The 57,671-nt window shown below is 46.0% G+C and carries 44 protein-coding genes (2 of these 44 running past the window's edge); 27 read left to right on the top strand and 17 right to left on the bottom strand.

Annotation, left to right across the window (positions count from 1 at the left end; translation table 11 throughout):
• From ACFI6J_RS03980 to ACFI6J_RS03965, 4 genes are all read right to left on the bottom strand, one after another.
• A protein-coding gene (locus ACFI6J_RS03980) for a pectinesterase family protein (RefSeq protein WP_156087218.1) crosses the window boundary here: on the bottom strand, positions 1-3,420 show its 5' portion. 2,718 nt of this gene lie to the left of the window's left edge; only the first 3,420 of its 6,138 coding nucleotides appear in the window; its start codon is at positions 3,418-3,420; its stop codon lies off the left edge, out of view.
• A gap of 98 nt (positions 3,421-3,518) precedes the next feature.
• Entirely contained in the window at positions 3,519-6,452 is a 2,934-nt protein-coding gene (locus ACFI6J_RS03975; RefSeq protein WP_462585734.1) for a TonB-dependent receptor, read from the bottom strand.
• A gap of 147 nt (positions 6,453-6,599) precedes the next feature.
• The gene (locus tag ACFI6J_RS03970) at positions 6,600-7,922 is read right to left on the bottom strand and encodes a pectate lyase family protein (RefSeq protein WP_156087214.1); all 1,323 of its coding nucleotides are present in this window, start codon (positions 7,920-7,922) and stop codon (positions 6,600-6,602) included.
• Entirely contained in the window at positions 7,922-8,665 is a 744-nt protein-coding gene (locus ACFI6J_RS03965; protein WP_231506588.1) for an IclR family transcriptional regulator, read from the bottom strand. Before ACFI6J_RS03965 ends, ACFI6J_RS03970 begins: the two co-directional genes overlap by 1 nt.
• A 517-nt stretch (positions 8,666-9,182) precedes the next feature.
• Here ACFI6J_RS03965 and ACFI6J_RS03960 point away from each other — a divergent pair.
• The 6 genes from ACFI6J_RS03960 to cyoE all read left to right on the top strand — a co-directional run bounded on the left by ACFI6J_RS03960 (position 9,183) and on the right by cyoE (position 14,752).
• The gene (locus ACFI6J_RS03960; RefSeq protein WP_014951265.1) at positions 9,183-9,590 is read left to right on the top strand and encodes a hypothetical protein; all 408 of its coding nucleotides are present in this window, start codon (positions 9,183-9,185) and stop codon (positions 9,588-9,590) included.
• Between the two features lie 150 nt (positions 9,591-9,740).
• Positions 9,741-10,682, top strand: coding sequence for a ubiquinol oxidase subunit II (gene cyoA, locus ACFI6J_RS03955; protein WP_014951264.1), 942 nt, complete (start codon positions 9,741-9,743; stop codon positions 10,680-10,682).
• Positions 10,683-10,684: 2 nt separating this feature from the next.
• The gene (gene cyoB / locus ACFI6J_RS03950) at positions 10,685-12,673 is read left to right on the top strand and encodes a cytochrome o ubiquinol oxidase subunit I (protein ID WP_014980664.1); all 1,989 of its coding nucleotides are present in this window, start codon (positions 10,685-10,687) and stop codon (positions 12,671-12,673) included.
• Positions 12,670-13,287 carry a cytochrome o ubiquinol oxidase subunit III gene (cyoC, locus tag ACFI6J_RS03945; RefSeq protein WP_014977735.1) on the top strand — a complete coding sequence of 206 codons (618 nt, stop codon included), beginning with the start codon at positions 12,670-12,672 and terminating at the stop codon, positions 13,285-13,287. The genes cyoB and cyoC overlap by 4 nt, the downstream gene beginning before the upstream one ends.
• Positions 13,287-13,658 (top strand): cytochrome o ubiquinol oxidase subunit IV, encoded by a 372-nt coding sequence (gene cyoD, locus ACFI6J_RS03940; RefSeq protein WP_012520077.1) that lies wholly within the window; start codon positions 13,287-13,289, stop codon positions 13,656-13,658. Before cyoC ends, cyoD begins: the two co-directional genes overlap by 1 nt.
• 197 nt (positions 13,659-13,855) lie before the next feature.
• Complete coding sequence (gene cyoE, locus ACFI6J_RS03935) at positions 13,856-14,752, top strand: heme o synthase (protein WP_239257731.1); 897 nt, start codon at positions 13,856-13,858, stop codon at positions 14,750-14,752.
• An 84-nt stretch (positions 14,753-14,836) separates the two neighbouring features.
• Here cyoE and ACFI6J_RS03930 read toward each other — a convergent pair whose 3' ends face one another.
• Positions 14,837-15,349: a YgjV family protein gene (locus ACFI6J_RS03930; protein ID WP_071960224.1), complete on the bottom strand. Its 513-nt coding sequence runs from the start codon at positions 15,347-15,349 to the stop codon at positions 14,837-14,839.
• Positions 15,350-15,534: 185 nt separating this feature from the next.
• Between ACFI6J_RS03930 and ppiC the strand changes: the two genes are divergently transcribed.
• The gene (gene ppiC, locus ACFI6J_RS03925) at positions 15,535-15,816 is read left to right on the top strand and encodes a peptidylprolyl isomerase PpiC (RefSeq protein WP_012520075.1); all 282 of its coding nucleotides are present in this window, start codon (positions 15,535-15,537) and stop codon (positions 15,814-15,816) included.
• Between the two features lie 92 nt (positions 15,817-15,908).
• On the opposite strand, the gene ACFI6J_RS03920 is transcribed toward ppiC, so the two are convergent.
• The 3 genes from ACFI6J_RS03920 to ACFI6J_RS03910 all read right to left on the bottom strand — a co-directional run bounded on the left by ACFI6J_RS03920 (position 15,909) and on the right by ACFI6J_RS03910 (position 18,520).
• Positions 15,909-16,655, bottom strand: coding sequence for a hypothetical protein (locus tag ACFI6J_RS03920; RefSeq protein ID WP_049585538.1), 747 nt, complete (start codon positions 16,653-16,655; stop codon positions 15,909-15,911).
• Positions 16,656-16,830: 175 nt separating this feature from the next.
• Entirely contained in the window at positions 16,831-17,937 is a 1,107-nt protein-coding gene (locus ACFI6J_RS03915) for a FecR family protein (protein ID WP_462585729.1), read from the bottom strand.
• Positions 17,930-18,520 (bottom strand): sigma-70 family RNA polymerase sigma factor, encoded by a 591-nt coding sequence (locus ACFI6J_RS03910; RefSeq protein WP_462585727.1) that lies wholly within the window; start codon positions 18,518-18,520, stop codon positions 17,930-17,932. The genes ACFI6J_RS03915 and ACFI6J_RS03910 overlap by 8 nt, the downstream gene beginning before the upstream one ends.
• A 209-nt stretch (positions 18,521-18,729) precedes the next feature.
• Here ACFI6J_RS03910 and ACFI6J_RS03905 point away from each other — a divergent pair, with 209 nt between their 5' ends.
• Entirely contained in the window at positions 18,730-21,894 is a 3,165-nt protein-coding gene (locus ACFI6J_RS03905) for a TonB-dependent receptor (RefSeq protein ID WP_462585725.1), read from the top strand.
• A gap of 35 nt (positions 21,895-21,929) precedes the next feature.
• Here the strand turns inward: ACFI6J_RS03905 and ACFI6J_RS03900 are convergent, their stop codons facing one another.
• Together ACFI6J_RS03900 and ACFI6J_RS03895 are read right to left on the bottom strand one after the other, a co-directional pair.
• On the bottom strand, positions 21,930-22,112 hold the full coding sequence (locus tag ACFI6J_RS03900) for a DUF6435 family protein (RefSeq protein ID WP_039229326.1): 183 nt from the start codon (positions 22,110-22,112) through the stop codon (positions 21,930-21,932).
• A 164-nt stretch (positions 22,113-22,276) separates the two neighbouring features.
• Entirely contained in the window at positions 22,277-24,604 is a 2,328-nt protein-coding gene (locus tag ACFI6J_RS03895) for a TonB-dependent hemoglobin/transferrin/lactoferrin family receptor (RefSeq protein WP_239217763.1), read from the bottom strand.
• 225 nt (positions 24,605-24,829) lie between these two features.
• Here ACFI6J_RS03895 and ACFI6J_RS03890 point away from each other — a divergent pair, with 225 nt between their 5' ends.
• From ACFI6J_RS03890 to ACFI6J_RS03880, 3 genes are read left to right on the top strand one after another with little or no spacing between them, the layout of a single operon-like run.
• On the top strand, positions 24,830-25,624 hold the full coding sequence (locus ACFI6J_RS03890) for a DUF4198 domain-containing protein (RefSeq protein WP_239217761.1): 795 nt from the start codon (positions 24,830-24,832) through the stop codon (positions 25,622-25,624).
• A 25-nt stretch (positions 25,625-25,649) separates the two neighbouring features.
• Positions 25,650-26,549 carry an EF-hand domain-containing protein gene (locus ACFI6J_RS03885; RefSeq protein WP_061486789.1) on the top strand — a complete coding sequence of 300 codons (900 nt, stop codon included), beginning with the start codon at positions 25,650-25,652 and terminating at the stop codon, positions 26,547-26,549.
• A complete protein-coding gene (locus ACFI6J_RS03880; RefSeq protein ID WP_239217759.1) occupies positions 26,549-27,988 on the top strand; it encodes a DUF2271 domain-containing protein in 1,440 nt (479 codons plus the stop codon). The genes ACFI6J_RS03885 and ACFI6J_RS03880 overlap by 1 nt, the downstream gene beginning before the upstream one ends.
• Positions 27,989-28,092: 104 nt before the next feature.
• On the opposite strand, the gene ACFI6J_RS03875 is transcribed toward ACFI6J_RS03880, so the two are convergent.
• From ACFI6J_RS03875 to ACFI6J_RS03860, 4 genes are all read right to left on the bottom strand, one after another.
• Positions 28,093-28,800, bottom strand: coding sequence for a DUF6445 family protein (locus ACFI6J_RS03875; RefSeq protein ID WP_168463123.1), 708 nt, complete (start codon positions 28,798-28,800; stop codon positions 28,093-28,095).
• Complete coding sequence (locus tag ACFI6J_RS03870) at positions 28,779-29,522, bottom strand: SapC family protein (protein ID WP_168463124.1); 744 nt, start codon at positions 29,520-29,522, stop codon at positions 28,779-28,781. The genes ACFI6J_RS03875 and ACFI6J_RS03870 overlap by 22 nt, the downstream gene beginning before the upstream one ends.
• A gap of 26 nt (positions 29,523-29,548) precedes the next feature.
• Complete coding sequence (locus ACFI6J_RS03865; RefSeq protein WP_168463125.1) at positions 29,549-31,117, bottom strand: tryptophan halogenase family protein; 1,569 nt, start codon at positions 31,115-31,117, stop codon at positions 29,549-29,551.
• A gap of 84 nt (positions 31,118-31,201) precedes the next feature.
• A complete protein-coding gene (locus tag ACFI6J_RS03860; RefSeq protein ID WP_039233753.1) occupies positions 31,202-34,108 on the bottom strand; it encodes a TonB-dependent receptor in 2,907 nt (968 codons plus the stop codon).
• A gap of 541 nt (positions 34,109-34,649) precedes the next feature.
• Here ACFI6J_RS03860 and ACFI6J_RS03855 point away from each other — a divergent pair.
• From ACFI6J_RS03855 to speA, 5 genes are all read left to right on the top strand, one after another.
• Positions 34,650-35,807 (top strand): NAD(P) transhydrogenase subunit alpha, encoded by a 1,158-nt coding sequence (locus tag ACFI6J_RS03855; RefSeq protein WP_171337241.1) that lies wholly within the window; start codon positions 34,650-34,652, stop codon positions 35,805-35,807.
• A 2-nt stretch (positions 35,808-35,809) separates the two neighbouring features.
• Entirely contained in the window at positions 35,810-36,091 is a 282-nt protein-coding gene (locus ACFI6J_RS03850) for an NAD(P) transhydrogenase subunit alpha part 2 (RefSeq protein ID WP_014951245.1), read from the top strand.
• 11 nt (positions 36,092-36,102) lie between these two features.
• Complete coding sequence (locus ACFI6J_RS03845; RefSeq protein WP_014951244.1) at positions 36,103-37,491, top strand: NAD(P)(+) transhydrogenase (Re/Si-specific) subunit beta; 1,389 nt, start codon at positions 36,103-36,105, stop codon at positions 37,489-37,491.
• A gap of 185 nt (positions 37,492-37,676) precedes the next feature.
• The gene (locus tag ACFI6J_RS03840; protein ID WP_156087190.1) at positions 37,677-38,099 is read left to right on the top strand and encodes an arginine decarboxylase; all 423 of its coding nucleotides are present in this window, start codon (positions 37,677-37,679) and stop codon (positions 38,097-38,099) included.
• Positions 38,100-38,257: 158 nt separating this feature from the next.
• Positions 38,258-40,168 (top strand): biosynthetic arginine decarboxylase, encoded by a 1,911-nt coding sequence (gene speA, locus ACFI6J_RS03835; protein WP_462585720.1) that lies wholly within the window; start codon positions 38,258-38,260, stop codon positions 40,166-40,168.
• Between the two features lie 43 nt (positions 40,169-40,211).
• On the opposite strand, the gene ACFI6J_RS03830 is transcribed toward speA, so the two are convergent.
• Positions 40,212-41,360, bottom strand: a complete 1,149-nt coding sequence (locus ACFI6J_RS03830; RefSeq protein ID WP_039229068.1) for a serine hydrolase domain-containing protein — start codon at positions 41,358-41,360, stop codon at positions 40,212-40,214.
• Between the two features lie 299 nt (positions 41,361-41,659).
• Between ACFI6J_RS03830 and ACFI6J_RS03825 the strand changes: the two genes are divergently transcribed.
• The 3 genes from ACFI6J_RS03825 to ACFI6J_RS03815 are packed head-to-tail and all read left to right on the top strand — an operon-like array spanning position 41,660 to position 44,583.
• Entirely contained in the window at positions 41,660-43,102 is a 1,443-nt protein-coding gene (locus ACFI6J_RS03825) for a DNA-3-methyladenine glycosylase 2 family protein (RefSeq protein ID WP_462585718.1), read from the top strand.
• Between the two features lie 14 nt (positions 43,103-43,116).
• Positions 43,117-43,665 (top strand): methylated-DNA--[protein]-cysteine S-methyltransferase, encoded by a 549-nt coding sequence (locus ACFI6J_RS03820; protein ID WP_462585716.1) that lies wholly within the window; start codon positions 43,117-43,119, stop codon positions 43,663-43,665.
• Positions 43,666-43,698: 33 nt separating this feature from the next.
• Positions 43,699-44,583, top strand: a complete 885-nt coding sequence (locus ACFI6J_RS03815) for a DMT family transporter (RefSeq protein WP_014951239.1) — start codon at positions 43,699-43,701, stop codon at positions 44,581-44,583.
• Between the two features lie 17 nt (positions 44,584-44,600).
• Here the strand turns inward: ACFI6J_RS03815 and ACFI6J_RS03810 are convergent, their stop codons facing one another.
• Positions 44,601-46,022: a sensor domain-containing diguanylate cyclase gene (locus ACFI6J_RS03810; RefSeq protein ID WP_014977725.1), complete on the bottom strand. Its 1,422-nt coding sequence runs from the start codon at positions 46,020-46,022 to the stop codon at positions 44,601-44,603.
• Positions 46,023-46,259: 237 nt separating this feature from the next.
• On the opposite strand from ACFI6J_RS03810, the gene glmU reads away from it, so the two are divergent.
• The 8 genes from glmU to ACFI6J_RS03770 all read left to right on the top strand — a co-directional run bounded on the left by glmU (position 46,260) and on the right by ACFI6J_RS03770 (position 57,337).
• Complete coding sequence (gene glmU, locus ACFI6J_RS03805) at positions 46,260-47,618, top strand: bifunctional UDP-N-acetylglucosamine diphosphorylase/glucosamine-1-phosphate N-acetyltransferase GlmU (RefSeq protein WP_462585714.1); 1,359 nt, start codon at positions 46,260-46,262, stop codon at positions 47,616-47,618.
• 290 nt (positions 47,619-47,908) lie between these two features.
• A complete protein-coding gene (locus ACFI6J_RS03800; protein ID WP_462585712.1) occupies positions 47,909-48,949 on the top strand; it encodes a Gfo/Idh/MocA family oxidoreductase in 1,041 nt (346 codons plus the stop codon).
• Between the two features lie 206 nt (positions 48,950-49,155).
• Positions 49,156-49,968, top strand: a complete 813-nt coding sequence (locus ACFI6J_RS03795) for a DeoR/GlpR family DNA-binding transcription regulator (RefSeq protein WP_462585710.1) — start codon at positions 49,156-49,158, stop codon at positions 49,966-49,968.
• Positions 49,969-49,970: 2 nt separating this feature from the next.
• Entirely contained in the window at positions 49,971-51,803 is a 1,833-nt protein-coding gene (gene glmS / locus ACFI6J_RS03790; protein ID WP_014951234.1) for a glutamine--fructose-6-phosphate transaminase (isomerizing), read from the top strand.
• A 274-nt stretch (positions 51,804-52,077) separates the two neighbouring features.
• On the top strand, positions 52,078-53,064 hold the full coding sequence (locus ACFI6J_RS03785; RefSeq protein ID WP_156078991.1) for an LLM class flavin-dependent oxidoreductase: 987 nt from the start codon (positions 52,078-52,080) through the stop codon (positions 53,062-53,064).
• 124 nt (positions 53,065-53,188) lie between these two features.
• Complete coding sequence (locus ACFI6J_RS03780; protein ID WP_156078990.1) at positions 53,189-54,211, top strand: ABC transporter substrate-binding protein; 1,023 nt, start codon at positions 53,189-53,191, stop codon at positions 54,209-54,211.
• Positions 54,212-54,230: 19 nt separating this feature from the next.
• Positions 54,231-56,156, top strand: coding sequence for an ATP-binding protein (locus ACFI6J_RS03775; protein ID WP_156078989.1), 1,926 nt, complete (start codon positions 54,231-54,233; stop codon positions 56,154-56,156).
• A 104-nt stretch (positions 56,157-56,260) separates the two neighbouring features.
• The gene (locus tag ACFI6J_RS03770; protein ID WP_156078988.1) at positions 56,261-57,337 is read left to right on the top strand and encodes a GGDEF domain-containing protein; all 1,077 of its coding nucleotides are present in this window, start codon (positions 56,261-56,263) and stop codon (positions 57,335-57,337) included.
• Between the two features lie 26 nt (positions 57,338-57,363).
• Here the strand turns inward: ACFI6J_RS03770 and ACFI6J_RS03765 are convergent, their stop codons facing one another.
• Positions 57,364-57,671 carry the final stretch of an NADP-dependent oxidoreductase gene (locus tag ACFI6J_RS03765; protein ID WP_061096130.1) on the bottom strand. 691 nt of this gene lie beyond the right edge of the window, so the window shows 308 of its 999 coding nt (coding positions 692-999); its start codon lies off the right edge, out of view — the gene reads right to left on this strand; the stop codon is at positions 57,364-57,366.

Raw genomic sequence — 57,671 nt, 5'->3', positions numbered from 1 at the left:
CGGATCGCTACTGGTGGTGGTTTCCCACTCTGTTTCTTTGAAATCTAGAGTAAGTTGAACTGGTTTAACAGCGGGGTCACCCACTTTTAAATCGTCCAGCTCGAACGAGCGGTTATTAGTGAAGAGGCCAATCAGTCCCGCTGCACTATAGGTTGTATCTTCTGCTGTACCCATGTTCTCGCCGTCTAAATAAACGGTGAGTTTCTCGTTTTCCATTTCAAAACGTACGCGATACCACGTGCCGTCTGTACCGTCTTTTTCACCCAGTACAATAGGTGACTTAGCTTGGACAGGGCGAGAAATACTACCTTCGGTACTTACCGCTACTTCCACTTGTGTACTGCTTGATGAGTTTTGTACATTCAAACCACCGCCGTACCAGTTTCCAGCGCTATCATAACGACCTAGAAGGAAGATCTGTTTGTTTCGCGTGGTGCTGTTTTGTCTTGGACGAATGCGCGCTTCAACAAAGTAATTTCCATTTTCTGGCAGGTTGCTTAGCGCAGACTCTTTAACCAAGAAAATTTCGCCACCTTCACCGCCAGCGGTGTAGCGCATCACTTTGTTGCCGTCATCTTCTACAATATCAAACGTGCCTTGTGGGCCGTTTGAGCCTGCGTCGTCTGAAATAAGCGTGAAGTTATCTAAAGAGCCCGAAGCAAAATCGTCGCAGAAGTAAAGCTGTGGTTCATTTTCACAGCTAAACTTGCTGTCATCTGGCGCTTCACCCACATACGATATAACAAAGTTATCGATAACTACTTTGCCGCCACTTTCAGTACGTAGCTGTATGAACGAGGTGGGTGTACCAATAAATCCATCGATAGTTAGGCGTTGCCCTGGCACAAGGTTATTAACCAGTTCGCTGTAGAATTTAGAGTCGCCGCCATGTATCGATTTGCTGCTACTGCTGGTGTTGTTATCTACATATATCTGGAAGTTGTTGTCGCCTTCACTGTCTTCAACCGCAATGATGTCCATACTAATGGTATATTCACGGCTTAAATCTAATATACCCGTGGTTACAGTGTCATCAGCGGTTGTGTCTGTATCAGGGGTACTGTTGCCCATGGTAAAGCGTGCACTGTCGATGGCTAGTTGGCCTTCGGAGATCACTAAACCTGAGCCGCCGCCCGTTACGCTATAAAACGGTGTCGCACCACCATCGGTCGACTTGTATTCAGGGCTGAAGAAGGTGTCAGCGTCTGTTTCAAACGTCTCCTCTAACAGGGTGTTTTCATCAATATATTCAATGCGAATATTGTCGATGACCACAATAGAGCCACTTTCCGTTCTAAATTGAAGGTACGAGTTAGGCGTTGCTATCTGTCCTTCTACTGTCATAGTGGTTCCCGGTACTAAATCGAGCACAGGCTCATTAAAGAAACGAGAATCTGAACCTAGGTGTGAGTTGGCGCTGCCAGAAGTATTGTTATCCACGTAAATCTGGAATTTGTTGTCGCCTTCGGAATCTTCAGCAGAAATAACATCAAAGATAACCTTGTAAGGACGGCTCAAATCCAGTGCACCGGTTGATGATGTATCGTCAGACGAGCTTTGGGTATCAGGTTCAGTATTACCAAGGGTAAAGCGTCCGCCGTCAAGCTGAATACCAGTGTCAATTTGCGTTACCGAGCCACCGGTAATGGTAAACATGGCGACTTGCTCACCCGCTGCATTTTCAATCGCGGCAAAGTTTGTCGAGAAAATATCCTCGCTTTCGCCTGCAAAGGTATAGGAAAGCGGCAGCGGTACACTTGGAATAACTTCGGGCTCTTCAGGCTCGGTAGGCTCAGGCTCAACCGGAGGCACTGGGTCAACTGCGTCAGCTACCGTTTCAATTTTTAAGTTATCGATAGTGATAGTGGCACTCGAATCTGTGCGCAATTGGAAGAAACTATTGGTTACCGAGCTGTCGAGAATTTTCGCGTCAGGTGCACTAGGATTGCCGCCACCAATATCGTCACCTGGCTCATAGGTATAGGTAAATCGCGTGCCGGGTACCATTGTGCCGTCCGCTAACCCTTCGCTTACAAACTTAGAAGCAGCACCGTGTACAGAGTTATCTTGCCCTGTGGTGTTGTTATCTACATAAAGGCTAAATGTACCGCCGCCATTGTGAGAAATAACGTCGAAGCTGATGGTAAAACCTTCGCTAAGGTTATAAATACCCATGCCTACCGTATCTGATGCCGACGTATTGGCACCTGGGTTGGCTGCAGCATTACCTATGCTGAATCGATCGCCTTCAAGGGTAAGTTGACCTGTGGTGGCGTCGACTAGTGGGCTACCACCTGTTACATAATAAAGCGCGCCAGCATCTGGCTCTTCACTTAAACGCTTGTACGACGATGAGAAAAACGTATCGGTGTCGGTATCGAAATTCTCTTCAAGCGCTGCCTGGATAGAATTCGCTGCTTCCTCTAACTTTGCCAGTTCAACATCTGCTTGTTCTTGGGTAAATGCAAACAGGTAGTTCTGTGGATCTTCGTTGGCAAGGCAATTTTCAACATGCAGCACTAGCGGCATAGACTGAGCGTTATCTGGGGATATCACGCACAGGCTGTATACCTCGTTAACCGTGTTGAAAGCACGGGAAATAAGATACTCAGTTTGCTCACCGTAGCTAAGGGCAATAACTTTTCGTCCAAAAGAGAATTCATAGCTACCTGTTGTGCTTTCCTCACCGTGCACTCTTACAAAAGTACCTGACAAGTTCGTTTCGTCGTCTGGCGTAAAGGTGTAAGTGGCTTGCGATACACTTCTGCCTTCCAGTGTTGGTGCGTAAATGTCGCCTGTGAAGCAGGTTACATCAAAGGTGTTAGGGAAGAGCGTGCCTAATTCGGCTTCAAGGTAATTTACGAAATGGCTGATAGCCTGTGCTTTATCCACAAGCGTAGCACTGGCTCCGCCAGCGGAACCCAGCCACACCTCTACATCGGCTGCAAAATCTGCATCAGATTGATTAAAGAAGTCTTCAATGGTTTGCCCTTCGTCTAGCGTAGCTACCGCCACATCGCCAGCACTGGCGCTTAGCGATATACCGTTACTTGGGTCGCCATCGGTATCGAGGGATTGTAAAAGTCGAAGCGTGTTTACGACCGACTGGTTAAAAGGGTTGTCAGTTGCGAACAGGTCAAGAGGAGAAATAACGCTTGATGCCGGTGTTTCTGGAAACGTCAGCTGGCCTATGCTGAAAGCGAGCTGCTCGCCTCTGAAGTAAGAGTATTCACCCTGCGCATTGGTAGTGCCGTTTTCCACAGAAGCAGAGGAATAATTGATTCCTTCAACGGGGCTATCAACAAATACGCCAGTAAGTGCTGGGTCGGGGGGGAGGGTTACGTTGGTAGAGCTTTTCTCGCCGCAGGCAGTAACGAGAACAACACCACCCATCAGGGCAGCAATTTTCGTGAGTTTCATGGTACTCAATCTCCATATTTTACTGGGCGTACTACCGCACTACATGTCCGCTCCAGCTTTATTATGTGGAAAAGGCCGGGTTTCCCCGGCACAGACAATTAGTAGAACTTGATATTTACACCCAGCTGATAGCTGCGGCCGTACTCTTCTTTCTGGTACAGAATATTACCGCCGCTTAACGCGTTACCCTGGAAGTAGCGAAGGTCTGACTCCTCGGTAAGGTTGATGGCGTCAAAGTACAATTGTGCGTACTCGGTAATGTCGTACTGAAGTTTAAAGTCTAAGCTTTTAACCGAATCTTGATATTGGTCACCCCAAATCTTGCAGGACTTAGGGTCGTTAAGATCGGCAGTAATTGGGCATGAGCCAATTTGTTCAAGAACTTCAGAACGCACGTTACCAATTAAGCGAGCTGAGAACGTTTCGCTCTCCCAACCAAATACAAGATTGAAGGTGGTATCAGCTTGGTCGGGCAGTGCCACTTTGCCTTGACGAATACTGCTATCCAGCGTGGCTTCACTATCTAGGATGGTGGCGTTACTTTGAATGAATAGACCATTTTCAAAGTACTGGTTGTAGCTAAGCTCTAACCCGATAACCGAGGCTTTGTTGCCGTTAACGGTAATGTTTATCTCGTTAAGATATAAATCTTGCGGAATAACAAACTCAGTCACCTGGTTTACCGGAAGCGTTAGCGGCAGGTCATTAAGCGCCATGCCAATTCCGTTTACATCTACGATAAAGTTGTCGATGTCTTTATAGAAAACTGCCGCTTCCATAAAGAGGTTTTCGCTTGGATACCAGCCAATTGACGCATCGTAGTTAATAGATGTCATTGCAACGAGGTTAGGGTTACCCACATCTAGCGCATTATCAGAACCCAACACGTACTGGCTTAACTGTTGAAGCGATGCGCCACCTTGACTGTCATCACAATCGTCAGAACCAGGAGGACAAAGCTCAATATCGCTGTCAAACACTGCAAATGCACGGGCTTGTTTAAACGACGGGCGAGTAAAACTCGTCCATGCTGCGGCACGCACTAAGAAGTTTTCACTCGGTTCCCATTTAATGTGTGCACTAGGGAAAAACTCACTGTATTTAATAGACGCTTCTGGAAGAGGGATAGCAATATCCAATGCACCAGCCCCTGCGCCATTAAACTCAAAGTCATCGTTCTCTAAAGACAAAAAGCCGGTAGAAGAGAACTCGGTTTGAGTCCAGCGAACGCCGGTTGTTAGTGTGGCATCTGCGCCTAATGGCAACTCTGCCATTGCGTATACAGCTTGCGTATCTTCGGTAATGCTGTAGTCGCCCTTAGTGCTTTCTATCGACACTTCACCATTTGTGGCAGGCTCAACCGTTTGACGAGTGGCATCAACAATTTGGTCGACAACTGCGCGGCTTTCAAACGGCAGCTGGAATGCACTGTTTGAAGGAATCTGGGTGTCATAGTCGGCAAGGGTAGAATTCACTGCGGCAATACATGCGTCGTCGCTACAGTCGCCGGCAGAAGGGTCGAAACTCCAGCGGTCCTTGTCACGCACGTGATCGCGCTCACTCACCTGCACACCAAATTTAATGGTGTTTAACCAGTCATTAAAAATGTCGGTTCGCAAGTTAAGGTTCACTGTCTTAATTTCATCAATTCGCGTTCCGCCCTCTAAAAACAGGTTATCGAATTGATAATTTGAAAGGTCAGAACCATCGCCACTACCCGACGTTCCAAAAATACTGTTTTCCGGGTCGTAGGTTAGACCTGCGATTTCGGCAGCTTCCTGAGGGCTTAAAATGCGGGCGTTAATGTTGTCGCGACCGCCTTGACCATAAACAATCAGGTCTCGTTCACGGAATTGAACGCGGCGGTCACCAGTGGAGTCTTCTTCAGAGCGAGATTGAGCGTATTCGTAGTCAAACACGAAGCGTTCAGCAATACGGTTTTCGCCCCCTAAGCTGAACGTGATGGTTTTGTTCTTACTTTCTTGTAGGAAATGCTGGTGGAATACGTCTATATCGCTAAGAATAAACTCTTTCGTAGCGCCGTTTACGTATACAATTTCATCGTTTCCGACAGAGCCAGCATCTTGAAAATCGTAAAATTCTCGCTGTGCGCGATCATCATCTTCAAACTGAGTGAACGTGCCTTTGGCATAATAGTAGGCGTCTGCAGAGGGCTTGTATTCAAGGTTTAGTGCTGCTGCTTGACGAGTTCTTCCTGCAATTTCGCGACGAACTTCTAACTGAGAAGGCGCAAGAATTTCGTCACCCTGGGCAATTTCTTCTTCTGTTTTACCCAAGTCGGCGGTATAAAACTTCATTTCGTTGGTGCTGTGGTGGCGCGTTTCGTCTATCTGGGTTTTGCGGTCTTCGTGAGAGATGGCAAAGCCAATACCAAAGGTGTTGTCGAGGAAAAACTGGGTGCCGTCTAAGCTAAATTTCGGAGAGTGCTTTTCGCGCGCTTCTGAATATGCGTCTTGAACACGCATTTTTAATGTGTTTTTGCCGCGATCGAAAGCTGAAATTGCTTTAACGTTGACTGTACCGCCAATGGAATTTAGGTTTTGGTCTGGGGTGAGTGTTTTCAGCACTTCAATGGTACCGAGAAGGTCAGCAGGAAGTGCGTCTAATTCCACTTTCCGTTCTTCGCCTGCACCAGACATTTGTGCGCCGTTCATATTTATGGATACGAAGCCGGGTCCTAAGCCCCGTACGGTGACAAACTTACCTTCGCCTTCAGAGCGCTGTAGCGTAACACCCGGCAGTCGTCGAAGGGACTCCGCCACGTTCTGATCAACAAAATTGCCTAAATCATCGGTAGAAATAACAGAGCTAAAGCCGCTTTTCATGCGTTCTAAGTCACGCGCTTTAAGGTCTGCCTGTTTAACACCCTTTACTTCAACTACTTCAATTTCGCTAGGGGTCTCATTTGTTTCAGTTTGCTCGGTATTTTCCTGAGCGGGTGCAGTTTGCGCCATGCTGGAAAACGCCGTGGACACGGCTAGAGCGAGGGCTGTCCATTGAAACACTTTCATGTTTTGAACTCCTAAATTCCAAAATCGACATAGCTGTAGTATTTGTATTTTGCTATGCCACCGGTGGCATTATTGATCTTGTCAGATAGGAATGCACTAATATTTAACGTTTATTTCACAAATTATTAATATATGAATATTTAGTGATCACAGTGTTGGGACTCCTGCGAGTACCCGCCATGAGTTTTCTTCATGAAAAGTAAGAGAGGGCGCGGGGTTGGCAGTAAAGTAGCTGCTGTAAATTGACCAGTCAACCACATCTAATTCACTATCAATTATCCCATTTTTGCTTGTGTACTGATTGCTTTGTATTTGCTTAAGTATGCGCGAGTCTACAGGGTCTAGATCTTTACCTGTGCGGGTGAGATTAGCACCTACGTCTTGGTTTTCAATCAAGCTTGTCCATGTTTGCTGTGCAGTAAGTTGCGCATCGCCTAATTTATCTATTTCATTCTGATGAAAAGGCGACGTTGAAAGAGAACGAGTGATTACGTCTTTTTCTTTCTTTGAACCGGTTTTGGCGCTCTTAACATCTATGCCTTTACTGTTGTCCTCAGACATGTCGCTATAGCCCTTCATCACGTTTTCAGCAACATAAAGTCGAGTGAGTGATTCCTTATCGTCCCATAATTGGAAAAACCATAGCTTTTTCGTAGCGGGGCCTGGGGCATAAATATTCCCAACCAGATTTGCGGTGCCGTTTTCGCCGCCATAAGCTGAGTTTTTTTGCCAGTTGGCAATAACGTTATTTTTGATATCAACGAATTCTTGCTGCTGTGGGTAAGGCGGGTTCAGTCGCCATCCGTTAATGCGCGGGTTTCTACTGGTATGATTGGCCAATATATTGCGCAAAAAGCTAGCATTACTGCCACCCCAAATGCCGCCATAGCCATGGCTACCTTTGTGATGACCCGCGTTGTTTAAACTCTCTGATAGTATGCTGTATTGCAGTGTAAAGCGTTGGTTATTGTAGAAAGAGCCTACCTCGTCTTTTGACCAACTTAGCGAACAATGATCGATAATGACATCAGTGGTATTTCTAACGGTTACTGCATCGCCTTCTTCACTGTCTTTCCCCGGCCTAAAGCGCATGTGTCGAATAATGACCTGATTAGCTTCAACGCTTGTTGATGCGCCAGAAATTACAATTCCGTGGGGAGATGTCTGTCCTGCAATGGTGACGTTGCCATGTTTTATTTCTAACTCCTTTTCTAGCGCGATCACGCCAGACACATTAAAGACAATCAGTCTGGGATAGTCTTGCGCAATAGCCCATCGCAATGTTCCCTCTTGTGGGCTTTTGGCATTATCAGACAAAGAGCTAACAACTAACACTTTTCCTTGGTTTCCACCTTGCGTGTATTTTCCGAACCCCAGCGCGCCTTCAAACGCCAATGATTGTGCGTGACAGTTAGACAAGGCGAGAAACGCGACGAAAGCGACAATCAGTTGAATTGGAATATGTTTCATTACTGCATGTCCTGCTCGTAAGGGTGGGCACCGGTGGTTGGAAGGCGGGCGATGTCTTTGAGTTTAGCGCTCCATGCTTGGAGTACCTTAACATCGTGGATCATACCCTCTAGTTCTACTGCTAAAATTGATACAAGCTCTCCATCTCGCATGAAGACTGGCACGGCAACAAGCGTTACGTTGCGTGGTGCGAAGTGGCTGACGGCATAGCCTCTGGTACAAGTTGTTGCTCGTAATTTCGCGGCTTGTTGTTCATCAAAGTTTGCGGGGTGTGAGCTGTCGTTCATGTTTTGATACTTGGGATGGTAGGCCAACATGACATGACCCGCAGCAGATTCAAATAAGGGCAGTTTTGTCCCTGGCCTTATTGTTGTTATTTGCTTTTCTCTGGCATCTAAAACGTCAATAACAAACGCGCAGTAGTCGCCTAATGTACAGATAATTGCGCTAGCGTTGGTTGTAGCTATAAGTTTCGAAAGCGCAGGTGCAGTGATTCTCTGAACGTATCTGCTGCGCGAGTTAGCGGCGCTAATTTCGTAAATGCGTGTGCCATAGAAGTATTTTGTACCACGCTTTTCAACTACCCGTTCGCTGGTTAATGTTCTAAGTAACCTAAATACTGATGTGCGGGGAAGTTTAAGCGCTGACTCAATTTCAGAGGCGCTTAACCCCGAGCGAGACTCGGCGATGGCTTGACATAGCTGCAGCGCCTGCATAACACTGGGAATAACATACCTTTCCATCTTTTTGCGGTCCCGAAATCAAGATAATACTGCTCGATATTAACACGAATTAAACAAAATGCTACCGGTGGCATTTTAAATTATTGATGATTTTTAAATCAATTACATTGAGAAAAGAGAGAAAACTGTCGTGCAACTCATCGCATCTATAAGAAGGTTAACGCTTTATCAACCGCGTCCGGTAAGCGGTTTAATTTTGTATATTTGAAACAAAAAATTAACATGTGTAGGTGCTGCCGAGGTGCAAGTCGAAGACTCAGCGAGCGAAAAAGTGAATAAATGCGTGACATCTGTACTAAGGGCGACGATAAATCTGTGGAAGCAGAGTCTTACCTTCTGAATGTTAATAAAATAGTCATTTGTGTCTGGTGCTTTAATTACTAGGTCTTTTTAGCCCGTCGATAGGTGGCTTGTACTTGTCCTTATTTGAGATTACTCTGCCACGCCTGCTTTCTCAATTCTCATTTGAAGCAGCGTTAAACTTAGAGCATTGTTCTTGTAAGGCATTACATTCTATATGGCACCACGTTCTTTCGTTTTTTTAGACGAACTGAATTCTTCGATTAGACCCGCAATAAACTACACCAGTGGTGTAGGCGCTATGCTGTGGTTGGCTAATCTGGTGTTACTGCTGAACATTGCGCTAGTTATCAGTGGTACCTTGGCTGACTCGGCAGAATTTGTCAGTGCGTTTAATGAAAGTTTGGTTGTAGAGCCTTTTTTCATTGCACTGGCCAATCACACGCTTTCGCAATTTATTGTTCCCACTATTGCATTAGTGTTAGTTGGTCTCTTGGTAAAAGCCACGGCTATAGCAAAGGCGCAAATAACAAAACAGCGCCGACCTATTCCTTACCTTTGCCCTACATTCCCCCAGCCTTTTGTTCAGACGGTTGGCAGTAGAGCGCCCCCACTTTTTAGTTAAACGTCTCCGATTTGATTATCTAACGCCGAAAGCGTTGCGCAGTATGTGTGACAAAGCTTTACCGGTGTGTTTTTCGATGCTGTAACGCTGCCATTCTCTATTAAGCGGCCCAGTCATCGCCGTTTAACTTGTGGGTTATAGGAACTTGTTTTGTCTATTCGTAACCTTTTTACTTTAATTGTTGCTGGTGCAGGGCTGACGTTGGCCGGTTGCAGCGGTGGCGTGCTTGACCCTAAAGGGCAAGTGGGTATGGATGAAAAGAATCTGATTATTCTTTGCACCATCCTCATGCTGATTGTTGTTGTTCCCGTTATTTTTCTTACGCTTTACTTTGCGTGGAAGTATCGCGCTAGTCGCGATTTCGAAATTTATACCCCTAAATGGGCACATTCGACCAAAATAGAAGCGGTGGTGTGGTCCATTCCAATTCTCATTGTCGTGTCGTTGAGTGTGATCACCTGGCGCTCTACTCACGCACTCGACCCTTATGCACCGCTAGAAGGTCAAGGAGAGCATCTTACTGTCGAAGTAGTCTCGCTCAACTGGAAGTGGCTGTTTATTTATCCTGAACAAGGTATCGCAACGGTCAATGAATTGGTGTTTCCAGCCAATAAACCCGTTGCGTTTAAGATTACTTCTGAAAGCACCATGAATTCGTTTTTTATTCCTCAGCTAGGAAGCCAGATTTATTCCATGGCGGGAATGGAAACCAAGCTTCATCTTATTGCCGACGAGCCAGGTACGTACAAAGGCATTTCTTCAAATTACAGCGGTGCGGGATTCACTGGAATGAAGTTTAACGCTATTGCCACACCTACCGAGGATGACTTCGAGGCGTGGGTTGCCAGCGTTAAGCAGTCGCAAACATCGTTAACGTCAGGTGCCTACGAGCAGCTTGCTGAGCCAAGCGAAAACAATCCGGTGACCTATTTCAGCAAAGTCGATGACGGTTTATTTCATAACATTGTTATGAAATACATGAAAGATCACGGCTCTATGGATTTCTACAACAAGCCGGAAAATGCCGCCATGGGCGAACATCACGCCATGCCTGAAATGCAACACAGCCATCACCAAGAGGATGCACAATAACCATGTCTTTATTAGGTAAATTATCTATTGAGGCCGTACCCTATCACGAGCCGATTATTATGGTGACACTTGCTGTTGTGGCAGTGGTGGGTGTGGTCATTGCCATGCTTATCACCAAGCACAAACAGTGGGGAACCCTATGGTTTGATTGGATAACGTCTGTCGACCACAAACGTCTTGGAATTATGTACATTGTGTTGGCTATGATCATGCTGCTGCGTGGCTTCGCCGACGCCATTATGATGCGTACTCAGCTTGCAATGGCAACCAATGGTGCGCCCGGGTATCTACCGCCAGAGCATTACGACCAAATCTTCACAGCCCATGGCGTTATCATGATTATCTTCATGGCGATGCCGTTTATGATTGGGTTGATGAATATCATTTTGCCACTACAAATTGGTGCTCGCGATGTGGCGTTTCCATTTTTAAATAACTTAAGTTTTTGGCTGACCGCAGGTGGCGCAATTCTAGTAAATGTGTCTTTGGGGTTAGGTGAATTCGCAAAAACAGGGTGGGTTGCTTATCCGCCGCTAGCCGGGTTGGAGTTTAGTCCCGGGGTTGGCGTCGACTATTACATATGGGCCCTGCAGATATCCGGGCTCGGTACGCTGCTAACCGCCGTAAACTTCTTAGTTACCGTGTTTAAAATGCGTGCGCCCGGCATGAAGTTAATGCAAATGCCTATTTTCACATGGACCTGTACGTGGGCAAACATTCTGATTGCCGCGTCGTTCCCTATTCTTACTGCTGTGCTAGCCATGCTGACCCTAGACCGCTACATGGACTTCCACTTCTTCACGAATGAAGCCGGCGGTAACTCGATGATGTATATCAACCTGTTCTGGGCGTGGGGACACCCTGAGGTTTATATTCTGGTACTGCCTGCATTTGGTATTTTTTCAGAAGTTATATCTACGTTTACCGCTAAGCGCCTGTTTGGCTACAAGTCGATGGTGTATGCGTCGGGTGCCATTGCCATTCTCGGTTTTATTGTCTGGCTACATCACTTCTTTACCATGGGGTCGAGCGCCAATGTGAATGCCTTCTTCGGCATTATGACCATGGTTATTGCCGTACCCACGGGCGTGAAACTGTTTAACTGGCTATTCACCATGTATCGCGGTCGCTTAATATTGAGTGTGCCTGTACTGTGGACGTTAGGCTTTATGGTGACCTTCACCATTGGCGGCATGACAGGGGTGTTACTTGCTATTCCAGGTGCTGACTACGTACTTCATAATAGCTTGTTTCTCATTGCGCACTTTCACAACACCATTATTGGTGGTGCGGTATTTGGCTATCTGGCTGGCTTTGCGTTTTGGTTCCCGAAAGCCATGGGCTTTAAGCTTGACGAAAAAACCGGAAAAGCAGCCTTTTGGTGCTGGCAAATTGGTTTCCTTTTGGCGTTCATGCCCCTATATGTGCTTGGCTTTTTGGGTATGACACGCCGCTTAAATCACACCGACAATCCTGACTGGAATATCTGGTTATACATTGCTGCATTTGGTGCGTTTGTTATAGCAATTGGTATTTTCTTCCAGCTACTTCAGCTGTTTGTAAGCTTCAAAAACAAAGAGAAGCTTAACGATACAACGGGCGATCCGTGGAATGGTCACACGCTAGAGTGGTCAACGGCGTCACCGCCTCAATTTTACAATTTTGCCAAGATTCCTCACATCAAAGACATTGATGCATGGACGGATATGAAGGAGCGCGGCGAGTCGTATCAACGCCCTGAAAAATACACACCTATTCATATGCCAAAAAATACTTCAGCCGGAGTTTTCATGAGCATGAGCTTTACCCTAATGGGCTTTGCGCTTATCTGGCATATTTGGTGGCTTGCTGTTGTCGGTTTAGTGGCAGGAATAGGAGTATTTATTAAGCGTTGCTATACCTCGGATGTTGATTACTACGTGCAGGTAGATGAGGTTGAACGAGTTGAAGCTACGCACTTAAGTGCCAATACAGTGGGAGGTCGCTCATGAGTACTATTGCAACATCAAGCGCCGCATCAATGCCGCATGAACACGCACACGAAGAACATCATGAAAACAACACCGTGTTTGGTTTCTGGTTGTATTTAATGACCGACTGTTTGTTGTTTGCTTCTTTCTTTGCCACCTATGCCGTGCTGTTTATGAATACGGCGGGCGGTGTGTCTGGCAAAGATATTTTCGAGCTCAACTTTGTTGCAGTTGAAACAGCCGCTCTGCTTTTAAGCAGCATTACCTTTGGCTTTGCCATGATATGTGCTCACCGACAAAACAAGTCAGGCGCCCTTGCTTGGCTGGCAGTGACATGGGCACTGGGTGCGTGTTTTATTGGTATGGAAGTGTACGAATTTCACCACCTTATTGAGCATGGCAACGGGCCGCAGCAAAGTGCGTTTCTAACGGCGTTTTTCTCGTTAGTGGGACTGCACGGACTGCACGTTACAGCGGGCCTTATTTGGATGACAATCATGTTTATTGAAGTAACCCGCCGAGGTTTAGGTGAGCAAACCGTTACTCGACTTAGTTGCTTAAGTCTGTTTTGGCACTTCCTCGATATCGTATGGATATGTGTATTTACCGTAGTGTATTTAATGGGGGCAATGTAATGGCGTTACACGATGCAAAATTAGCTTCAAATACGGACGGTCACGCTTCATCGACCCACAATAGTGATGACGCACATGGCGATGTGAAGTCTTATATTATTGGCTTCATTCTATCTGTGGTACTTACCGCTATTCCGTTCACCCTAGTGATGAATGGCGACCTATCTAAAGTTACTACGATTTGGAGCGTGGTAACTTTGGGCTTGGTTCAAATTTGGGTGCACCTTAAATACTTTTTGCACCTTAACTTTGTTACTGAAGAAGGCAGAGCCAATACGTTTTCATTCTTATTCAGTGCGCTTATTATTTTCATGGTGGTTGGGTTATCCGTTTGGATCATCTACGAATCAAACGCCATGATGATGTATTAGCAAATCTCTGTATATGCGTGGTCTAGCCTGACGATCATGTCAGGCTTTTCAATGTGATTAATTCATCGCGGTAAGTACGTTAAGCCCTCATGTTTCGCCCTTCTATTGGTGCAACCTATTTTGGGGGCAACATTGGGGCTTCTCAGTACACCTTGATACGTGTCTAAATGGGCGCGTTCTAAATTTGGATTTTACCCATGACCTCTACTTATAAACGTTACCTCTCAGTTACCAAGCCCGGCATTATTATGGGCAATGCTATTTCGGTAACGGGCGGTTTCTTGCTCGCGTCCCGTGGCGATATAGATTATTGGCTATTGCTCGCAACGCTCATCGGTTTATCGCTGGTGGTGGCTTCAGGTTGTGTCATTAATAACTGCATTGACCGAGATATCGACGGCAAAATGCAGCGCACGGCTAGCCGGGTTACGGTAACAGGCGAGTTGCCATTACTTACTGCGATGTTGCATGGTGCTGTGCTAGGCATTTCGGGGTTCGGCTTGTTAGCAGCTTACACCAACCTTACCGCGGTATTTTTTGCCGCTTTTGGCTACGTCATTTATGTGGGTGTTTACAGCCTGTATATGAAGCGAAATTCGGTGTATGGCACGTTTGTGGGCAGTTTGTCGGGGGCCGTTCCGCCCGTAGTCGGTTATTGCGCCGCGAGCGGTCAGTTTGATATGGCTGCAGCTATTTTGCTGGGTATGTTCAGCATTTGGCAAATGCCCCATTCTTATGCCATCGCTATCTTTAGATATAACGACTATAAGGCGGCTGGCATTCCAGTATTGCCTGTATCGCAAGGTATTGCGAAAGCAAAACGCCATATCGTCCTTCATATTGCGTTATTTGCTTTAGTAGTAATGCTGCTTCCACTTAGCGGTTATACGGGTATTGGCTTTTTAACAGTAGCTTTCGCAACAAGCCTTTGGTGGCTGTTGATGGCGCTGCGCGGATACAGACCCGATATCAACGTAGAAGGCTGGGCAAAACGTGTTTTTGGTTTCTCCATTGTGAATATAACGCTGTTATCCGTCGCTATGTCACTGGACTATCACACGTCAGTAACGAGTCTGTTTGCGCTCTCGTTCTAATAGACGTGTTTCGACTCACTCGACGAGGTTGGCTTGAAAGCTTCCAATGCAGTGTGCGTATAGCAACGCATTCACTTTGGGCAATCAGGCCTGACCGAGTGCTTTTTGCCCTCTGTACAAGCGAATAATGGTGAAGCTATTAACTGCCAGTAGCGTAGCTTCAAGCAGGGTGCCGCCAATAGAGCCGACAATAATATTGTTGGTTAGCCAACATATAGCGCCGCACAAAAACGCTAAACGCATGCGTATTCCCGACAAACAAAACAAGGCATAAGTGCCTATACACGTGCCCAAAATAGGGAATAAGTCGTACCAAACTTCGGCCAAATACAGCCCGGCTGCTAGCGATATTAATATAAACAGGTAGGCGACACTACGGGAGCGGGTTTTAATTGAAATGCCTGTTCTTACCACTGAAAGCAAGGCACTTAAGCATGCAGTAACGGCACCAAGTAGCGCAAAATGCAGGGCGTGATTTAAATTCATCACCACCATCATTATTCGCAGGTGCTGATCATCACGCTGATAAAAGCACAAAATGCCAAGCGCAAAACTCAGCATTCCTATCGCTTGGGCCAAGTCGAATTCTGGTAACAAAAGGGAAGGCTCGTCAATGATTGATAAAGGTTAACGATACGCAGCTTTTAAACAGCAGAGTAGCCTTTACATCGCTTTTTTAACCCAACACATCACATTGACTAATGGAAGGTGGGTTGTTCACTAGGGTATACTTAGCGTGCACGATATTATTCTTAAACCCCGAGACAAATTAGGTCCTTTCCATGGCAACGGCATCCGCACTTCACATTTTGGTTAAAACAGAGAAAGAAGCGCTTTCTATTTTAGAGCAGCTTAAAAAGGGTAAGGATTTTGCGACATTAGCAAAGCGTCATTCTAAATGCCCGTCGGGCAAGCGTGGCGGCGATCTTGGTGAATTTCGTAGAGGCCAAATGGTAAAAGCCTTCGACGATGTGGTATTTAAAAAAGACGTGCTCAAAGTACACGGGCCGGTGAAGACCCGTTTCGGCTACCACCTTATCAAAACGCTCTATCGTAGTAATTAAAACCAGAGCCTTTTAAAACCAAAGCCGTTAAAGCCGAAGCAAGCCCGATCCATTCAACAAGCGTTTAAAGTATGTCCTAGCTAATTACCTTGTTAATTGCCGGGCTCCCACTTTTCACCGCATACTGAATTTTTGGTAAATATGGCGTACGGGCTGTTGGTGTCGTGCAGTGAATTGCGTAGCGCTGCGCCGTGATCTACCGTAATAAAAGCTGTGTCAGAGGCCTTACCTTGTTCATCCAGCATAAAGTAATCGCTGGAGTAGCTTGTTAGCATCATGCGATTGTCGTAACCCATATCGCTTAAGCGAACCCGGGTAATGGCTTTAAATTTAGCATCGGGGTTAGAAAGGCCTACGATTTTCTTAAAAAAGTAGCCTTTATCAGACTGCAGCTGGGAAAAACCATTTAACGTGTTTATCAGGGTTTTTAAATCTATTGCTTCGCGCTGCAGCATGAAGTCGTGCTGGATGGCATTGCCATCTTTTCTAAGGCTGTCTTTCGACGGTGCTTTACCAGCAGTATAGGCCTGCTCTGCTTCCATTGAAGAAAGGTGCGCTTGCCCTTCCTCTGTATAGTGAATCAGTGCGCTCGTATTCATGTTTACGTAGTAGTCGCTGATCCCCGCAGGTACCACTTCAAATAGCATAACATCTGGGGTTACGGCGCCTCGCTCTTCGGGCGTTTGAGGGCCTTTAGCCACGCACTTGTCAGAAATGAAATAGTAATATTGGCCAGCTTCAATGGCGAAAGCTGTATTAGATAGCACCGCGCAGGTGGCCAGAAATAGTAGCCTGGAAGTGAGCTGCTTAATTGCCGTTAAAGTACTGCCTATTTGCATATCAAAGACGCCTTATTGTTTGATGCATTTATCTATCATACCAATGCATGCAGACTGATATAAGGCGTCATTGTAAGGGGGAGTAGGTAAAAGCGCGAGTTAAGCTTTAGAACGCGCTTTGTGTTTAGTTTGTAGCTCAATAATGCTAAGTAATAACTTATGAGCAAACCCACCGTTAACGGGGGCGAAGGACAATAGTGTCGCTAGAGTAGTCTGTAGATATCTGTAAATTGTCGGCAAGGGCGGCAATAAGCGCGTCTACATCATTGGTGTTGAATAGCCCTGCTACTTGCATGTTAGCAAGCGCAGCATCACCTAAAACAACCGTTTTGTCCGTATATCGGCTTACTTCTTCAATCACGTCAATTAATGGCTCGCCGCGAAATACAATCTTGCCTTCACGCCAGCTTAAATCATTCGCGATATCTTCATCTGACACGGTCTCAACGGTGCTGTTAGGCAAAGATAAAAGCGATTTTTCACCTTGAACTAACGTCAGTGGCTGAGCCTGCGGTTTAATAATTGGATCAATAATGCTTTCGCCATTCGCTTTGTTAAGTGTATAGCTGGCGACTTCTACCACGCCTTCGGTAACTACCAGTTCAAGGTCGCCGCGGTGATATTGCACATTAAAAGCAGTACCAACCGCCTGTATGGCTTTACCGGCTGCAAGTACATTGAGCGGGCGTGATTTGTCTTTCGCCACTTCGATATGAAGCTCACCTTTGACAAGCTGAATAATCCGTGAGTTTTCAGTAAAAGCGATGTTCACTTGAGAGTTGGTATTAAGCCATAGTGTACTGCCGTCCTCTAAGCTAATACTCTTGTGCTCGCCCGGTTTGGTCGAAGCTTGTAACGAGTAGCTTGCCATTTGTGCAACAGGTTCGGTTTGGTTAGACGGCGAGAATAAATTTAGCCCCTGATAACTTAACAGCCCGACCATTAAAATCGAGGCAGCAATGGCCAGCGGGCGCTTCCAATTCACGGTGTGGTTTGCTTTGTGTTTGACGCTAGGCTCAGGTGTATGAGGTACGATCTCAGCCAGTTCGCTAAGCACCGACATCTTGTCCCACAAGGCTACCATTTCGAGGAAAGTGTCTCGATGCAATGGCGTTGCAAGCCATTTTTTTAGCGCTTGCATTTCTTCGGCATCAAGCCCCTCGTCGAGTTTCACAAGCCATTCGCTGGCGGTATCAAGCACTCGATCATCGCTATTAAATTGAACAACGTTGCTTTGGGTGTCTGATTTGTCGGTTTTAGTTTCGTTTTTAGAACTATTCATGGGCGTCTCTCTTTACATCCGCCGAGCTGTGTTGCCCACCATTTTGATAAGCGTTCGGCCGTGTATACGACGTTGTTTGTCGTCGCATAAATAAGGTGCATCTTTTAATCCCTTCAGCAATATGCTTTTCCACGGTTTTTTCGCTTATCTCTAATTCCTGGGCAATCTCTTTAAGAGAGTAGTCATACACTTTCTTCAACACAAATGCGCGCCTGCATTGTTTGGGTAGGGCGCGCACTGCATCACAAAACAACTTAAACTCTTGCTGGGTAGCGTTGTTGTGAAATGTTTCATCTTCAACACCGCTAATTGCACTTTCCAGCGCCGCCGCAACCTCTACGCTGTCGTCTACCATGCGCGTATCAGCACGCTTTAAATGATCGTAAGCCAAGTTTTTTGCGGTCTTAAACAAAAACGACTTAGGCTCTTTAATATGCTCAGTAGATTTAGCCTGACACAAGCGGACGTACGTATCCTGTAGTATGTCGTCGACTTCTTTAGGCGGCACAAGGCGCGATAGCATTTTGGCCATCGAGCCGCGCGCCGACATATAGGCATTATGTATGGCTGTTTCTATGGGCATATTGTTATTTTTTATCGTTGTTACTTACTAAGACGACAGCCACGCTATTTTCCCCCAGTATTTTCAACATTATCGCTCAAAAATTAAATTTGTTAATGGGTTGTATATAATGCGGCGCTAGTTTAAAACAACACCAACAATAAAGAGGAGGGTGACGCGTAGGCATTTCCCCTTCATAAATTAATAATAACAATAGCGTAAATACAAATATGCCTGTGGCAAATAACCCATTCGACACACAACCCAAGCTGCCTTTTAAGCCTAAAGCTTTAACGGTTGCGCTGTGTATGGTGTCGTTCGGCGCAAGTCACACCGCTATTGCTCAATCGGTGCTTCCTCACCAACAAGCCGAAGTAATTGCTCAAAATAAGTCACCGCTTCCAGCGATAAATTTCGCTATTCCCGCACAAAGCGCAGATGAGGCGATCATCGCGTTTGCAAACCAGGCCGAGCTGACCGTAGTCTTTCCCTTCAATAAAGTCAGACATGTCTTTGCCAACGAAGTAAGTGGTAACTATACGCCGCAGGAGGCAATTAAAAAGCTTTTAGCTGGTACGGGCCTGAGTGCTGATATTGTTGATAACACACGCATAAAAATAGTGCCTGCTAGCGATGGCGATGAAAACAATCACTTGCTAGGTCGCCTGTTTAACGCCATTACCGCACAAGACGATAGCTTGGTGACCGTACCGGATGAGCAAGGTAGTTACGACATTGAATACATTGAAGTAAGGGGCTTGCGAGCGCGTGTTGCTCAATCGGTGGGGATTAAACGCAACGCGAACGTCATCATTGATACAATCCAGTCGGTGGATATGGGTAAGTTCCCCGATCAAAACCTCGCAGAAGCGCTGCAGCGTGTGTCTGGCGTATCTATCGACCGCGCAGAAGGGGAAGGGCAACTTGTTACGGTGAGGGGCTTTGGGCCGGAATTTAATCGGGTTTTATTAAACGGCAGGCCCATGGCAACCGATAAGCTCGGGCGCGAATTCAGTTTTGATACACTGGCTTCTGAGATTGTCAGCAGTGTAACCGTACACAAACAAAGTCAGGCGACCATGCAGTCGGGTGGCATTGGCGCTACGATCGATGTTCAAACTGCTAAACCTTTATCCTTCAAGGGAATGCGGGCGGCTGGCAGCGTCAAAATGCAGTACGATACCAACTCGCAACAATACGCGCCTTCAACGTCTGCCATGTTCAGCAACACCTACTTAAATAACTCGTTTGGTATTCTAGCCTCTTTTACTCAGCACAAGCGCCAAGCGCGGTTAGAAGAAGCGCAAATCGATGGATGGTTGGTGAATACTAACGTACCTGAAAGTGAGCTTTCTGAAGACGTTCCTACGTTATACGTTCCCAGAAATTACGATCAAAGAGTGCGTTTTGACGATAGGACCCGTACGGGGTCTGCACTCGTTTTACAGTATAGACCTAACAACAAGCTAGAGCTTACTGCCGACTATTTGGGGTCGACATTCGATGTGGAGACCTCGGCAACCTCAATGGGGCATTGGTTTACATCAAGTAATCTTGAAGATGTTACGGTTGATAAAAACGGCACGGCGGTGGCTTTTTCACAAAACAGTGGGCACGCCACCGACTTTCACGCGCGCACATTTAACCGTTCGTCGACTTTAAAAAGCTTCGGTTTTGCAGCAAACTATATCGCGAGCGATAGCGTAATTGTTGATGCTGATCTGTCTTATTCAATGGCTAATGTCGATGACAATAACGGAGAGGGCAATTCTCTCTCGCTTATCGGTTATCTAAATCGCTCTTCATTTGACCATACTCAATCAAACATATTGCCGGCTATATCGGGCTTTGAACAAGCCAACCCTCGTCAAGTTAACGCTTTGGGGGAGCCTGTGGGGGTATCCCATTACTTAGACCCAGCTAACGGCCGTTCTCATGTGATGCTGCGCAGAGGATGGAGTGTTGACGACGATATAGGGCAAGGAAAAATCAATGTAAGCGTGCTTGGCGACGATAACTGGTTTAGCAAAATTGACGTTGGCGGAGCATTAACTCAGCGAGAAAAAGCCAACGAAAGAAGAGACAACGAAGCCGACGCAAGACACTGCAGTTTTTGTGGCTATTTTGATGCACCTGATATTCCCGATAGCTTCCAAACCATATTTGACGCTGGCGACGATTTTCTTGGGTCAATTAGTGGGCATGAGAACATACCTCATCAGTGGCTGCGTCACGACGGCGATACATTATTTCGTTACTTGGAGAACGCCGGTGATGTCAGTTTAGCCGCTGAAACTCGGGGGAGTTCTTTCGCGGTTAAGGAAACCGTGTATGCGGGGTATGTTCAAGCCGCTATTGAAAAGGATTTTGCGCCTTGGTTTATTGATGTGCATGCAGGGCTACGGGCTGAGTATACTGACGTAAAAGTAAGTGGTGTCGACGAACAGTTGTCGGCGTTAGTTATTTTAGACCAAACCGAACTGGGGCAAGAATTTGGCGCCTCGGTAAGCATTGATGAATCGTCAAACTACACCAATGTTTTACCTAGCGTAAGTTTTAAAGCCAGCTGGTTAGATAGCTGGGTATTTCGCGCGGCTTATAATCACAGTATCACCCGCCCAACCTTAGAACAGATGGCGCCGGGCGTAACTTACACCACCACGCGACAAGGTGGTGATCTGCGGGCGCGTATCGGAAACGCACAGCTATTGCCCTTTGAGGCAAAAAACATTGATTTGGCCATTGAGCATTACTACCAGGAAAATAGCTATATATCGGCAGGTTACTTTAGAAAAACGGTAGATAATTTCATTGTTAATGAAAGCAGTACACAAACCTTTAATAACGTGACTGACCCTAGCACCGGCACAGATCCAAACGCGGTTGATGATGCTGATGCATTAGCGCAGTTTTCCGTAATATCTCCTAGCAACGGTGAGTCTGCAACGGTTGAAGGGGTAGAGGTAGCAGTACAGCATTTGTTTGGCGAGTCAGGGTGGGGAATTCAGGCCAATGCGAGCTTTGTAGACAGCAACGCTGAATTAGACACCGCCAATATCCGTTCAACCTTCGCACTTACAGGGTTGTCGGGTGCAAAAAACATGGTGCTTTTTTATGAAAAAAATGCGCTGCAATGGCGGGTGGCCTGGAACCAGCGAGAAGGGTTCTTGCAATCACTGAACCAAACCCAAAGCACCGAGCCTACCTTTGTTAGCCCCTACAAGCAGTGGGATATGAGCCTTTCATACCAATTTAGCCCGAGGGTTTCTGTATTTTTTGAAGGAATCAATATTACTAACGAAACCGTGCATAAGCGCGGCCGATTCAGCAATCATCTCTTGCTTGTGCAAGACGCGGGGGCGCGCTACGCCTTAGGTGTAAACATCACGTATTAGTATTCGGTCACACGCAATGTGCAAGCGCCTAGCATTTATGTTCCTTGTGTATTCTTCTCCAGTGTTTCTATTTCTTTCCACAGTTTTTCTGATTGGGCGGTAAGCAATGAATAAGTCTTTATGTCACCGTTTCTTTGCGCGTGCATGGCTTTTTCAAGAAGGGCGTCATACTGCTTCCGCATCTTTTTGGTTGGATTGCTTTTAAAAAGTCCAAACATAGTGAAAGTCCTAAAAAGAGAGATAGCGAGAAAACGTTTGAACAGGAACTTTCGATCACCCATTTTCGTGAACAAACTTTCATAAACATTCATGGGAGAATACTTGAGTGAATAGCAGGCCACTTGGCTAAGTTGAACTCAGTATGGCCTGCACTTTGGTTACATTAGAACTGGTAAGTGACGTAGGCACTTATACTTCTGCCTGGCTCTGAGTAGCGCTGGTATCCATTGCCGCTTACGCCGCCAAAGAAACCACCAGTACCGTCTCTTACGCTATTAAGTACTTCCCAGCGGTAATACTCTTTGTCTGTAAGGTTGTAAATTGCCGTGGTAAAGCGCAGGTTTTCAGTAATGTCGTAGTAGGCGAGCAGGTCGAAAACAGCATAGCCTGCAGGCGTATGCGATGGACCTGCGCCGTTGTTCAACGAGGTGTAGCTAAGTTGAGTACTTTCTTCTACCCCTTTACTCAAAATTGCGACAAGTTCTGCGCCCCAATCACCTTCATCAGATACGTAGCCTAATCCAACTGTTGCGGTATCTGGCGATACGGTTTCTAAGTCGTCACCTGCATTGTTGAAAGCAGACGCGGTGTCGTAGGTACCGTCCAACGCTGTATATGCAAAACGACCTGATACATTATCGGTAAAATGATAATTGGCGGTAACTTCAAAACCGTCAACAGTCAGTTCACCCGTATTTTGTGGCTGCGTGAATACATCATCAGTGTTCACTACAGTTTCACAACCGAAACGACCGCACTGCACGGTAGTTACTTCAGTGCCATAAGGCGTTGAATAAGTCTCGTCTTGAATCATGTTGGTGTACTCAGTTCTAAACACCGACACGCTGACATTCCCGTTCTCGAAATCACCAATATAAGTGAGTTCAAAGTTAGTCGACTCTTGAGCATCAAGCTCACTGTTGGCTATACGATCAAGATCAATAAAGGTGTCACCAGTTATAATGTCGGTAACTTCATCCCCTGAGTTCGTGCCAAAATATAAGCTTTGTAGCGTAGGCGCTTGGTAGCCCTGAGCAACACGGACATTTATAGAATGACCTTTTACGAATTCGTAGGTTGCACCAATCTCACCAACCACCGCACTAAACTCGCTGTCTGTGATGCTTAACCCTGTGGGGTCTGAAAATGTGCTATCTACAGTAGGCGTGTATTCGGTTGAATCGTAGCGAAGTCCAAGGTTTACACTTAATTGCTCGCTAAGTTCAACCGTGTCAGCTAGGTAGGCTGTAATTAACGTTTTTTCGGTTTCTGGAACAAAGCTTTGGTCGCGAATAGGGTAGCCGTCTAATATAGGCGAGTCCGCGGTTTGTCCAGCGAACCTGCGGTCAAACATCACCGCTTCAGCGTCCACCTGTTGAAAACTAAAACCATAAATAATCTCATGGTTAAATTCTCCGGTGATTGATTTGGCCAAATCAACATTGAAACTCAATGAGTCCTGGCTGAAATTGCGGTCTTCGGTACGCAATATAGCGTCGCCGTCTGCACTGCCGTAAAGAAAGCTGGTTACACCCGATGAAAACAGCTCTTGATAGTTCAATGTCACATCTATGCTGTCAGCAAACGCTAGGCCCAAGTTTTCGTTGTTAAAGAAAAGCCCAATTCGCTCGCGGTTATTTTCATCCGCTGAGGTGAAGTCAAAATAAGAATCACTTTGGCGAGAAAGAGGTACGCCGTTCGTTTCTCTGTCTGTCTTTTCGTAAACAAAGCCTAGTTGCTGGTGCTTAGAAAAGTTATAAGCAAGTTTAAGTAAAACTGCATCGACTTGATTATCCATCGGGTCAGCCTGACCACGTGCTGAGCCAGAGATATTCTCACCATGGCTGTGGGCTTCTGTTTCACTACTGTCGCGCATTGTGTATTGCAATAGCGAGTCGAAGTTACCCGTTCTGTTAGCGACGGTGCCGTGTACTAGCCATTCGTCAGAGCGTGCATCAAAACCGGTTTTCAACTTAACGCCTGTAGCATCACCTGTGGCAGGTAAAAAGTCGCTCGCTTCATTGGTCACGTAGGTAACTGAGCCTGCAAGGGAGCCTGGTCCTTGCGCGACAGCGCTTGGGCCTTTAGTGATATTGACGGCTTTTACGTGTTCCAATTCAATTTCGCCGCGGCTCGATCCATACATTCCATAAGCGGCGAATGAGCTTGGGTTTAGCGTTTCGCCTTGACCGACGCCATCTACAGTTACTGCTACGGCGTCTCCTTCCAAGCCGCGAATGTTGAAGCCATCGTTACCGAAACGGTTACCCGTATCATTAGTTTGTACTCCTGGGATATAGCGAGCGGTATCTTCAATATTTGTAATTGAGCGCTTTGACAGAGTTTGTGCATCCAGCACGGTTTCGACAGTCGTTGTCAGGGTTTCTTCACTTTTGGCCTTTGTAACTGCCAATTCTGATTGTTGAGCTAGGGCAGGAAGTGTTAGCGCACAGCCAAGCGAAATAGCTACCGTTGAGCGTTTAAATTTCATTGTTCTTTTCCAATTTTTAATAAAAGTGCAAATAATTAGTATTTCGTATCAACGCTAAACCTCCTGTTTGCGTCGGTTGATATCATTTTTATTTTTCTTAAATCGCGCCTGTCAAAGCGATTTCTTGACACTTCGTGCGTCAAAAATCGATCGTAATACTATTGATAACCATTATCATTTGCAATAGTATGATTTCACTTTTACACAACTAGAAAATAAAAAACCATGAAAAAACACACGCTCATCAGTTTACCCTTGCTTATTGCAAGCTGCTTCAGTGGCGCTGCTCTAGCCCACGTGGCTTACCTAAAACCGCTTCAGTTTGAACCGGTTAGAGGCGGTAAAGTCACGCTGGATGCATCTTTTGCAGAACAATTTTTTGTACCAGAAGCGGCAATTACGAATGCATCGTTTGAAGTGGTAACCCCTAGCGGCAAGCAAGTGAGTGTGGAGAAGGTTGTCGATCTGTCTACCCGTAATGTTCTTGAGCACACTTTAGAGGAAGAAGGGACTTACCAGTTTTCGACCGGAAAACGCATGGGGGCAATTTTTCGCGTGTATGAAAAGGACGGTGAGCGAGGCTCTATGCGAGGTAATGAAAAGCCTCTACCTGAAGGTGCGATACTAAAAGAGCACTTTCAATCAGTTACGTTTGCAACAACGTACGTAACGAAGAAAGGGCCAAGTGAACAGGCGTTAGCGCCAAGAAACGACGGCTTAGAGATCGTGGCAATTAATCACCCTAACAGTTTGTTTGCCAACGAGAGTTTTAATTTCAAAGTTCTGTTTAACGGTAAGCCTGTTACCGATCATGAAATCTCGGTGTACCAAGGAAAAGATCAGTTCGCCGAAGAATCTGATGTAGAAAAATTAACGACAAATGCCAAAGGGCAAGCGTCATTTACTCCTTCAGCACAAGATGTCTATTTGATGCAAGTAAGACTGCGTACCGACGCGCCTGATGGTGCAGACGTGCCCACTTATAGCTACACCACCACACTATCATTCGAAGCCTATTAATCATTGAGGGTACAAGGAGATAATTATGTTTAAAACAGTAAGTTTAGCCGTTGTATCTGCGCTTTGTATTAGCGCTTCGGCAGTAGCGGCACCACATAGCGCCAGCGGCATTATATTGACCTATGACTTAAACAAAGACGAGTCACTTCCATTAGAAGAGTTCGTTGATGCCAGACGCGCTCGCTTCAATGCGTCTGATACCAACAAAGACGGTGTACTTGATGAAAGTGAATACGTTTATGAGTGGGAAGGCAAAGTAGAAAAACGGTTAGCTGAAGACAGAAAAGCATCGGTAAAACAAACTCACATACGTTTCCATGCTGTCGATAGTAACGATGACGAGTTCATTACTATTGATGAAGTAAACGCGGTGGGTGAGCGAAGTTTCTCGCGTATGGACAGTGATAATGATGGTGTAGTTGCACTGGGCGACCCTGAACCAGCGCCCCGTCGCTCGGCGTCACAGGAAAAAGATGACAAACCTGAGCTAGTACAGCGCCCTATGTTGCGCATGCCGACCAGCCACAATATTGAAGGCTTTGTCACCTTATACGACCAAAACGGTGACGAAAAGGTAACAAAAGAAGAGTTTCACGCCGTTCGCAAAGCGCAATTCCAGCGTACAGACGAAAACAGTGATGACAAGCTTACAGAGCAAGAATACGTGCTTGAGTTTGAAGACAGGCTGGATGCACAGATCGAGAAGACCCATGAAGGGCAAATTAAACAAACTTACGTTCGCTTTGAAGTTCTTGATACAGACGAGAATGGCAAAATGACATTTTCAGAGTACATGGTGTCTGGGTTTAATGCCTTTCATCGCTACGACACTAATGGTGATGGCTACTTAACGTTAGCTGATCCAGCGCCTGCGCCACGTCAGCAGGAGCAAAGTGACACCACCACTGCACAAGTCAGCGAATAATGGTTGGGCGTTTCCTTTTATATCTGGCGGTATTTACCGCCAGCTATGCTGTTAAGGCCGAGTTGTATGTGTTTCCTGCACCATCACCAGAAGCAACCTCCCACACACTTAACACAGAAATAACCCTGTACGAAGAGCAGACACTTAGCGCCATTGAGCAAAAGAATATTGATCTACTGATTAAAGACACCTATCAAACGCTAGATAAATCAAACGCAACGAGTGCGCTTAGCGAAATTAATCAACGTTACGAAGGTACACTTCCGGCGTGGCTGTACAGTGCCATTAAGCGGTGCGAGGATTGGTTTAATCGGACTGAAGGTAACATAAGCTGCCGCAACGGTGCGCTTTATGACTATTGGGCCGAATATGTTCAAGGTAAGCATGACCTTTCGCGTCGCGAAGTGAGACGTCTTGCTCGTGTGGCGCGCATTGCTGAGGTCAATTTTAATGACGATAACAGCGTGGCATTTGCGTCACCTATCCAGTGGGATTTATCCGAGTTCACAGCTTCTCTTGCCGTAGATCGCATTGCTCACTACCTGACATCAATTAATATTCGTTCTTACCACATTAGCGCGCAAGGGCTAGAAACCCACGCGTCGAACCAAGGTTTTAGTTGGCAGGGGACCGTGGCGCAAGAGGCTGTAATTCAAAATGGCCGCGCAACGGACGCTGTTAGTAATCCAAGCACCATCGCATACATCAGGCCGTGGCAACGCCCAGTACTTTCTACTTCAAAGCTGGCGTCTTTAGAAAAGGGCGTGTTAAGCCACAGTGACGGTTGGCCTAGCGCCAAGTTTCAAGCCATATCAGTGGCGGATAACGCATTTGAAGCCATGTTGTTAGCACACTTTTCGGCAACCAAAACAGCGCAGCAAGCCATGGAGTTAGTTAACGCGAACCCATCACTAGCGCTGAAGTTAATTGATGAAAATGGCAGGGTATTTACCAGCAACACCTATACGGCTCGCACGTCGGGTAAAAACAAGGCTGAAAAAAATGGCCACGCCATCTCAATTGATATCACCTTACCGCTATTTGACATTGCAGATTATCGCGGTCCTTACGTAAGCGTGTGGATAAGCGACGAAAAGAACCGGCTAGTAAAAAGCTTGGCGCTTCGCGGCACCAGCGAAAGGTGGCTAGGCGAGCTGCGCACATGGTGGCGAAGAGTGGGTCGGAAAAATGAAGGTTTAGTCGATGGGTTTGCCGGGGCTACAAAGAAAAACGCGCCCTTGCACATAGAGTGGGATGGATTGGATGATTTTGGACAAAGCGCAAACTCTTCGTCGTTAATACTTCACGTTGAAGTGGCTAGAGAGCACGGCGGTCGAAGCTATGAGAAAATTCCATTTACCTTTGATAGCCTGACTTCACCAATAACCGTAACGGGCACGGATGAAATCGCGTCTATTACACTTTCACTAATGAATTAGTCGTCAATCTTAAAATTGCAGTAACGTAACGAGCACTACCAAAGGCAGCTATCGCAAATCGCTATCTGAAGTTTTCATAGTCCTCATTATTAGGGCTGAGCGTTTTACCCTTTAAACGTGATACTGGCGTTTGCGGTTAGCCTGCCTTCTTTCACATCAACAGAATCCGAAATATCGTTAGGTAAACAGCCGCTGTGCAGCAAGTTGGCTGGATACAACACGGCGCGATTAAACATAGGCTCAATGCGGGCGATTTGGATGAACATGGCGGTATCACCGTTTATGTACGCTTTAGGTGGTAGCCCTACGCTGGTGGCTTGACGTTTTAAGGTTTTAAAATAGCCTTCGTATTGCGCTGCATTAACCCGCTCTAACCCCGTTTCAATATGTCGATAGAATGCAGTACCGCCCAAAGGTGCGCTAAACAGATAGTGTACCAATGCCCATTCATTATCCTTTTGCGTATCGATGTGTGGAATACATTGAATGGGCGACAAATTTTTCGGCTCTTGATTGGCTATGGAAAGTTGCACTAGGGGTATTTGAAGCGGCTTTTCCACGCCAAAATCTTGTAGCCCATTATGCGAAGCAAGTTGGCTAAACAGCAGCGGAAGCGAGGTATGTAGGTGTTCGACATACTCCTGGGGCGGGTGACTTCTCACCCCCGGATAAAAGTCGCCATCTCGTTTTGTAAACGGGTGGTGTTGAGCAATTGTTTCTACCAAACTCAGCGGGTCTGGTATGAAACCATCGATAACAACAATCGGTGTGGCTTGCTCACCAACCTTAATCAATTTGTAGTTTGAAACCATGCGTCTGCGTTTTTATTCGCCTTGTTCTTTTTGTCGATAAGGGCATAGATTTGTGCGTTTGACGCTATGAGCGTGTAAATGCATTGCAGCATGTGTTGTGCATGCAAATCAGCAATCGCGTCAGCACTAAGCGCCGCTAGCTTATCTTCATCAATGGTATATAACCCTGTTATAGACGTTTTGCTTTCGTTTTCAAAGGTAATATCTAGGGTGAATGGTGTGATAAGGTTGTGCTGTTGCAGCGCGGCAATAAAACGTTGATTTTGCGTTTCACCGTCAAGAAGCTGAGCAAGGATCTGCTGCTTTTCTAACAGGTAGTTACTGGGCTCTCCCGTGTTATCAAAAAGCGGTGTGCCTTTTTCTTCGCTTACTGAAGCGTTATCCATATCAATGCACAGCACCCGGTTGCTGCTGTCAGCGCTTTGCGCTTCCGTTCCTACATAAAAAGGCAGGCGTTCAAACTGTGCGGGAATATAAACCGCATCCCATTCACCTTGTTGCCAAAATAGGTTTTCTTTTTCTTCAAAACCTAATAAGGCAGATAAGCCAAATTGTCCAGAATCGTCAAACTTGGTGATCACCACGGGGTAATGTACCACAAGCTTGTTGAGTTCAGAGACCACCACAGGAACAAGGTGCTGATTGGCACTGAGTGACAATGCATCGTCGGTTACTTTCAAATCTGCATGTTGTTTATTATTAATGGCAACCATGTGAGTCATACGTAGGCCCTGCTTATTGATTTACGTTAAACGGCCTGCAGGCCGAATTGGTGAATTTTATTAATAAGTTCGCGATGTTTAGGCAGTTTCTCCACCGCCATGCCGCGAGCTTTTCTGTTCTGCATCAACTGTTGCTTAGCAAAGTCGGCGTTAACCCATTGCTGATGTGCGCCTAAATCTGAGGTGAACCCCATACCGTACAGGACATACTGATAGCTTGCCGCGGGGAATACCTCGTTGTTGCTGGTAAAGTCTTTGTCACTAGGTGGGTGGTATTGCCACAGTGCGAGTAATTCTTTTAATGAATCCGGAATAGTATGACTATCGCGATTGTCCCGCCAAAATGCGCTGTCTTCTCGCTTACTCAACATGTAATGCAGCTTTAAGAAGTCGATAATTCGCTGCCAACGGTAAGAAAAGGTGTCATTAAAGCGCTTCGCCACAATATCCATTACGGCTCGGTTTGCTGGTAACTGTTCAGCAATCATTGAGGCAGACAGCTCCACCAGTACAAGCGCTGAGGCTTCTAACGGCTCTAGAAAGCCCGCCGCTAGCCCAACAGCCACGCAGTTATTTTGCCAAAAGCGCTGCCTGTGTCCGCTTTGAATAGTAATGTCTTTTACGTTTATCCCATCTATGCCGTTTAACGTGCTGGTTTGGCGAACGTATGTGTCTAAGCGAGCATAGGCGTCATCTTTACTCTGATGCCTACTGGAATAGACGTGGCCTACACCTCGGCGTGACTGCAAACCGATATCCCAAATCCAACCGGCGTCTTGTGCGGTGGAGATAGTGTGGGAAGCAATAGGACTTTGCGGGGTGTCATAAGGCACGTGTACTGCTAATGCTCGGTCGATAAAAAGTACATCGTCACAGGGAATAAACGGCACTTTGTAATGCTCACCAAGCAGCATAGATTTGAAGCCGGTACAGTCAACAAAAAGGTCGCCCTCTACTATTACCCCTTGCTCGGTATTAAGGGCTTTGATATCGCCGTTATTGCTGCTTTCAACGCGGTTAACGTCGGCCAGCACATGGTGTACACCTAGTTTTTCAGTGCAGTGTTTGGTTAAAAAGGCGGTAAATTTTCCTGCATCTAGGTGATAAGCATAGTTTGCGGTGCCTGCAAACTCTGCGTGGCGTATGCTTTTAGGTGCACAACCTGCTTCGCATATCGCTTCCTGAACACATACTGCATGGGAAAAAGATTCGTTTAATTCTGGTGCAACAGACTGCCAATAAGGGCCTAAATTTGTTTGCGAAAAACCTTGGGGCAGCATGAGAGGGTGGTAGTAAAAATCGTGCTCTTCACCGCTGGTCCACTTAGCGAACTTTGCCCCTTGCTTGAATGTGGCGTCGCATTCTTTGATGAAAGTGGTTTCGCTAATACCCAATGCAATTAGTGTTGAGCGCATGGTTGGCCAAGTGCCTTCGCCCACGCCAATAATAGGCACATTGGGGCTTTCTATTAAGGTTACTTTAATGTCTTTGCGGGTAGCGCATTGATGTTGCGCTGCAATACGACCAGCCGTTAGCCACCCTGCGCTACCGCCACCGACTACTACAATGTGCGTTATGGGAGTTGCTGTTGTCATACTGATTTCCTGAATAAAAACTGTGGCTACCAAAGGGTAGCCACGAATGTGGGACCAACAAATGTCGGCCCCAATTACGCGAAACTAAAAGTTTCCGCGCACACCGAAGGCCCAACGTCTGCCGCTGTCTTCAACCAACAGCAAGTGATTAGAGAAGCGACCGCGTTTATGTACAAACTCTTCTGTAAGGTTAATACCTTCAAAGAAGATTTCTACATTGTCTGTCACGCTGTAGCTACCGCTAATGTCAAGCTGTTGATAAGACTCAACAATGGTTGGGCCGTCACCCTGCCCTTGTGTTAACGACTGAACAAACTCATCACGCCAGTTATAGGCAAGACGAATTTGATAATCGTCAGTTTCATAAAATGCCACCAAGTTGTAAGAATCACTTAACCCGGTTAGTGCAAATACCTGATTAATATCGAATGGATCGAGTTCGGCGTCACTGTCAACGATAGTTCCGTTGGCAAGCACCCCAAAGCCATTATCGAAAGTGTGCTGAAGCGCAAGCTCGAAGCCGTCTACCGTTGCGTCTTCACCGTTATTTGGCAGAGTATTGGTAAACACAGCAACGTCGTCACCCGCATCTGGCGCGCTAGCGTTAGCGCCTGTAGAAGGGTCGGTTAGCAAGCTGCCGTCAGCAAGCTCGAAGGTTTTGTCTTCTTGGCTATTAACAATAAAGTTCGATACCAACTTTCTGAAATAACCAATTGATGCATAACTTGCTTCGTCATAGTAATACTCTAGTGACAAGTCCAAGTTGTCCGATTTGAATGGCTCTAGTGCAGGGTTACCACTGGTAGACGTTAAGTCACCACCTTGGCGGGTGGTCGTAATTACGGTTACCGGCGACATGCTGTTAAGCGTAGGGCGAGTAATAGTTGAACTCGCCGCAAAGCGCGCAATTAAGTCGTCGGTAATTTCCAAACGTACGCTGAAGTTTGGCAATAGCACGTCGTAATCAGACTCAGTGGCAATACTTTGCGCATCGCCAAAACCAGCCAGCATTTCGGTTTGATCCAGAATCGTTAAGCCTGTTATTGGCGCTTGCGTTCCGTTAACCGTCACATCCGTCATTTCATAACGCACACCAGCGGTTGCGCTTAAGAACATGTCTGCAACTTCGCCTTCAAAGTCGAATTCCATATAGGTAGAGATGATATCTTCTTCAACTTCAAAGCTGTTGTTACGGCGCACCGCATCAAAACTAATCGAATCACCATTTACGCTTTGATAGTAAGATTCTAAAAACGCAAAGTTGGCTTCGCCATCATGGGCAAGCCAAGAGGTGGGCATGCGACCGCTACCACTTACGTCAGAAAGAAAATCGCTGCCTGCGTCAAAAACGTATTGGCTGCCTGCTGGGATCTCGGGCAAGTCTGGGTAACCACAGTAAGTACAGTGAATACCTACACCTTCATTGTCCCAACGGGTAAGTGATTTGGTTTCGGTGCTGTACTGTGCGCCAAAGCGAATTTCAGTTAGGCCGCTGCCATCTGTTACGTATTCGCCGTCAAAGCGCAGCTGGCTCACTTCATCTTCTACCGCCCAGCCTCGACGCAGCATTACGTGAGCTCGGCTGTTCGCTTCATCAAGATGATTGCTAACACCATCAGGTGTCAGTGCAGGGTTGTATATAGGGAATCCGTCAGGACCAGTAACAATCGCGCCATCTAGTTCTTGTTGTCCGCTATAAATATTGTCATTAGGCGAAGCGAACATGCTGGCAACTGGTAAAATGTTGTCATCTACTTGGAATCGTACGCGGTTGGCATAACCAATAAGTGAAAGCTGATCGCCGCCACCATTATTGGCTTCGCGTTCGGCTTCTGAATGACTTAAATCAAACGATAAATTCAGATTATCAGAGTACTGGTAATCAAAGTTAAGGCCTATGGCATAGGTATCAGTTAAACGGTCGAACGTTTTGGCGTGCATATCGGTCGCCAAACCTACCTCTTGGTATAAATCGACAATAGTACCGTTTGCATCAACCGTTGGGCTGCGGCGATTGCCGTTTTCATCAAACAGGCTGCCGTCATCACCTACACCCTGAATGTTAGGCGCGGTAAACCAGTGGCCGTACGACGTTGCTTCAGACTCTACGTCAAAATCTGAATACAGTGCGTCAGCAGTTACAACCAGTTTGTCGTTAGGTGCATATTGGAATACAAGATTAGCGTTTGTTCGGGTACGCTCTTCAAAGGTCACTTTGTGATCGTAGTTTCGCGGTGAAAATACATTGCCTGTCCAAGCATCGCCTGACTGCGTAACAGGGTTTGGCACGCCAACGTTCTCTAGCCAACCGTCCATCTGAGCCTGGTTAAGGCGAGTCTCACGCTCTTGGTGTGAAACGGCAAGTAATACACCGAAGGTGTCGTCATTGAACGTGTTGCTAATAAGGCCAGAAAATTGCGGCGTAGTTTCTTCGCTATTTTCGTCGTACACGCCTTTTACCGAGCCCGCCATTTTAAAACCGTTTAATGCGAACGGGCGCGCGGTATTAATATTAATGGTAGAGCCTACACCACCAGACTGCATTGTGGCCGTTGACGTTTTATGCACATCAAGGCTGCTTACTAACTCAGAAGCAATCGTGTCGAAACTGAACGCACGCGAATCGTTTTCAGACGCCATTTGACGGCCATTTACCAACACGGTGTTAAACTGTGGTCCAAAACCACGTACGGTAATTAGCTGGCCTTCACCGCCTGAACGGTCGATAGATACGCCGGTAATACGCTGTAGTGATTCAGCTAAGTTGGTATCGGGAAAATCACCGATGTCTTCTGCGCTAATGGCGTCGACTACGCCAGCAGAGCTGCGTTTAACATCCATCGATTTTGCAACCGATGAGCGGATACCACTTACCTCAATCACTTCTACGTCTTTATTGGGTTGCGCGTCTTGGGCAAATGCACTATTCGCAGAAATAGCCGACGCTAAAACTGCTGCCACTGAGCATGCAAGCTTGGTTTTCCTATACATGATGGTGTGTGTCCTAATCGTTAATTTTAATGCGCCTTATGGTGTGCACCCCACTTGGCTTTCTCTCACAGCATTTCGCTGTTAATTCATCAAGACGACACGGTTTGTAAAATCCCCCAAATTTTTTTAACAATTTTTTAAATTAATTGAATCACCTTATTTAAAAGGCGTGATTTCTTCGACATCGATTATCGTATTTCACCTTTACGTGTGTTTAAAAAGTGTACAATTATTAATGTATTCACAGAATAAATGCTTCTTTATCCACTTCATTTATCGCCTGTATGCCATTTCTATATAAATATTAGTTATGACTCGTAAGTAAATGATACTAGTGATGTATGCCCATATAGCGTAGCTTTGCCGCAGTTTCGCTTGAAAAATAAGCGGAATGAGGGGTGCTATTCGAAGCAAAATAAATACAGAAATTGCCTGTTCTGTTTTTGATTTCGCTAGAGAATGCTAGGCATAAGTGAATAAAATGGCTTAGTACTGTTTAAAGGGTGTCATTCTCGGATAGCCGGAATGTGAGGAGAAGCGTGTGAAAATCATAATATTAAATGAGTCAAAAGCGCCAGATCCGCTAAATAATGTGGAGAAGCGATGTGCGGCTACACCTAGTAGTGCGCAGCGTCTGGTGAAAAAAGGGGCGACCTTACTGCTAGAAGCGGGGGCGGGCGTACACTCAGGGTATTCAGATAAAGAATACAAAGATGTAGGCGTAACTGTCATCGATGATGTGAATGATGCATTATCAACAGCAGATATGCTGGTGGCGGTGAACAAACCCACCGATGCACAGCTAGCGTTGATGAAAAAAGGGGCCATTGTGGTAGGTCATCTCGACCCTTTCTTTCAGCAATCGCTTGTTGAGTCTATTGCAGAAAAGGGGCTAACCGCTATTTCTGTAGAGATGATCCCTCGTTCTTCTCGTGCACAAAAAATGGACGCATTGAGCTCGCAAGCGAGTCTTGCGGGTTACGTAATGGTGATGCAGGCGGCGAATCAGTTGCCATCAATATTACCTATGATGATGACACCGTCAGGAACAATAAAACCAGCAAAGGTATTTATTATTGGAGCTGGCGTAGCGGGTCTTCAAGCCATAGCAACCGCGAAACGCTTAGGCGCAAACGTACTTGCTTATGACACCCGCCCTGTGGTGGCTGAGCAAGTAGAATCGCTAGGTGGCAAATTCCTTAAGATCGACATTGGGGAAACAGGCCAAACGAAGGACGGTTATGCAAAAGAACTGACCGATGAACAAAAAGCGAAGCAGCAAGAAGCGCAACGCGACGCGATTGCCGACTCTGACATTGTTATTACGACAGCGCAGTTATTTGGTCGCAAACCACCAGTGCTTATCTCAAAAGATACATTAGCACTCATGAAGCCGGGCAGTGTGGTTGTAGATATGGCTGCAACATCAGGTGGTAATGTTGAAGGCTCGGTTGCTGGCGAAACCGTTGAAGTTAACGGTGTAAAGGTAATTGGTAATGGTAACTGGAGCCAGTATGTGGCTAAAGCCGCCACTGACATGTACGCCAATAACATCTACAACCTTGTGGATGAGTTCTTTGACGATGAAACCAAAACCTTTGGGCTGAATTTAGAAGACGACATTTTGGCCGGCTGTGTTATTACTCACGACGGTAGCATCACCAACGACATGCTTAATAACGCATACAAAGGAGCCTAATCATGGAAATCATTTACCTACTTTTCATCGTGCTACTGGCTGCTTTTTTGGGTTTTGAGTTAATTCGAAAAGTCCCAGCAACTTTACATACACCCTTAATGTCAGGCTCTAACGCGATATCGGGTATTACGTTAGTGGGAGCATTGGTAGCCTCGGGTAGCGACAACAATTTGCTAACGACCATTCTTGGTACCGCAGCGGTGGCGCTGGCCAGCATCAACGTGGTGGGTGGTTATCTCGTTACTGATCGCATGCTTGGCATGTTCAAGAAAAAAGATAAATAAGGAGTACGCAAGTGAGTGATATCGTAACCGTAATAAACCTTGCGTACGTAGTAGCTGCGGCACTATTTATACTAGGACTTAAGTTACTTAGCCATCCAGATACCGCGAAAAAAGGTAACTTTATTTCTGCCATTGGTATGCTGGTTGCTGTCGTCGTCACCCTGCTTGACCAGCAGATTATTAGCTATCACTACATCCTGCTAGGTTTTGTTATTGGTGGCGCCTTTGGTGCGTGGAAAGCTAAGACCGTTGAAATGACGGCAATGCCAGAAATGGTGTCGTTATTTAATGGCTTTGGTGGCGCAGCGTCATTGCTTCTGGGTTGGGCAACATTAGCCGGAATGAGCCTAATTACTCTTAAAACTGAAAGTGCGTTCACTTTTATTACCCTGTTTTTCACAATTTTAGTTGGGGGCATTACGTTCTCTGGCTCGGTGGTAGCCTGGGGTAAGTTGTCAGGAAAAATGAGCTCTAAAGCCGTTATTTTCACAGGGCTTCGCGAGCTAAGCATCTTGCATCTAATTGGCATGGTGGTGATAGGTTATTTCTTTACTACCGACCCAAGCAACCCACTTTGGATTTACTGTGCTATTGCGTTGTCACTAAGCTTCGGCTTGTGGGCTACCATTTCAATTGGTGGTGCAGATATGCCGGTGGTTATTGCGCTTTTAAATAGCTACTCAGGTGTAGCAGCGTCGGCGGCAGGTCTTGCTACAGGTAACACAATATTGATTGTTACCGGTCTACTAGTAGGCGCTTCAGGCTTAATTCTTACCAATATTATGTGTAAGGCCATGAACCGCTCGCTGATGAATGTGCTGTTATCTGGCTTTGCCAAGCCAGTAGAAGCCGGCGAGAAAATAGAAGGCGAGATTAAAGTACTGTCGGCGCAAGATGCATTTTATGTATTAGAAGCAGCGCAAGCAGTACTGGTGGTGCCTGGTTATGGTATGGCGGTTGCGCAAGCGCAGCATGCGGTACGTGAACTTCAGTCGTTGCTAGAGGAAAATGGCTGTACGGTTGATTACGCCATTCACGCTGTAGCGGGGCGTATGCCGGGCCATATGAACGTGTTATTGGCAGAAGCTGACGTGCCTTATGACCAACTATACGAGATGGATGACGTTAACCCTCGTATGGAAAACTATGACGTAGTTATTGTTATCGGTGCAAACGATGTAGTTAACCCAGCAGCCAAAGAGATGAAAGGCAGCCCTATTTACGGAATGCCAGTTATCGAAGCACATCGTGCGAAAACGGTCTTCGTACTTAAGCGTTCTGCGAATGCCGGTTTTGCCGGTGTAGACAACCCGCTGTTTTTCAAGGACAACACGCGCATGGTTCTGGGTGACGCTAAAGACACCATTAACAGCATTATTCGCGAGTTCGGAGACGACTAATACAGCGCATCTCTTTGATACATCTTCTATAAAGGCCTGTTTAAACACAGGCCTTTTTATTGGGTATTAAACTTAATTATAAAGTACTCAACTATAGTTGTAGTTGATGCTTATCAGCTCTAGTATGTGAATGGTATAGATGTTGAGTTAGCTATTCATATAGTCGCATAGAGATGTACGAGTAAATGTCTACGACCCCTTTTCATATTGAGCCGTTTAGAAATTGTATTTTGGTCACGCTTCGCGGTAAGTGGGATATGTCCACGAACATTCAGTACCTTGCTAAGCTTTCTGATTGCTTGAAAACCCGTAAAGGCCGACCCTTTCACTTATTTGTAGACATGCGTAGTTGGCAAATCCCCAATTCTGATACCTTCAATCAAATAAAAGCGCCCATTAAGTTAGATAGGCGAAGTCAGCTCAGCGAGACATGGCTGGAAGATGAAGCAACAGATGCTGATCATATTGCAGAGAAGTTTTTTAGCGCGCCATCAATTAAACTGGGATTTGAACTTGAACGTACTCAAAGCATCTCAGAGTTTATAACCCTTTGTGAAGAAAAAGCAGATAACGTCGTTTTAGATTATGTTCGAACTTGGATAGGCTAAAAAAGCCCGCGTTCGATAAACAAAATTCGTCGCGACAATAGATATTTTATATCGCAACAACTATCGCGTTCAGTCTTACGTTGACTATAATACGCTGCTTATTTTCGCACTTTCTATGCTAGGTATTGGCCTAGCCCACTTACAAATAGGTGAATAAATTGTCAGATTGGAGCATCGAAGAAGCGGAGCGCGTCTACGGCGTGTCTCAATGGGGTGGCGGCTATTTTCAAATTGGTGAAAACGGCAACGTCCATATTACCCCTGTTCCTGAAGATCCTAGCATTCGAATCGACTTTAATTCGGTAATTGAAGATATCCGTAAAGAAGGCGTACAGTTTCCTGTTGTTGTGCGCTTCCACGATATTCTGCGCTCGCAAGTTGCAGGCTTGAACAAAGCATTTAGAAGCTCCATCGAAGAAGCCGAATACCAAGGCCAGTACCAAGGTGTGTATCCGGTAAAAGTAAACCAAATGCGCGAAGTCGTTGAGGAAATTGTCGATGCGGGCAAGCCATTTAACTATGGCTTAGAAGCGGGGTCAAAAGCCGAGCTTCTGACTGTGCTTGCCATGAATACCAATGAAGAGTCGCTGACAATCCTTAATGGTTATAAAGACGACGAAGTTATGCGTCTTGCGCTGTTAGGCAGAAAGCTGGGTCGCCGCGTTGTGGTAGTAGTTGAAAAATACACCGAGCTTCTTCTTCTGGTAAAAATAGCCAAAGAGCTGGATATCGATCCTATCATTGGTGTGCGCTCAAAAATGACGGTGAAAGGTCGTGGTAAGTGGGAAAGCTCTGGTGGTGAACGTGCGAAATTCGGTTTAACCATTACTGAGATCATTAACGCAGCCCGCTACCTTGAAGAGCAAGGCATGGGGCACTGCTTAAAGCTACTCCATTTCCATATTGGTAGCCAATTAACCGACATTCGTGCGGTTAAAGAAGCGGTAACCGAAGGCGCGCGTATTTACGCAGACCTTCACAAAATGGGCTTCGAGCTAGATTATGTTGATGTAGGTGGTGGCCTTGGTATCGATTACGACGGCAGTAATTCAACTAATGAATCGTCGCGTAACTACAGCATGCAAGAGTATGTTGCTGACGTTGTCTATGGCATGAAGGAAATGTGCGACCTTGAAGGCGTACCGCATCCGCATCTGGTTAGTGAAAGTGGACGTGCAATCACTGCGCATCACAGCTGTGTTATCACGGAAATTGTGGGCGAAATTAAGTCGAATGCGTCGCAAATGGATACATCAGCAAAAGCGGGTGAACACTTCTTCCTTAAGAATATGCGCGAACTTGCAGACACGTTTGATGAACAAACGAACATGCATGAAATTTACAACGATGCGTCGCAGTATAAAGAGCAAGCGCTAGATGCATTTAAATTACGCGTGTTGTCACTTGAAGAGCTGGGCAAAATCGAAACGCTGTACTGGCAAATTATGGGTCGCTTACAGCAGTGGTATCGCAACGAAGAATATGTTCCAGAAGAGCTTCAAGAGCTAGATTACAGTTTGTCGTCTCAGTACCTTTGTAACTTCTCTGTATTCCAGTCGGCTGCTGATACATGGGCCATCGACCAGCTGCTGCCGGTAGTGCCTCTTATTCGTATGAATGAAGAGCCAACGGTCAATTGCTCGCTAGTGGATATTACCTGTGATAGCGACGGTAAAATTGATCAGTTCACTATTGGCCGTGAAATTACTGACGTACTGCCAATGCACCCACTTAAGAAAGATGAGCCGTACTACATTGGTTTGTTCTTAACGGGCGCTTATCAAGACGTTATGGGCGACATGCACAACTTGTTTGGTCGCTTAAATGAAGTGCATATTTACAGCTATGACGACGATCCTGAAGACTTTTACATTGAAGAAGTGGTGAAGGGGTCATCGGTAGAAGATGTACTTAACGTTATGCAGTATAACCCGCGCGCAATGGCATCAGACGTAAAACGCATGATAGACAAGCAAGTGTGGGACGGAAAATTGAACCCTCGTGAAGGGGTTCGCTGGACTGATTTTTACGAAAACTGTTTGGCAGGTTATACCTATCTAAAACAGTAGTGTTTAATATCTGAATGAAAGTACCTAAAAGACGATGCCGATATTACTTATCTGCGTCGGCTTTTTTCAAGTAACGCTTCCAAAACTCGGCTGTCGTTGAATTAATCATATTCGACTCTGCGTTCATCAGCATCACATAGCCAACTTTGTGTTCAGGCAAAAACGCCACGTCAGCGCGATAGCCTTTTACCCAACCCCCATGATAGTTAAGCTGTAATCCATTTAAGTCGTAAATACGCCAACCCAAACCATAGTGAGCATCGTCAATCATGCCGCGCCAACCTCTGCGGTAGGTTTCACGCTTCGTTTTCACGCGCTCTGTAGTGACATAGTCCACCATTTCATCGGATATGACCGTGGGGAACTCGCCTAGCAGCGCTTGCAGATAAATCGTCATATCTGAAATGCTAGCGTTAACGCCAGCAGCTGGAGAGAACCGGTAGTAGTTGCTTTCTACCTTTCCTTCGCGCCATTTATTTCTGGCGATAGCAATATGAGGTTGAGCCCATGATTCTGATGCAAGCAATCCGCCTTTTCCAACACTGGCTGTTTTCATACCTAGTGGTGCAAACAGGTTGGCCTGAAGCTGTCGTGAGTAAGAGGTATTATTGTTGCTGAAGTAGTATTCCAGCGCACCAAAGAGTGCATTTTGATAGGTATAGCATTCACCCGGCGCACACAGTGGTTCAAGCTCGCCCAGGGATTTAAGCACGCGCTCCAGCGAGTAGTCAGCTTCAATAAGGTTGTCGTAAGCGTTGGGCATAAAGCCACTAGATTGGCCAACGATATGTTGCAGTTGCAGCGCATTCATTCCTTTGCCTTTAAAAGGAATGTCGGGTAATAAGGTGGTTATCGGTGTTTCCCAACTAAGCTGGTTTTTTTCTACAAGTTTAGCTGACAACAACGCAGTAAAGGTTTTTGAAACAGAAGCTAGCCTGAATACTGTGTTCTCTGTAACTTTCTCTCCGCCGCGTTTGCGGGTACTTCCATATACGTAAACCCTTGGCGCTTTGCCCTGTTCATAAAACACAAACGCATAACCAGGCACGTTGTATTTTGAGGCTTCCTTTTGAACGTAACTAGCATAGTCATCAAGCCAATCCGCAAAAGCGCTTTGTGTAATGACCATTAGCATCGCTATCAGCCAAATTTTAGACAGGCGCAGCTTGAAGGTGCGCAAAGAGTTCAGCATACAGTCAGCTCGTTAAGCCTGTGGTTTTCTGATACATCCATCAGGCGCTCATTATTATTATCGCATTATTATGCGTTTAGCTGCTCCAATGATCAAATGTCGCTAATTATGCTCACTATCTCTTCAATGATTTGATTTATTCTAGCGGTAAGCGAACCGTTGTAAGAATATGCAAGAAAGGAAGAAAAGTTCGACTAGCAAGATTTGTAATTATTGAGTTCTGATTTTGTCGCACCAACAGGGCCAATGCACGATACACTAGATAAAGGTGATAAACGACAGGTGGGAAGCGCATTCTAATGCCAGACAATCTTTTTGTCTCAGACATGGGGGCTTCAGAAAACTCAACAACTGCTGAGTCAGTGCTTTCAAAAGCAAGACTTAGCAGAGATCCGCGCTTTGACGGACGATTTTTTGTGGCGGTAAAAACAACCGGTATTTTTTGTAGGCCAATCTGTCCAGCGCGACTTCCTAAAGAAGAGAATGTGACTTACTTTCAACACGCCACACAGGCAATGGCACATGGTTATCGTCCATGTTTTCGCTGCAGACCAGACAGTGCACCTCGTTCAGCGGCGTGGAAAGGCGTGGGCGCAACGATTAACCGAGCGTTGTCGCTGCTATCTGTTATTCCCATTGAGCGGGTTGCGGATATTGCTATGCGGTTGGGTATTAGTGAGCGTTACCTTAATAAGTTGGTCGTCAATGCTGTGGGCATACCGCCTAAGCAGTTTCAAAATATGCAGCGCACTTTGTTTGCAAAGCAGCTTATTCAACAAACTCATTTATCTATGACAGATATCGCAATTACGGCAGGCTATCAATCACTGAGACAACTGCAGCGGGCCATAGAGCAATATTGCGCTACGTCTCCTACCCAGCTTAGAAAAAAAGAGCCGGTTCAACAAAAGGCTATCTCTTTATTTCTTTCATATCGGCCGCCGTACAATTGGCCCTATGTACGAGATTTCTTGGCAACCCGCGCTATTGAAGGGATGGAACGAGTAACGAACGAGAGCTATGAACGATACTTTTCATGCAATGAAAGTTTAGGCTTTTTTAAAGCCATTCACGACGAGGTGCGCCACGGATTCAAACTTCTCATCGACATGCCTGATTTAGGTCGTCTTCATACGATAATTGAAAACATAAAGCAGGTACTAGATCTTCACGCTGACCCGCTTTTAATTGAACAAAGCCTATTGCAGTCTGGGTTACCGCCGAGCAAGTTAACGCATGGGCTACGCCTTCCCAGTGCATGGAGCGTATTTGAAAGTGGTTGTCGGGCTATTGTAGGCCAGCAAGTTAGTGTAAAAGCGGCTATTGGCCAGGTGACTTTACTGGTACATCAGCTGGGCGAAACGGTCTCTGATGCACTCCCGTCAAACGGTCTTGAATCTACAACGAGTGAACGCTACAGCTTTCCCTCGCCTGAAAGTGTGGCCGAAAACAGTCTTGAATTCTTACGTATGCCACAGGCGAGGAAGGAAGCCGTGCGTCATTTTGCTCGTTTATTCATAAACGGTAACATGCCAAGCCATGAAGACATACTCGCCATTAAAGGCGTGGGCCCGTGGACGCTCGACTATTTAAAAATGCGGGGGGAGAGAAACCCTGATATTTACCTTGGCGGTGATTTAATCGTTCGTAAAATGGCGCAGCAGTACCCCATAGCGCCTGAAAAAGCGGCACCTTGGCGCAGTTATTTAACCCTTCAATTGTGGCAGTTAAGCAATCAGTAAAGAGAGTCGTTAGTATGAAATATACAGATTTCGTGAACAGCATACAGGGGCTTGTTAAAATTGAAGCCACTGATAAAGGCATAACGGCTATCGAGTTCGTGAGTGCCGCTGAATCAGATAATACGGCCAACGCGAAGCAGGGGGTTATAGGCAGAGAAACTGCAGCGCAAGAAAGCATGCTAAGCAACGGCTTTCATTCGCAAAAAAACGCCATCACCGAAGCAGCGTGCAGTCAATTACAGGCATACTTTGACGGCACGTTACGCGAGTTTGACCTACCGCTTTGCCCTAAAGGTACGGCGTTTCAGAATCAGGTGTGGGATGCCTTGCAGCACGTTAAATACGGCGAAACCGCTAGCTATTTAGATATCGCAAAAGCCATTGGCAACCCAAAAGCTGTCCGCGCCGTGGGTATGGCAAATGGTCGTAACCCTATTGCTATTGTTGTGCCTTGCCATCGTATAATCGGAAGTAATAAAACCCTAACGGGCTATGCAGGTGGTTTACCGCGTAAGCAGTATTTACTTAATTTAGAAGGAGCCCAAGGGGTGCTGGGGCTATAAAAGAATGGGTGATAAGAAAATGGTGATAAAAGAATGGCAATAAGAGACATTATCTCGCTGCTGGTGTTAGCCGGTATCTGGGGCGGTTCATTTATTTTCATGCGTGTTGCCGCACCAGAATTTGGCATTTATGTATTAGTAGCCATTCGTACCGTGCTTGCTACAGCGGTATTGCTACCATTGCTGTTAATACGAGGGTCGGTAAAAGACATAAAGCGCCACTGGTTGGCTATTGCGCTGGTGGGCATGGCTAACACGGCGGTGCCTTTCGTCCTGTTTAATTACAGCAGCCTGCATTTAGAGGCAGGCGTTAATGCCATTTTAAATGCCACGGCTCCCATGTTTGGCGCCATTGTCGCTTGGCTGTGGTTAGGTGACAAACTAACAAAGTCAGCAGTAGCGGGGCTTTTTGTAGGCTTTGTAGGCGTGACCGTTATTAGTCAGCAAAAGCTCGGCGAGGGCGATATTAGTTTTCTTCCTATTTTGACTGCATTGTTGGCCACCACTGGCTACGGCATAGCGGCGTGTATGATGAAGAAATGGTTGCAGGGGGTTAAACCTCTGGTTGTCGCTACAGGTAGTCAGGCTATGGCCAGCGTGATGCTAGCACCATTCGCGCTTGCGACCTTGCCAGAAACAATGCCAAGCGTTAATGCATGGGTAAATGCGGTAGCGCTGGCTGTCGGTGGCACGGGCATAGCGTATATCTTGTATTTCAAACTCATAGCTGACATCGGCCCAGCCAAAGCCATTACTGTAGCCTACTTGGTACCACTATTTGGCATTATTTGGGGTGTACTGTTCTTGCAAGAGCACTTATCAATTCAAACCATTGTGGGTGGTTTAATGATTTTGTTCGGTGTGGCGTTAACCACAGGCGTTCTCAAAAGAAAACGCCTTAAGGTTAAACCTGCTTAAATTGAAACAAACCTGGGCTAGTCTATTAGCTGCATTCTTACTAAGTTGCTGCCGTCGCGCTTGGCTTGATAAAGCGCGTCTTCCGCGTGCGCGGTAACTTCGTGCATAGCACGTGGTGACGCAGTGTAAGATATACCAATAGACGCTGTAATAAGCAGTTCTGGTAACTCTTGTAGCGGCGGCAAGGTAGCGATGCCGTGACGAAGATTTTGTGCCATATCAAAAGCCACATGCGGGCCGGTATGTGGCAATAGAATAATGAATTCTGCACTGCTCCAGCGTCCCAGTACATCTTGCTCGCGCAAGTGCTCAGCCAAATACGCCACAACTTTATCCAATAAGTCGTCGCCTGCGTTTCTGCCGTGAGCGTCAACAATGTCAGAAAACTCATCAATGCTAATCAGCATTACGCTTAGTGACTTATGTTCAGCCAGTAGCGTTTTGTAGATAAGCTGTAAATTCTCTTTTTCTGGAAGACGGTTAGTATGGCGAACAACCAGATCTGGCTGCATGTCTTTTCTGAAGTAATACAACAGATTGTAGATAAGCAAAAACAGCGAGAATACAACAACCAGTAGTGTTACAACGCTGAATATAAATGCTTGTGAAATTTCAGCCTGGCGTTCTTCAAGTGGACTGAGTAAAAACACCGTCCAACCAAATTGATTAAGTTTTACTTCGGCAATAAGGTAATCATTCTGGTCGATAGTCACTAATTTATTGTTGAGTGCCTGCTCGTTCTGGATAGTAAGGGGAAGGCTGGCATACCAAGGCAATTCTGACAAATTGGTAAAATCAGAGTAAGACGCAATAAGATTAGGATCAGAAGACAGCATAATGTCACCCTCACCATCTACAAACAAAAAGTCGTAGCCGTACTCTTGCTTATAGGTATCGAAGACCTCGATAAAACTGCGCAGACTCTTTCCAACACCAAAGAAGCCCAAGAAGCGGCCATCTTCATCGTGGATCTTTATATCAATATAGAAATGGGTGTCTTCCCATTTACCGATATCTGCCACGGCATCGGTAGGGTAGTCCTTGTACTTGAAATACCAGCTTACTTCCCCTTCAATCAGGTTAATTATGCTGCCATCAGAATTATATTGTTTTCTGTCTGCCTCGCTGGCAATAAAGAAAGACAACCCAAACTCATTTTCAAGACGATCCAATGTTTTGAAAACAGCCTCTTGGTCAATCGTTTCTCCATCCATCAAGTCTACTAACTCGGTAGAATGCCCCAAAGCTTCTGAAATATGGAGTGGTTTTAAAAGTTGCTCCACAATAAGTGAGATTGCGGGCGAAAGTGACTGTTGTTGCGCGCGACTCTGCTCGGCAACAATCTTGGAAATACTAAAATGTACCAGTGTAACGATAGCGATAACCACTACCGCGAATAACACTAAAATGCTTCTATGCAGTGTTCTAAATGTGTTCACAGACTGCGCATGCTCCCTTGCCTGACTGAACTTTACCTATAATGGTAAGTATACCTGTTGCAATATTGAACTACTAGGTGACTATCATTAACTTTAGACTAAATAACAATGAAGGAAAACACCTAGTTTTCGCACTCTGCAAATAGCTTTTTATCACGAATGAACCGCTGACATATGCTATTTCCTTGGTTACACTATGCTCCGATTTTCATTCTCTTTGCGAAATAAAGGAATTATATGGCTTTCTCAGTGGTTGTTTTAGCGGCGGGTAAAGGTACTCGTATGAAATCGTCGTTACCTAAGGTGTTACACAAAGTAGGTGGTGTGCCTATGGTGCAGCGAATTATCAACACAGTAAAATCACTGGGTGCTGACAATATTCATTTGGTCTACGGTCATGGCGGCGACCAACTAAAGGCAACGGTTGTTGAAGACAATCTAAACTGGTGCTTACAGGCAGAACAGTTAGGTACAGGCCACGCTGTTCAGCAAGCGGCACCTCATATTAAAGACAATGAAGACGTGCTTGTTCTGGTTGGCGACGCGCCACTTATTCGCGAAGAGACACTAAGTGCGTTAAAAGCTGCGAAGGAGAGCTGTGATTTAGCACTGCTCACTGTAAATTTAGACGACCCCACAGGCATGGGCCGCATTATTCGTGAGAATGACAACATTACCGCGATAGTTGAGCACAAAGACGCCACTGATGCCCAGCGTGAAATTAAAGAAATTAACACCGGTATGATGATGATGTCTGGCGTTGATCTTAAGCGCTGGTTGGGCGAGTTAAGCAATGATAACGCGCAAGGTGAGTATTACCTTACCGACGTTATTGCCATGGCAGCGGCCGAAGGCAAGCGAATTCAGTCAGCACAGCCACAGTCTGCGGTAGAAGTGGAAGGCGTTAATAATCGTTTGCAGTTAGCTAACCTGGAGCGCGCGCTTCAGCGTCGCCAAGCCGAGGAGCTAATGACCAATGGCGTGACCTTGCTGGATCCTACTCGTTTTGACTTACGCGGCCAGCTTGAAACCGGTAACGACGTAATTATCGACGTTAACGTTATTGTTGAAGGTAAGGTGACACTTGGTAGCAACGTCAACATTGGTGCAAACTGTATTCTGCGCAACTGTACTATTGCCGATAACGCTGTAATTGAAGCTAATTCTATTGTTGAAGAAGCCAGTGTAGGTGAAGCCTGTACGGTCGGGCCTTTCGCTCGACTACGCCCTGGTGCAGTAATGCAGAAAAATGCCAAAGTGGGTAACTTCGTGGAAATGAAGAAGGCTATTTTAGGCGAGGGCGCCAAAGCGAATCACTTAACCTACCTAGGCGATGCAGAAGTGGGTGCCAAAGCGAACATTGGCGCAGGCACAATTACCTGTAACTACGACGGTGTGAACAAGTCCAAAACCGTCATCGGCGACAATGCCTTTATCGGCTCAAACTCGTCGCTTGTCGCGCCTGTAAGCATTGGCAAAGGGGCTACCGTAGGTGCTGGTTCCGTGATCACGTCAACCGTAGACGAAGACGCGCTAGCCGTTGCCCGCGGTAAGCAGCGCAATATTCCAAATTGGCCGCGCCCGACAAAAAAATAAAGACGTATCCTTATTAAAGTTCGCTAACGGGTTACATGGTGAGATAGGGCTGGCAAACACAAATAGTGATTAGCTAGCCCAGTTTCTTCTTCAGTCCCATCAAACTATCGTCCAGTCAGAAAGATGACAAAATCAGAGGGCTTAAATTAACGTCTACTGTGTCGCTGTAAACGCAACTCATTCAGCTATCTGTCTTCTAAATAATGAACTATCTAAGGTTTCCCCCTATCTATCATTACTGATAGTGTGTGTTTACTTACCTCTTAATTCTCGTTACACAAGGATATGCGATGATATCTACACTTCTGGTTGGCTTTGGGTTTTCCGCCACAACCTTTCATTTGCCATTTCTAAATTATCTACCGCAGTTCTCTGTCGATGTGGTTATCTCTTCAAAACCTGATGTGGTTAACGCAGTTTTACCCCATGCTGAAGTGTATGGCTCGTTGGAAGAAGCGCTTAAAATTCACGATGTAGATTTGGTGGTTATTACAACCCCAAATCACCTTCATGGGCCACAGGCGCAACTGGCATTAGAGCACAGCTGTCACGTATTGGTAGAAAAGCCATTTACATTAGATAGTGAAGAAGCAGAAGCTTTAGTAGAGCTTGCACATTCTCAAAATAAACAGCTTTGTGTTTATCACAACAGACGTTTTGATGGCGATTTTCTTACGATTAAGCAGCTAATTAACGATGAAAAACTTGGCGACATTAAACGTTTGGAAAGCCGCTTCGATCGATTTCGCCCAGTACCACGAGACAGGTGGCGTGAAAATGCAGGGCCAGGAAGCGGTATCTTCTGGGATTTAGGTCCCCACTTAATCGACCAAGCGCTACAGCTTTTCGGCGAGCCGGAAGAAGTGTCGGCAAACATACAGGCCTTGCGTGAAAATGGACAGTCAGATGACACGTTCGATGTAACACTTCACTATGTTGATAAAGTTGTAAAGCTAGGTAGTTCAGCTTTTCAGGCCAGCGCGACATTGCGCTACGACTTGCAAGGCACAAAAGGCAGCTTTCGAAAGTTCTATTTAGATCCGCAAGAAGATCAATTGCGTGCAGAGCTATCCTTTGATGATGAACACTGGGCGATTACAAAAGATAACGAGCATGGCGTGCAGGCTGTGGTCAATGAAAGCGGCCAGCTAGTTGAAGAGCCGGTGACAACATTGAAGAGTGAATATCTCACCTTTTTCAATCGCCTTGCTCACGCTATTGAAGATGGTAAATTCTCGCCGGCTGACGCGAGTACGGTAGTACCTGTTATCAAAGTCATTGAGCTAGCCATAAAAGCGAGTGCTCAAAAGAAATCGCTGGCGTTTAATTAAACAATTACCTTGATCGTCGTTTCAATTTAACTTACGATACTTTCACTTTAAAACTAATAACTTTCGTTTTGAAAGTTATAGTTGAAACAGTTGAATGTGGAAGGTGTGTTTGCGGACTGTTTTGCAGACTTTTCATGGCTTGTTCTCAATTGGAACAACGCGTACAGAAAGGTTTAGCGAGAAGGCGGCAAGAGCATGAGGTTATATTGAAAAGTAGTAAATCGGTTGAACAGCGCCGCCAGCAGATAGTGGCGTGGGTGAAAGAGCATGGTCAATCTCAAGTTGAAGATTTGGCCGTGCGTTTTGCTACGTCTGAAGTCACCATTAGAAAAGATCTCGCAGCCCTTTCGCAGCAAGGTTTACTGATTCGACAGTTTGGTGGCGCAGTGCCTGTACCATCATCTACCAACTCAAATGCTGGGCCATCTCAGTTTATTACCAGTGACCCTTTCGCGAATCCAACTACTAGCCCAGCAATTAACGCTATAGGCCAACTTGCAGCGAGCTTGGTCAAACCGGGCAATAAGCTCGTTATAGACTGCGGGTCTACCACCGCATCCATCTTACCCCATTTATCACATGCCGATGATTTAGTGGTAATGACCAACACATTATCAACCGCCAATTACCTTACCCAAAGTGAAAAAGAGCCGACGGTGTTAATGGTAGGGGGCACATGGGATGCCCAATCTCAGTCGTTTCAAGGCGCTATGGCTGAACAGTTGGTTAGTGCCTATAGTTTTGACATTGCGTTTATTGGTGCCGCGGGCATAGATGTCAACAGAGGCACCACCACCTTTAACGAGCTTATTGGTGTAACCCGCGCCATGGCTGTGGCGGCTAGTAAGGTGGTTATAGTAGCCAGCTCAAAGAAATTAACGCATAAAATGCCTAACCTAGAGCTAAGCTGGAAAAACATTTCTGTTTTGATCACTGATGAAGGCATTTGTGAACAAGACAAACTTAATATTGAAAATCAGGGCGTGACAGTACTTATTGCAGCGCCGAGTGGAGAATAATTATGTGTGGAATAGTTGGCGCTGTAGCTGAGCGTAACGTGGTTGAAATCCTATTAGAAGGTTTAAAAAGACTGGAGTATCGCGGCTATGATTCAGCTGGCGTAGCGCTATTGCAAGGCGACGGCACGCTTACGCGTATTCGCCGTACAGGCAAAGTACAAGAGCTTGCTGATGCGGTGGCAGAAGGTGAAGCTTTGGGTACAACTGGAATTGCTCATACCCGTTGGGCAACGCACGGTGGTGTGACTGAAGCGAATGCGCACCCACACTTTTCAACTGAACGTGTAGCTGTTGTTCACAATGGTATTATTGAAAACTACGTTAACTTAAAAGCACAGTTAAAAGAGCAGGGCTATACCTTTACCAGCGACACCGACACAGAAACTATTGCTCACACCGTACACGAAGAGCTTAAGTCAGGTAAGACTTTACTAGACGCTGTGCAAAGTGCCGTTAAAACCTTCCACGGTGCGTATGGCACCGTCATCATGGATAAAGAAGATCCTAGTCGCGTAGTGGTTGCACGTTCGGGCAGCCCGCTTGTAATTGGTTTGGGGCTTGGCGAAAACTTCATTGCGTCAGATCAAATGGCATTATTGCCAGTGACACGCCGCTTTATCTTTTTAGAAGAAGGCGATGTGGCAGAGATTACTCGTCGCGACGTTAAAATCTTCGATAAAGACGGCAATGCCGTTGAACGCGAAGTGATTGAGTCGAATATCGAGCACGACGCGGGTGACAAAGCGGGTTACCGCCACTACATGCTTAAGGAAATTCACGAGCAGCCAACCGTTGTGCGTAATGCGCTTAAAGATCGTATTGACGAAAACGGACTTACTGCTGACATATTTGGTAAAGGTGCTGACGAGATATTCAAAAAAGTACAGCATGTACAAATTATTGCCTGTGGTACCAGCTACCATGCGGGTATGACGGCGCGCTATTGGCTAGAACAATATGCAAATGTGTCGTGCAACGTAGAAATTGCATCAGAATTCCGTTACCGCAAGTCAGTAGTGCACCCAAACAGCCTGCTTATTACTATCTCTCAATCAGGTGAGACAGCCGATACGTTAGCTGCCCTTCGCTTAGCAAAAGAGCTGGGCTATATGTCTAGTTTGACTATCTGTAACGTTCAGGGTTCGTCATTAGTACGCGAGTCAGACCTTGCATTTATGACCCGCGCTGGCGCGGAAATTGGCGTTGCGTCTACCAAAGCTTTCACTACTCAGCTCACTGCGTTCTTAATGCTTACCCTAGCACTGGGCAAAGAAAACGGCATGACAGACGCTGACAGCAAAGCTATTGTCTCTGCGCTTCATAGTCTACCTGCAAAGCTTGAAGAGACCTTAGCGATAACTGGTGGCATTGAAGATTTAGCTGAAGAATTTGCAGATAAGAACCACAGCTTGTTCCTAGGTCGTGGCGATCAATACCCTATTGCCATGGAAGGAGCGCTTAAGCTTAAAGAGATTTCTTATATTCATGCGGAAGCGTATGCGTCTGGTGAATTGAAACACGGCCCACTTGCGCTTATTGATGACGAAATGCCCGTTATTGTGGTTGCACCGAACAACGAACTCCTCGAGAAGCTAAAGTCGAACGTTGAAGAAGTACGTGCCCGTGGCGGCATCATGTACGTATTTGCGGATAAGGATGCGGCGTTTGAAGGTGATGAAACCATGCGCGTTATCAACGTACCGCACTGCGATGAACCAATCGCACCTATCATTTATACCTTGCCACTACAGCTATTGAGCTACTACGTAGCGCTAATTAAGGGCACCGACGTTGACCAGCCGCGTAACTTGGCGAAGTCGGTTACGGTGGAATAAAGCACACTGCTGAAGCACTTATTCGTGCTCACAAACAAAGCCTGCGGCTGACAAAAGCGCAGGCTTTTTTGTTTTCAATAGGCGATTATTGGCTGCTAATTAAGTGGCTTTCCTGCAAGCCCATGACTCACTATTATTTCACTTCTCTTTCCACCACTCTCACTTTATCGATAAACCTTCTCCATCCGTCTTACTTTGTCAGGTAAGGCAGTTGTAAAACGAGGAGTAAGGTCATACCTATAAGTCATACCAAGTTTCAACATTGCGAGGCAACATGGCTATCCCATACTCACTGCTAGATTTAGCGCCAATATCTGAAGGGTTTGGCGTAAAAGACGCGTTAAACAATTCAAAGTTAATGGCTGTGGAAGCTGAGCGCTGCGGCTATGAACGTGTGTGGTTAGCCGAGCATCACGGCATGCATGGTGTTGCCAGTTCTGCCACCTCAGTAGTGTTAACGCACATTGCTAACGCCACCGCTACCATTAAAGTTGGTGCGGGCGGTATTATGCTGCCTAACCATGCACCTTTGGTCATTGCTGAACAGTTTGGCACCTTGGCTGAATTATTTCCCAATCGCATAGAGCTTGGACTTGGCCGTGCACCAGGCACTGATATGGCAACCGCACGCGCGCTTCGTCGTAATTTGCAAAGCGATGTGGACAGTTACCCAGAAGATATTCAAGAACTTCAGCACTACTTGGGTACACCGCAAGACGGGCAGCCGATTGTTGCAGTACCTGGGGCAAATACACATGTCCCCCTGTGGTTGCTTGGCTCTAGCTTATACAGTGCCCAAGTGGCGGCAAAAATGGGGCTGCCATATTCGTTCGCCTCGCATTTTGCGCCCGATGCGCTATTCGATGCGCTTCATGTGTACCGCAATATGTTTAAACCGTCGCCTCAGTTATCAGCGCCGAAAGCGATGGCTGGTGTAATGGTGGTGATTGCTGAAACCGATGAAGAGGCTGAACTCCTATTCACGTCAGTGAAGCAGCAATTTATGAACATGCGACGCGGTCTTAATAGGCCTTTCGCTAAGCCTATGCCTAACTTTGAAGAATATTGTACGGCGACTGACGAAGCAATGTTATCGAATGTATTGAGGTATGCGTTGGTAGGGTCGAAAGAAACGGTGCAAAACAAGCTAGCTCAGTTTGTTGAAGCGACGGGGGTTGATGAAATTATCGTGTCGATGCCGATTTACGATATAGAAGCGCGCTTGTTTAGCGTTAACGCATTTGCGGAAATCGCATCTTAGTTTTTAGACAGCTATTCCCAGTATTGAATATTTGGTTATAACTTCCACTATGAATGACCTTCGAATAACTTTATGATACGTCTATATGTGCGTATTTTCAGTTAGTTGTGTTAGGTTCACAGTCATGACAAAGGTCTGGTTTTCCCTTCTTTTAGCTTTATCATCTTTGATGTGGGGCGCTAGTGCTGCTTTTGCGAAAGAAACCCTGGACCTAATTGTTCTTGAAACACTGCCTGTTCCCATTGTCGCTGATTCGCGGGCCGAGTTCGAAAAGGAACTTGCGCGGATTATGCCCGATCACGAGATTAACGTAACATCGTATAACGCCGAAGGCTCTGAAGTTCGTGCTAAGGAGATACTTACCGAGCTTGCACAAAACCCAGCGCCTGACCTTATTGTATCGGTGGCGACCCTTGCCACCAGAGCGCTGAATGCGTCTGAAGAGTTTGTTGATGTACCTAAGCTGTTTATGGCGGTCTCAGCACCGGTTGAAGAAGGAATAGTTTCTGCTATTGGTGCGGTTAGTGAACGCAACATGACGGGCGAGTCACACGTGCTAGACGCAAAGGTAAAGCTAGATATGTTAGAGGGCGTGCTCAGAGCGTCTAAGCCCTCATCGCTTTTTACCATCGGTCTAGTCCATTCTACATACCCATCGTCAAGCAACTTGGTTAATCAACTTCTGGCACTGAATGATGACTACGAGAACATAAATCTTGTTGCTGTTAGTACACCGTATATAGAAGGCGATGATGGACTGGTTGAAATGACTGACAGCATCATCAACAGCTTGCAGCAAAAAACAAACGAGCTGGATGGTTACTGGCTTTCATCTGGGCCGCTCGCGGAATCGAATGGCTTAGTAACAAAGGTAAAAGAAGCTACGGGACTGCTTCCTTTATTTGCAGAAAGCATTTCCTCTGTGAAAGAAGGTGCGCTTCTTGGCGTAGTATCTGAGCCAGCGAGTATTGGCAAATCAGCTGCAAGAAAAGCCAAGCTAATTCTTGAGAAAAAATCGGCGAGGGACATTCCCGTTGATAAAATGGATACGTACACTGTAGCGGTAAATGTGTCTACAGCAATCAAACTGCAGTTACCCATTCCTTCAAATTACTTGAAGCTGTCGAAAAAACATGTGTATCAATAAGGCCTAATTAGAAGTAAGTATGCGGATTAAATCGAAACTGCTGGTTATCTACATTCCAATTTTATTAATTGGTATGGCACTTACAGGGTATTGGGCTTATTTGACGGCGTACGATTCAGTACGCGAAAGAGAATATCAGCTCCTCACTCAGACGCTTACATTAAACGTTTTAGAGATCATTGACGAAAGACGTGAACTGCTTATTGAGTCGGGCCTAGAGAATGTGCCTGTGTTTCGCGAGGCCTATCAAAAGGAAGTGTTTGAAGAGCTAAAGTCGTTGCAGCAAGCCACCGACCGCCACTTTGCGATCAGTGACAAGAGTGCCGATACTGTGGTGTTTAGTACGATGGAGCACACTGTGGTTCCTAATGTCGAAGATGCGACAATCGCAACCATTGCCAGTCGTAAGGTCGCCTTTGGTGAGTCGAATATTAACGATGCTGACGTGTTATTTGCGTGTGCGGAATTTGCGCCATGGAATTGGAAAGTTACCGTATTACAGCCTGCTGACGCACTGCAATCTTTCCTATCTACTATTGCGTGGCTAACGTCATTAGTGACGCTATTTGCTGTCGTTATTGTCAGTTTGCTTATGGGAAGAGTCACACAGGTGTTTGTTGTTTCTCCTATCGAAAAAATAAAATCAGCAGCAAGTCGCATTGCGGTTGACCATAAGAAGGTCAGTATAGACTTACAGCAAAACGACGAGTTAGGTAGTTTAGCGCGAGACGTTGAGGCAATGTCTGGTGAAATAGAGCAATACGTTGCTCAAGCTCAGCAAGCAAACCGCGCAAAAACGGATTTTCTTGCAGTAATGAGTCATGAAATTCGCACCCCACTGAACGGTATTCAGGGATTAGCAACGCTACTTCTTGATACGCAACTGTCGGATAAACAGCATCAGTATGCCAGCGATTTGAAATCATCGGCGTCTATTCTAGCGACCGTTATCAACGATGTTCTGGATCTCTCAAAAATTGAATCAGGTATGTCAGAAGTTGACGTTACAGAGTTCGATCTTGACGCAATGCTGAATGATCTTATTACGCTACTGGGTACCAATGCTAGCGCCAATAGTACGCGTTTGGTTTACAAAAGTAAGAACATGGAATCGGTGGCAGTAACCAGTGATATTACGAAGTTACGCCAGATAATCATTAACTTGGTGAGTAACGCAATTAAGTTTACTCATAAGGGCACGGTGACTATTTCCGCCAAACTCAAACAGCCTTCACAGGATACCGTGAGCGAGAACCATTTGGTAATTGCGGTTAAAGATACCGGTATTGGTATTGAGCCAGACAGACTCGAGCATATTTTTGATAAGTTTACGCAGTCCGATTCATCAATTACGCGTAAATACGGTGGCACTGGGCTAGGTCTTGCTATTGCAAAGCAGCTTGCACAAATATTAGGTGGTGATATTAAGGTGGTGAGCAAAGTCGGTGAAGGTTCATGTTTCACCGTTACCGCCAAGGTGCAGAGTCGTCGCGTGGTGGAGTCGTCGGCCGATTCGGATTCCGTGCGACAAGCAGAGCGCGCTAGCTTACCAGAAGGTATTAAAGTTCTGTTGGCTGAAGATAATGCCATTAATGCTGTGGTAGCACAGGCACTCTTAGAACAGCTGAAATGTGATGTTGAGCACGTTGATAATGGACTGAAAGCCGCTGCACGAGTAGAAGAGGGCGGTATTGATGTTGTTTTCATGGATGTGCACATGCCAGTGATGGACGGCATTGAAGCGACAAAACGCATTCGAAAGCTTGATGGAGAGCTTAGCAAAACCCCAGTTATAGGACTTACCGCCGAAGCATTCAAAGAGCGGCACGTGTCATTTAAAGAAGCAGGGATGGACGACATCGTTACCAAACCTGTCACCGTTGAGGCACTGCAAGAAAGTTTGTCAAAACTGGCGCTTAATCAAGAAGTCACTGATAATAGTTAAAGTGATGCAGCCTCAGTAATTTGAAGTTGTAAGAGCCCGTGGGTGATTTCACCATGGGCTAATATATAAATGCTTTAACAGTAACTTATTGCTTAAGGTGGCGTGTGCAAATCAATAAACCCCGCGAGCTACTTCGGCTGAGAATTGCGCTGATCATTGGTGCTGTACTTGTGCTTGCCTTTATGGCTGCTGACTTGATGCTACTACCAAGCAGCATGTACGAGCTGTACATATTCGATCGCTTACTTCTTCAATTCCCTATTATACTCGTCGTTGTTGTACTCTCCTTCTGGCGCAGGTTCATTCAGCATCGAGCCTACATTTTCGCAGGGTTACTTATTGCGCTTTCTTACAGCAACTACTGGTTAATATGGGTTTGCTGGGAAGAGCACAGCTTCATTTTCCCCTACGAGGGCACAATTTTATATGCTTTCTTCTGTGTGTTTGCGCTGGGTATTGCCTTTAAATTAGCGCTAGCAGCCAACGTCATCAACATTCTGGGTTTTTTGGGGTTAATGTGGGTTGCGCCGGTTTATGGTGACAGAGTTCCAATTTCAATGGCATTTGTATCTGGGTCTTTGTTTATTTGTGTCTATGCCCGTTATCGGTTAGATCGCAGCGTACGCATGTTAAAAGAAACCAATGACAGGCTACTTAAACTTAGCAAATTTGACCCCTTATCTGATTTATTGAATCGGCGTGCGTTACGAGAGCAGAGTGAAAAACTGTTGGCGTTGAGTAAGCGTCATAAAGTGTCGATGGCTGTGATGATGCTCGACTTAGATGATTTTAAAAAATATAACGACTGTTTTGGTCATCAGCAGGGTGATGAAGCCATAAAAATACAAGCCCGCATTATGAAGCAGGTCTTTAAGCGAGAGACAGACATATTAGGTCGGTACGGTGGCGAAGAGTTTATTGTTGTATTGAGCGACATTCAGAAAGAACAAGTTGAGAAGCACTGTGATGCACTCTTGAATAAGTGGACAGAAGTCGCATTAGAACATGCTCAAGATGCAAAGCATCCTTTAATGAGTTGTTCCATTGGTGTGGTGTTTGCCAAGTCGGCCGAGAACATGTCAATCGATTGCCTTATTGACGAAGCAGATAAAGCACTTTACGAAGCAAAAGAAAAAGGCAAAGCCCAGTTTGTATTAAATCAGGCGCAGTGCTTAGCCTAACACTGCGCTTTTTTTTCACGATTGGCTTACAGCTTCACAATCATCTTGCCGGTGTTCTTGCCTTCAAATAACATATTTAGGCCTTTCTCGGCGTTCTCTAAGCCTTCCACAGTGTGTGCACGGTACTTGATTTTACCTTGTTGAACATAAGGCGAAAGCTTTTGCAGTAGTTGTGGGATTTCACCCCAGTGATCAGGCATAGCAAAACCGCGAATGTTAATTCGCTTTTTAATCAGCGGGATCCAGTTCGGGCCCGGTGACGGCTTTTCAGACTGGTAATCGGCAATCATTCCACATACCACAATTCGGCCATGGGCATTCATTCTGTTAAAAA

The organism is Alteromonas sp. G4i13 (assembly GCF_054960505.1).
Note: the sequence above shows the minus strand (reverse complement) of the source record. Positions and strands in the feature narration are given on the sequence as shown.

What these genes read in the sequence shown, in the direction of transcription:
- cyoE (WP_239257731.1), top strand. Translation starts at nt 13,856, where the DNA reads ATGACCTCTACTTATAAACGTTACCTCTCAGTTACCAAGCCCGGCATT.
- ACFI6J_RS03830 (WP_039229068.1), bottom strand. Translation starts at nt 41,360, where the DNA reads ATGCTGAACTCTTTGCGCACCTTCAAGCTGCGCCTGTCTAAAATTTGG.
- ACFI6J_RS03960 (WP_014951265.1), top strand. Translation starts at nt 9,183, where the DNA reads ATGGCACCACGTTCTTTCGTTTTTTTAGACGAACTGAATTCTTCGATT.
- ACFI6J_RS03900 (WP_039229326.1), bottom strand. Translation starts at nt 22,112, where the DNA reads ATGTTTGGACTTTTTAAAAGCAATCCAACCAAAAAGATGCGGAAGCAG.
- ACFI6J_RS03965 (WP_231506588.1), bottom strand. Translation starts at nt 8,665, where the DNA reads ATGGAAAGGTATGTTATTCCCAGTGTTATGCAGGCGCTGCAGCTATGT.
- ACFI6J_RS03800 (WP_462585712.1), top strand. Translation starts at nt 47,909, where the DNA reads ATGATATCTACACTTCTGGTTGGCTTTGGGTTTTCCGCCACAACCTTT.
- ppiC (WP_012520075.1), top strand. Translation starts at nt 15,535, where the DNA reads ATGGCAACGGCATCCGCACTTCACATTTTGGTTAAAACAGAGAAAGAA.
- ACFI6J_RS03885 (WP_061486789.1), top strand. Translation starts at nt 25,650, where the DNA reads ATGTTTAAAACAGTAAGTTTAGCCGTTGTATCTGCGCTTTGTATTAGC.
- ACFI6J_RS03890 (WP_239217761.1), top strand. Translation starts at nt 24,830, where the DNA reads ATGAAAAAACACACGCTCATCAGTTTACCCTTGCTTATTGCAAGCTGC.
- ACFI6J_RS03905 (WP_462585725.1), top strand. Translation starts at nt 18,730, where the DNA reads ATGCCTGTGGCAAATAACCCATTCGACACACAACCCAAGCTGCCTTTT.
- ACFI6J_RS03860 (WP_039233753.1), bottom strand. Translation starts at nt 34,108, where the DNA reads ATGTATAGGAAAACCAAGCTTGCATGCTCAGTGGCAGCAGTTTTAGCG.
- ACFI6J_RS03775 (WP_156078989.1), top strand. Translation starts at nt 54,231, where the DNA reads ATGCGGATTAAATCGAAACTGCTGGTTATCTACATTCCAATTTTATTA.
- ACFI6J_RS03915 (WP_462585729.1), bottom strand. Translation starts at nt 17,937, where the DNA reads ATGAATAGTTCTAAAAACGAAACTAAAACCGACAAATCAGACACCCAA.
- ACFI6J_RS03970 (WP_156087214.1), bottom strand. Translation starts at nt 7,922, where the DNA reads ATGAAACATATTCCAATTCAACTGATTGTCGCTTTCGTCGCGTTTCTC.
- glmS (WP_014951234.1), top strand. Translation starts at nt 49,971, where the DNA reads ATGTGTGGAATAGTTGGCGCTGTAGCTGAGCGTAACGTGGTTGAAATC.
- ACFI6J_RS03875 (WP_168463123.1), bottom strand. Translation starts at nt 28,800, where the DNA reads ATGGTTTCAAACTACAAATTGATTAAGGTTGGTGAGCAAGCCACACCG.
- ACFI6J_RS03895 (WP_239217763.1), bottom strand. Translation starts at nt 24,604, where the DNA reads ATGAAATTTAAACGCTCAACGGTAGCTATTTCGCTTGGCTGTGCGCTA.
- ACFI6J_RS03910 (WP_462585727.1), bottom strand. Translation starts at nt 18,520, where the DNA reads ATGCCCATAGAAACAGCCATACATAATGCCTATATGTCGGCGCGCGGC.
- ACFI6J_RS03870 (WP_168463124.1), bottom strand. Translation starts at nt 29,522, where the DNA reads ATGACTCACATGGTTGCCATTAATAATAAACAACATGCAGATTTGAAA.
- ACFI6J_RS03825 (WP_462585718.1), top strand. Translation starts at nt 41,660, where the DNA reads ATGCCAGACAATCTTTTTGTCTCAGACATGGGGGCTTCAGAAAACTCA.
- cyoC (WP_014977735.1), top strand. Translation starts at nt 12,670, where the DNA reads ATGAGTACTATTGCAACATCAAGCGCCGCATCAATGCCGCATGAACAC.
- cyoB (WP_014980664.1), top strand. Translation starts at nt 10,685, where the DNA reads ATGTCTTTATTAGGTAAATTATCTATTGAGGCCGTACCCTATCACGAG.
- ACFI6J_RS03880 (WP_239217759.1), top strand. Translation starts at nt 26,549, where the DNA reads ATGGTTGGGCGTTTCCTTTTATATCTGGCGGTATTTACCGCCAGCTAT.
- glmU (WP_462585714.1), top strand. Translation starts at nt 46,260, where the DNA reads ATGGCTTTCTCAGTGGTTGTTTTAGCGGCGGGTAAAGGTACTCGTATG.
- ACFI6J_RS03785 (WP_156078991.1), top strand. Translation starts at nt 52,078, where the DNA reads ATGGCTATCCCATACTCACTGCTAGATTTAGCGCCAATATCTGAAGGG.
- ACFI6J_RS03975 (WP_462585734.1), bottom strand. Translation starts at nt 6,452, where the DNA reads ATGAAAGTGTTTCAATGGACAGCCCTCGCTCTAGCCGTGTCCACGGCG.
- ACFI6J_RS03820 (WP_462585716.1), top strand. Translation starts at nt 43,117, where the DNA reads ATGAAATATACAGATTTCGTGAACAGCATACAGGGGCTTGTTAAAATT.
- ACFI6J_RS03920 (WP_049585538.1), bottom strand. Translation starts at nt 16,655, where the DNA reads ATGCAAATAGGCAGTACTTTAACGGCAATTAAGCAGCTCACTTCCAGG.
- ACFI6J_RS03780 (WP_156078990.1), top strand. Translation starts at nt 53,189, where the DNA reads ATGACAAAGGTCTGGTTTTCCCTTCTTTTAGCTTTATCATCTTTGATG.
- ACFI6J_RS03840 (WP_156087190.1), top strand. Translation starts at nt 37,677, where the DNA reads ATGTCTACGACCCCTTTTCATATTGAGCCGTTTAGAAATTGTATTTTG.
- cyoD (WP_012520077.1), top strand. Translation starts at nt 13,287, where the DNA reads ATGGCGTTACACGATGCAAAATTAGCTTCAAATACGGACGGTCACGCT.
- ACFI6J_RS03850 (WP_014951245.1), top strand. Translation starts at nt 35,810, where the DNA reads ATGGAAATCATTTACCTACTTTTCATCGTGCTACTGGCTGCTTTTTTG.
- ACFI6J_RS03865 (WP_168463125.1), bottom strand. Translation starts at nt 31,117, where the DNA reads ATGACAACAGCAACTCCCATAACGCACATTGTAGTAGTCGGTGGCGGT.
- ACFI6J_RS03815 (WP_014951239.1), top strand. Translation starts at nt 43,699, where the DNA reads ATGGCAATAAGAGACATTATCTCGCTGCTGGTGTTAGCCGGTATCTGG.